A 55015-nucleotide genomic window follows, 5' to 3' on the forward strand; every position below is an offset into this window, starting at 1 on the left:
CGCGGACGCGGACCGGCGAGGCGTTACGGGGCAGCTTCTGCAGGCCCACGCGAGCGGCCTCGCGGCTCTCGTCGGTGCCGTTCGGGTCGATCAGAGCCTTCTTCAGCTCGAGGCGCTTCGCGGCGTAGCGAGCGACGATCTCTTTACGCTGGTTGTTCTTCGCAACCATGCTCTTCTTGGCCATGTTTAGCGCTCCTCGCGGAATTCGACGTGCTTGCGGATGACCGGGTCGTACTTCTTGAGCACGAGGCGGTCGGGGTTGTTACGACGGTTCTTCTTGGTCACGTACGTGAAACCGGTGCCCGCCGTCGAACGGAGCTTGATGATCGGACGGACGTCCTGGCTCTTGGCCATTAGATTTTCTCCCCACGTGCGAGCAGGTCCTTGACGACCTTCTCGATGCCGCGAGCATCGATGACCTTGATGCCCTTGGCGCTCAGCGTCAGCGTCACGTTACGACGCAGCGAAGGGACGTAGTACGTCTTCTTCTGGACGTTCGGGTCGAAACGACGCTTGGTGCGTCGGTGCGAGTGCGAGATGTTGTGCCCAAAGCCGGGAACGGCTCCGGTCACCTGGCAGGTTGCTGCCATGGTTTTCCTCCGTAGATACCGTAGAAGCAGAGCTTCTACCCAAGGTCACTTGTCGGCGTGCGTCATCCACTTCTCCGGAGAGATACAGCGAGGATTCGGCCCACATGAGCGCAGATAGCACTCAACCAAGGAGCTAGCTTACGTGACACGCCCGGGTTCGGCAACCTGGCCGCCCGCGGCGGCGAGAGCCGTGCACGCCGCGCAGAGCCCGAACACGTCGACCACGTGGTTCGCCTGCGTGAATCCGTGCTCTGCTGCGACCTGGCGAGCCCACTGCTCGACCGGGTCGGCCGAGATCTCGACGGTCGTGCCGCAGTTCCGGCAGATGAGGTGGTGGTGGTGCGTGCCCTGGGTGCAGGCGCGGTACAGGCTCTCGCCGTCCTGCTGCAGCGCGTCCACCTCGCCGGTCTCCTCGAGCGAGGCGAGCGCCCGGTACACCGTCGCCAGCCCGATCGACGACCCGGTGTCGCGCAGGTGCGAGTGCAGCACCTGCGCGCTCACGAACCCCTCGGTGCCGGTGAGGGCGGTGCGCACGGCCTCCCGCTGCCACGTGTTCCGCTTCATGCGTCGACCGCGACCTTCTCGGCGACGGCCGTCGGAGCGACGGTCGTGCGGCGGGGCCGGCGCTTCTCGCGTCGTCCGCCGACGAGGCGGCAGACGAGCCAGATGGCGAACGAGATCGTGGTCACGTACGGCGAGATCGGCAGCCCGCCGCCGAGGGCGAGCAGGATCCCGCCGACCACGGAGACGACGGCGAACACCATGCTCAAGACGGGCACCCAGATCGGGGAGACCGTGAGCCGGAGGGCGGCAGCCGCCGGAGTCACCAGGAGCGACAGCACGAGCAGGGCCCCCACGATCTGCACCGACACGGCGACGGACAGGCCGAGGACCAGCATGAAGACGATCGACAGCGAGCGCACCGGAATTCCTGCCGCTGCGGCGACGTCGGGGTCGACGCTGGCGAAGGTCAACGGTCGCCAGACGACGAGCAGCGTCACGATCACAACGGCCGAGATGGCCAGCAGCCAGCCGAGCTGCGGGTTGTCGACCGAGACGATCTGGCCGGTGAGCAGACCGAACTTGTTGGCGGCGCGCCCCTGGTAGAGCGCGAGCGCCAGGATCCCGAGACCGAGACCGAACGGCATCAGCACCGCGATGATCGAGTTGCGCTCGCGAGCGCGGTTGCCGAGCACGCCGATCAGCAGGGCGGCCAGCACGCTGCCGACCACCGACCCGGTCACGACGTTCACTCCGACGAGGAGGGCGATCGAGGCGCCCGCGAACGAGAGCTCGCTGATGCCGTGCACGGCGAACGGAAGGTTGCGGGTGATCACGAACGGCCCGATCAGACCGCCGACGATGCCGAGCAGGGCGCCCGCGAAGATCGAGTTGCGCACCAGGACGACGAGCTCGCCGAAGTTCTGGAACGAGAGGATGTGGGTCAGGACGTCGAGGTTCATCGGATCGGCCCCTCCGGGTCGGCGTCGGCGTCGGCGTGGTGGTGCGCGTGGTCGTGCTCGCCCTCGCCGATGGCGGTCGCCTCGGTGCTGCCGACGATGACGATCCTGCCCATGGTTCTGACGACGTCCACCGGCGTGCCGTAGAGGTCGCTCAGGACGTCGGCGCGCAGGACCTCGTCGGGTGTGCCGATCGTGAAGCGGCCGCCGGCGATGTAGACGACCCGGTCGACCACGTCGAGGATCGGGTTGACGTCGTGGGTGACGAAGACGACGGCCGCACCGGTCTTCCGGCGCTGCGCGTCGATCAGCTCGGTGACGCCCCGCTGGTGCCGGAGGTCGAGCGAGATGAGCGGCTCGTCGCAGAGGAGGAGCGCGGGCTGCGAGGCGAGTGCCTGCCCGACCCGGGCCCGCTGCTGCTCGCCACCCGACAGCGAGGCGACCGGCGCCGTGGCGAACGTGCTCGCGCCGACCTCGTCGACGAGCGCATCGATCCTGCGCCGCTCGTCGCGCGACTCGCGGCGGAGCCCCCACCGGTGGCCGGTGATGCCGAGCGCGATCATGTCGCGGGTGCGGAGCGGGGTGCCCGACTCCATCAGGCGCTGCTGGGGGATGTAGCCGATCTTGCGGTGACCGCGCCGGACCGGCTGCCCGAGGAACTCGATCGTGCCGTCGGAGAGGTCCTGCTGCCCCAGGATCGCCTTGAGCAGGGTGGTCTTGCCGGCTCCGTTCGGGCCCAGCACGGCGATGAACTCGCCCGGGCGCACGTCGAGGTCGAGCCCCGCCCACAGGGTCCGCTCGCCGAAGCTCATGCCTGCGCCACGGAGGGTCAGCACCGGTTCGCTCATCTCGTCGTCACCTGGCCAGCGCCGCCGTGATGGCGTCGATGTTGCCCTGCTGCCAGGCCTGGTAGTCGTCGCCCTTCGGAAGGGTCTCCGTCACCGGGATCACCGGGACGCCCGCCTTCTCGGCCGCCTTCTGCACCTGAGACGTCTCGGGGCTCGAGGCCTGCTCGTTGTAGGCGAGAAGCGCGACCTTCGTGCCCGTCATCAGCTTGAGGGTCTCGTTCAGCGCCGCCGGGGAACGTCGTTGCCCTCTTCGACCGCGTGCGAGAAAGCCTCGGGGGTGACGTTCTTCAGGCCGATCGCGTCGAAGAGATAGCCGGGCACCGGCTCGGTGTACGAGACGTCACGACCCGCGTCGCGGGATTTGAGGGCGGCTGTCTGGCCCTCGAGCTTCAGCATCGACTGGCGGAAGGTGGCGGCATTGGAGAAGAAGGTCTTCGCCCTCGACGGAGCCTCCTTGGCGAGGTTCGCGGCGATGGCGTTGGCGACCTTGACCATGGTCGGGTAGTCGTAGAAGACGTGTTCGTTGAGGTCGCCGTCGACGGCCTTGAAGCCCGACAGCGTGACGGCGTTGATGAGAGCGGCCTTCGACGAGGTCGACGAGCGCATGGTGTCGACGTAGTCGTCGTAGCCGCCGCCGTTCTCGATGATGAGCCGGGCCTTCGAGATCGCCAGCTGCGTCTGCGCGTCGGCCTCGAATCCGTGGGGGTCTTGGTTCGGATTGGTCAGGATGCTCGTGACCTGGACGGCCGAGCCGCCGATCTGCGACGCGATGTCGCCGTAGACGTCGGTCGAGGCGACGACGAGGACCTTGCCCGACGTGCCGGTGGAAGAGCCGGTGCCGGCGTCGGCCGTGCCGGTGCTGGAGGAGCAGCCGGCGAGAGCCAGCGAACCGGCGGCCGCGAGAGCGGCACCGGCGAGGAGGGGGCGGAACTTCACGGAGGAATCCATCTAAGGGCGGCGTGGAAGGAGGACGCGGGGTGCCGCCCTCGAGCCCCGGCCACGGACGACGTTATGCTAAACGATAATCATTGTCAAAAAGGGTGCCGGTACCCCGGTACGACGGGCCGGTTCTCGGGGACGACCGTGATCCTGCGCCCTTCGGGGTAGTTTCGAGGCCATGACCGACGACCGGACCAGGGCCTTCCGGCGCGAGTTCTGGCTGGGCCCCCTGGGCAGGCCGCGGCCGACGCCGACGAACTGTTGCTGCCGCGTCCGCCCGGCGTGTTCCGGCGCTTCTGGTTGACGCACGTGCTACTCGCCGACATCCTCATCGCCATCTTCGCGCTGCTCACCGGCTACGTCGAGAGCATCGACGACGGGCTCGGGTTCGCCGGGGCCGACTGGCTCGTCCACGGGTTCTTCGTCATCCCGCTGATCGGCGCGGCCGCGCTGGTCCTCCGCCGGCGGCGGCCGCTTCTCGCCATCGCGATCGTCATCGTCTGCTCGGGGATCCTCACCGCGTTCAACGACGGATCGACCCTGGGCGTGGCCCTCATCGTCGCCATCTACTCGGTCGCCGTCTACAGCGGGACCCTGCAGGCGTGGATCGCCGCGGCAGCCGCCTACGGCTCCTACCTCCTCATCGTGATCGCGCAGCGCGGGTCCAGCGACCGCCCGTCGCTCATCCTGGTCATCGTCCTGTTCGCGCTCCTGGTCGGAGTCAACATCGGCAACCGCCGAAGGTACCTCGACGCCCTGATCGAACGGGCAGCCCAGCTCGCCCGCGAGCGCGACCAGCAGGGCCTGCTCGCCACGGCGGCGGAGCGCTCCCGCATCGCGCGCGAGATGCACGACGTCGTCGCGCACAGTCTCTCCGTCATGGTGCGGCTCTCGGACGGCGCCGACGCCGTCGCCGACACCGACCCCGACCGGGCGCGCGAGGCCGTGCGGCAGATCGGACAGGTCGGGCGCGACTCGCTCCGCGACATGCGGCGCCTCCTCGGCGTCCTGCGCGAGGACGGCGAGGCAGCGACGGCGCCGCAGCCCACCCTCGACGAACTCGACCGCCTGATCGAGACCTACCGCACGACCGGGGTGCCGGTGGCCGTCCAGCAGCGCGGGACACCGCCGACCGACTCCAGCGTGCAGGTGGCCGTCTACCGCGCCGTGCAGGAGTCCCTGACCAACGCACTCCGCTACGCCAACCAGCCCTCCCGCGTCCTCGTCCAGCTCGACTACGGCGACGAGAGCACCGTCGTCGACGTCACCGACGACGGCATCTACCTCGGCCCGCCCACCTCGGTCGGCACCGGCCGCGGCCTCGTCGGCCTGCGGGAGCGCGCCGCGATCCACGGCGGCTCCGTCGAGGCCGGCCCCCGCATCGATCCTGCGACCGGCCTCGAACGCGGCGGCTGGCGCGTCCACATGACCCTGCCCCACCCCCGGAGGACAACCGATGACCGATACCACCCTGCTGCTCGTCGACGACCAGGATCTCCTCCGCGCCGGGATGGCCATGGTGCTCGGCGCCGCCGAAGGCCTGCGCGTCGTCGGCGAGGCCACGAACGGGGAGGACGCGATCGCGCGGGCGACCGAGCTGCGGCCCGACGTCGTCCTCATGGACGTCCGGATGCCGGGGCTCGACGGCATCGAGGCGACCCGGCGCATCGTCGCGGCCCTTCCCGAGACGCGCGTCATCATCCTGACCACGTTCGACCTCGACGAGTACGCGTTCGGCGGCCTCAACGCCGGAGCGAGCGGCTTCCTCCTGAAGGACGCCCCCTCGGCCGACCTGGTACAGGCCATCCACACGGTGGCCGGCGGCGAGGCCATCGTGTCGCCCCGCATCACGCAGCGCATGATCGAGATCTACCGCGGGAAGATGCCCGAGACGACCGTCGATCCTGCCGCGGCGACGCCGCTGTCGGAGCGCGAGCGCGAAGTGCTCATCGCGATCGGCCGCGGGCTCTCCAACACCGAGATCGCGGCGGAGCTCTTCCTCTCGGAGTCGACGGTGAAGACGCACGTCGGCCGGGTGCTCGCCAAGCTCGAGCTGCGCGATCGGGTGCAGGCCGTCATCTACGCGTACCAGCGCGGGCTCGTCTGATCGTGATTTCGGGGGCCGGGTGACCCGGCGACCGAACCAAGAACGATTCAGTCCAGCAAAAGAGCCGGCTCTTCCATCACGCTGGCGACGTCGGCCACGAAGCGCGAGGCCACGTCGCCGTCGACGACCCGGTGGTCGAAGCTGGCGCCGATGGTCGTCACCATGCGCGGGCGTACCTCGCCGTCGGTGACCCACGGCTTGAGCTTGATCGTGCCGAGCGCCACGATGCCGACCTCACCCTTGTTGAGGATGGGCGTGCCGGTGTCCATGCCGAAGACGCCGATGTTGGTGATCGTGATGGTGCCGTTCTGCGTCTCGGCCGGCTGGGTCTTCCCGTCGCGGGCCGTGAGCGTGAGTTGCTCGAGCGACTGCGCCAGCTCGAGCAGACTCATCGCCTGGGCCTCTTTCACGTTCGGCACGATGAGTCCGCGCGGGGTCGCGGCCGCGATGCCGAGGTTGACGAAGTGCCTGACCAGGATCTCCTCGTCGGTCCACTCGGAGTTGACCGTCGGGTTGCGCCGTACGGCCCAGATGACGGCCTTGGCCATGATGAGCAGAGGCGAGACCTTGACGCCGGCGAACTGCGCCGAGTTCTTGAGGCGCTTGACGAACTCCATCGTGCGGGTGGCGTCGACGTCGACGAACAGGCTGACGTGCGGGGCCGTGAAGGCACTCGACACCATTGAGGTGGCGATGGCCTTCCTGACCCCCTTGACCGGGATCCGCTCGATGCGTTCGTCGCCCCACTCGGGCGTCTCGATGTTGTGGAAGACGCTGGCCTGGCGCGCCTGCCGGATGACGTCGTCGCGCGTCGTCTCGCCGGCGAGGCCGGTGGGCTCGACCAGGGCGAGGTCGACGCCGAGGTCTTTGGCGAGCTTGCGGATCGGGGGTTTCACGATCACCGGTTGGGCCGATGCCGCGGGCACGGAGGCGGGACGGCGGCGCTTCTCTTCTGCCACGCGCTGCACGCGCGCGTCGGCCTCGCCCTTGCTGGGGCGGCGACGTCGCGTGCTGAGGTGCGCGCCGGTGATGCCGTAGCCCACCAGGACGGCGCCCGAGCCGTCTTCGTCGACCGAGGCGGACGCCGCGTGGACGACCTCTTCGAATGCGGCAGCTTCGGCCTCGGCCTCGAGGATCTCGTCGGCCGGCGTCCGCGGGATCTCGGCGCCCGCAACACGGATGATGGGTGCGCCCACGGCGACGGTGTCGCCGACGGCGACGAGCAGTTCGTCGACCCTGCCGGCGAACGGCGAGGGAGCTCGACGAGCGACTTCGCGGTCTCGATCTCGACGATGACCTGGTTGAGCGCCACGGTGTCGCCCGCGGCGACCTTCCACTCGACGATCTCGGCCTCGGTGAGGCCCTCGCCGACGTCCGGAAGGTGGAATTCGTTGCTGGTGACAGTGGTCGACATGATGCGGACTCTCTCAGTAGGCGAGGGCGCGGTCGACGGCCTCGAGCACCCGGTCGGCGTCGGGCAGGTAGACGGATTCGAGCTTGGCCGGCGGGAAGGGCGCGTCGAAGCCGCTGACGCGCAGCACCGGCGCCTCGAGGGAGTAGAACGCCTTCTGGGAGACGGTGGCCGCGATCTCGGAGCCCACGCTGACGTTGCCGGGGGCCTCCTGCGCGATGACGAGACGACCCGTCTTGCGCACCGACTCGAGGATGGGGCCGTAGTCGACCGGCGACAGGGAGCGGAGGTCGACGACCTCGAGCGAGATGCCCTCTTCGGCGGCGATCTCGGCGGCCTGGAGCAGGACCGAGACCATGGCACCGTGGCCGAGAACGGTCACCTCGGTACCGAGTCGGACCACGCGGCTGGCGTGCAGGGGAACACCGGGAGCGGTGAAGTCGACCTGCCCCTTCGGCCAGTAGCGACTCTTCGGCTCGAAGAACATCACCGGGTCGTTCGACCGGATCGCCTCCTGGATCATCCAGTAGGCGTCGTGCGGGGTGGAGGGGCTGACGCTGCGGAGGCCGGCCGTGTGAGCGAAGTACGCCTCCGGGCTCTCCTGGTGGTGCTCGACGGCGCCGATGTGCCCGCCGTAGGGCACCCGGATCACGACGGGCATGCTCTGCGTCCCCTCGTGGCGGTTCGTCAGCTTCGCCAGTTGCGACGTGATCTGGTCGAAACCGGGGAAGATGAAGCCGTCGAACTGGATCTCGCAGACCGGGCGGAAGCCGTGCATCGCCAGGCCGATCGCGGTGCCGACGATGCCGGACTCCGCCAGGGGCGTGTCGATGACGCGCTTCGCGCCGAACTCGGACTTGAGGCCTTCCGTGACGCGGAAGACGCCTCCGAGCGTGCCGATGTCTTCGCCCATCATCAGGACGCGCGGATCGTCCTGCATCGCGCGCCGCAGGCCGGCGTTGATGGCACGGCCGAGGGCATGATCTCGGAGCTCGGCTGGGTGGGCGCGAGGGCGCAGCAGCGATCGTGTCGGTCATAGCGAGTCTCCGAAGGAGGCTTCGTAGTTCTTGAGCCACTCCTTCTGTTCGTCGATGCGCGGGTGCGCCTCGGAGTAGACGTGATCGAACATCAGCTCGACCGGGGGCCGCTCGAGGGCCAGAGTGCGCTTGCGCACGTCTTCGGCGAGATCGAGCGCCTCGGCCTCGACCTCGAGGAAGAAGGCGTCGCCTTCACCACGAGAGCGCAGGAACGCCTCGAAGCGCGTGATCGGATCGCGGGCGATCCACGACTGCGTCTCGGCGTGCGTGCGGTACTTCGTGGGGTCGTCGGAGGTCGTGTGGGCGCCGATGCGGTAGGTGAGGGCCTCGATGAAGCGCGGGCCGTCGCCGGCCCGGGCAGCGTCGAGGTCGCGCAGGGTGACGGCATAGCTCGCCAGCACGTCGTTGCCGTCGATCTGGGTCGACGGGATGCCGAAGCCCTCGCCGCGGCGGACGAGCGGGGTGCGGGACTGCGTGGACACCGGCACGGAGATGGCCCACTGGTTGTTCTGCAGGAAGAACAGCTCGGGCGTCTGGAAGCTCGCCGCGAACACCATGGCCTCGTTGACGTCGCCCTGGCTGGTGGCCCCGTCGCCGAAGTAGGTGACGACGGCCTGATCGCGCTCGGGATCGCCGGTGGCGTACTCGCCGTCGATCGTGATGCCCATCGCGTAGCCGGTGGCGTGCAGCGTCTGCGAGCCGATCACCAGCGTGTAGAGGTGGAAGTTCTGCTTCTCGACGGGATCCCACCCGCCGTGCGTCGTGCCGCGGAGCAGGCGGATCACGTCGACGGGGTCGATGCCACGGACGAGGCCGACGGCGTGCTCGCGGTACGACGGGAAGATATGGTCTTGCGGCCGCGAGGCGTGGGCGGAGCCGACCTGCGCACCCTCCTGGCCGTGGCTCGGCACCCAGAGCGCAAGCTGGCCCTGCCGCTGCAGGTTGCCCGCCTCGTCGTCGAATCGGCGCGTGAGCACCATGTCGCGGTGGAAGCGCTGAAGCATCTCGTCGCTGAGAGCCTCGATCACCGGAAGGAACTCGGTAGTCCGATCGTTCTCTTGGAGCACCCCGGAGGCGTCGAGGAGCTGAATCGGAGGCACCTCGGGCCCCATCGCGTCGGAAGACATGCCGACGAGCCTATAGGCGGGCTGCCGCGCGAGACCTAGAGGCTCCGGACAACCTCCTGGGCAGCTCCTAGGAGTTTGTCGACAGAAGCGGACTCGCCGATGGTGATCCGGATGCCCTCCGGAGTGAAGGCTCGGACCACCACGCCCTGTCGCTGGAACACCTCTGCGGCGCGCGCCGTGTGCTCGCCCGTGGGCAACCAGACGAAGTTGCCCTGGGCTCGGGGGACGGCCCAGCCCTGGTCGATCAGAGCCTGGCGAACCTGGTCGCGCAGCAGCGTGATTCGACCCACTCGCTCGAGCAGTTCGTCTTCGTGCTCGAGCGAGACGAGGGCCGCCCGGAGACCCGGCTCGGTGACGGAGAGCGGAATGGCCGTCGATCGCGCGGCATCGAGCACGTAGGCAGGGCCGACCGCGTAGCCGACTCGAAGCCCGGCGAGCCCGTAGGCCTTGGAGAAGGTGCGCAGGACCACCAGATTGGGGTAGCGCTCGGTCAGCGAGGCGCCGTCGACCGCGTTCTCGGCGGTGACGAACTCGACGTAGGCCTCGTCCAGGATCACGAGGACCGTCTCCGGCACGGCCGCCATGAAGATCTCGAAGGCTTCGGCGTCGACGATCTCGCCGGTCGGGTTGTTGGGGGTGCACACGATCACGGCGCGGGTGCGCTCGGTGACCGACTGCGCCATGGCGACGAGATCGTGAGACCCGTCGGCGAGGTTCGGCACCTGCACACTCGTCGCGCCGGTGACGGTGACGAGCCCGGGGTAGGCCTCGAAGGAGCGCCAGGCGTACACGACCTCGTCGCCCGCCTGAGCGACGGCGAGGAGGAGCTGGGAGAGGATCGACACCGACCCGGCCCCGACGTGCACCTCGTCGACAGTTACGCCGAAGCGCTCTGCGAGGACCGACCGGAGTTCGGAGGCCGCCGCGTCGGGGTAGCGGTTGACGTGGAGCGCCCCGTGGAGGGCTTCGATGACCGCCGGAAGGGGCTCGAAGGGATTCTCGTTCGACGACAGCTTGAAGGCATCTGGGGCGGCCTGTTTGCCCTGGCGGTAGGGCGGGAGAGCAGCGATCTCGGGGCGAAGTCGTACGGGAGCGGTCACCCGACCAGCCTACGGGCTACCACCGACGGCCCCGGGTGGGCATAGTTGTGCGCATGCGATTCTTCGTCCGCCTCGTCATCAACGCCCTCGCCCTCTGGTTCACGACCTTCCTCGTCGCCGGCGTCCACGTCACCGCGTTCGGGGACAAGACCATCGTGCCGACCGTCCTCACCTATCTGCTGGTCGCGTTCATCTTCGGCCTCGTGAACGGCATCGTCGGCACCGTGGTCAAGGTCGTCGCGTTCCCGCTCTACATCCTGACCCTCGGCCTCATCTCGTTCGTCATCAACGGACTGCTCCTGATCGTCGTCGCCTGGATCTCGGGGATCATCGGATTCGGCCTGGTCGTCGACAACTTCGGCTGGGGCATCCTGGGCGCCCTGGTCCTGGCCATTCTCGGCTGGTTGATCGGAATCATCCTGCGGCCCCTCTTCGGCAACGTGCGCGCCCGCGCCTGACCGCGATGCCGTACGAGGGGCCGACTTCGGCGAATCGGACGGGGCCGACGCCCTGTTCAGAATCGTCTTCGTGTGCACCGGCAACATCTGCCGGTCGCCGATGGCCTCCACGGTCTTCCGGGCCCGCGTCACCGCCGCCGGCTACGGCGACCGCGTCGTCGTCGATTCGGCCGCCACCGGCGACTGGCACGTCGGCGAGCGCGCCGACTCCCGCACGATCGCGGCCCTCGAGAACCGCGGCTACGATGGGTCACGGCATCGAGCGCGGCAGTTCGAGGCCGCTGACTTCGACCGGCACGATCTCGTGGTGGTCTTCGACCGCGGCCAAGAACGCATCCTGCGAGCGTGGGCGCCGACCGAGACCGACCGCTCGAAAGTGCAGCTCCTGCTGAGCTTCGACAGAGACTCGAGTGTCGGCCGGGCGGGCGACGGCACCGACGTGCCCGACCCCTACTACTCCGATGCCGCCATGTTCGAGACGGTCCTCGACATGGTCGAGCACGCCTCCACCGCGCTGTTCCGGCAGATCGAACCAGCACTACGACAGGGATCCACCACATGAGCCTTCCCCCGCAGCCCCTCAGCCCGCTCGACGGCCGCTACCGCCCCGCAGTGGAGGGCCTCGGCGACCACCTGAGCGAGGCGGGGCTCAATCGGGCTCGCGTGCGCGTCGAGGTCGAGTGGCTGATCGACCAGACCGATCGCTCGTTCGCAGGATCCTCCCCTCTCACCGAGGCGCAGAAGGCCGCCCTCCGGGCCGTGGTCACCGACTTCGGGCAGAACGACATCGACGAGCTCGCCGTCTTCGAGGCGACGACCCGTCACGACGTCAAGGCCGTGGAGTACTACGTGCGCGCCCGCCTGACCGACCTCGGGCTCGACTCGGTCGCCGAGCTGACCCACTTCGCCTGCACCTCGGAGGACATCAACAACCTGTCCTACGCGCTGACCGTGAAGGCCGCGGCCCTCGACGTGTGGCTGCCGAAGTTCGACCGCGTCATCGAGCTCTTCACCGCGCTGGCTCACGAGCACAAAGACACGCCGATCCTCTCCCACACCCACGGGCAGCCGGCCACACCGTCGACCGTCGGCAAAGAATTCGCCGTCTACTCGTACCGGCTCGGCCGCATCCGCGCCCAGATCGCCGGGTCCGAGTTCCTCGGCAAGTTCTCCGGAGCGACGGGCACCTTCTCCGCTCACGTCGCCGCCGCGTCCGACCTCGACTGGACCACCGTCTCGCGCTCCTTCGTCGAAGGCCTCGGCCTGACCTGGAACCCGCTCACCACGCAGATCGAGTCACACGACTGGCAGGCCGAGCTGTACGACCGGGTCGCCCACGCCAACCGGGTGCTGCACAACGTCGCCACCGACATCTGGACCTACATCTCGATGGGCTACATCTCGCAGATCCCGCAGGCCGGCGCCACGGGGTCGTCCACGATGCCGCACAAGATCAACCCGATCCGCTTCGAGAACGCCGAGGCGAACCTCGAGATCTCGTCGGCGCTGTTCTCGTCGCTCTCCGAGACCCTGGTCACGTCGCGCCTGCAGCGCGACCTGACCGACTCGTCGGCCCAGCGCAACATCGGCGTCGCCTTCGGGCACTCGCTGCTCGCGCTCGACAACATCACGCGGGGGCTCGGCGAGATCTCGATCAACTCCTCGGCCATGGCCGACGACCTCGACCGTAACTGGGAGGTGCTCGGCGAGGCGATCCAGACGGTGATCCGCGCCGAGATCACCGCCGGGCGGTCGCAGATCAGCGACCCCTACGCGATGCTGAAAGAGCTGACCCGCGGCCACCGGGTCGGCCAGGCCGAGCTGGTCGCCTTCGTCGAGGGTCTCGACATCGGCGACGAGGCGAAGGCGCGACTCGTGGCGCTCACGCCGGCCACCTACGTCGGTCTCGCTCCGGAGCTCGTCGCCTACCTCTGAGCCTGCCTCCGCGCACGCCTTCGACAGAAATCGAAGGGGAACGCTCCGCTGCCGCGCCTTTCAAGCCGATCGGAGGGCCGTCCAGCGAAAATCCCCTTCGATTTCGGGAGGGCTAGTGGCCGCGCGGGTAGTCCTCGTCGCGCTCGAGCAGGCCCTTGGTGCGGCCGTTCTCGTCGGTGATCTCGTGCTGCTCGGCGTCGTTCGGCTTGGAGGCGAGCGAGAGCATGGCCAGGACCACGACGCCGACGATGAAGGCGATGCAGAGGAAGATCCCGGCGAGGCGCACCTCGCGGGTCGCCAGAAGCACGATCAGCCCGGTGAAGAGGCCGAAGACGGCCGAGAGCCCGAGGAGTTCGGCCGGGCGGACCCGCTCGTGCCTGCTGGGTGTGCTCATTTCGTCTGTGCTCCGTCGATGCTGCTGGATTCGTGTGCGTCGTTCGCGCCCGTGCCGTCGCGGCGGTCTGCCCGACCGCCGTGGGCGAGATCCTGGGGGTGCCGGTCTGCCACTTCAGGGACAGGCCCTGGATGATCAGGAAGATTCCGACCAGGGCGCCGTAGGCCCCGACGATCCCCACGAGGATCGTCGACGAGGTCAGCGTGCCCTGGATCTTCTCGATGCCGCCGAGCTCTTTCGAGTAATCGGTCGGGACGAGGAGGTAGGCGAGCGCGAGCAGCAGTGTGATGCCGCCCAAGAGCATCCAGTCACGAGCCAGCCCGCTGCGCCTGCGGCGACGCAACCCGGTCACGAGTTCGAGCACTCCGGAGATCAGAGCCCAGCCGGTGACGAGGGCGACCAACATCGGCAGCCCTCCGGCGTGGAAGAGCAACGCGACGGCGCCGAAGACGACACCGACGACGCCCTGAACGACGGCGATCGTGCGGCTGGAGGGGTCGTCGAGCCAGCGATACGAGCCGAGAGCCAGCAGGATCCCGCCGGCGACGGTGGTCGCGCCGAACACCGTCATGCCGATCACGGCCGAGTGGTTGTTGACGAAGGTGATCACCATTCCGAGCACGAGGAAGGGGATCGCCCGGAGAATGGGGACGGGCCAGTAACGCGCGTCGGACGCGTCGCCGTGCTGAACAGCCGTCACGATTCTTCTCTCGGGGTGGTTGGGAACAGTCGAGTTTACCGCCTGCGATCCTGAGTCCTGGCTCGAACGCTCGCCGCCGAGCGAGCCCGGCCCGGCCGAACGGGGGAGGGAACTCACTTCCGCCTCACAGCGGCGACGGATACTGTCGGCTCATCTGAAAGGAGCATTCGCTCACACACCCGACTGGGAAGTCGACCCTCGAACAGGGAGAGTCGCGATGACCGCACTTGACTCAGCCCCCACTTCCACCGCACCCCTAGTCCCCGGGTCCCTACTCAGCACGATCCGCAACCACAAGGAGCTCCCCGCCGGTTTCCGCGGGACGACCTCCGGCCCCACCGCCAAGCCGATCAGCACCTACACGGCTCTGCTGGCCCGCGTCCGCGACGCGGGGCTCCTCAAGCGCCGCACCGGCTTCTACGTCACGGTCTTCGCGATCGTCACCGCCTGCCTCGCCGCCGCCGTGACCGGTTCATTCCTCCTCGGCGACAGCTGGTTCCAGCTGCTCATCGCCGGCGGGATCGGCCTCATCTTCACGCAGTACGCCTTCCTCGCCCACGAGACCGCGCACCGCCAGGTGTTCGAGTCGGGCAAGACGAGCGACCGTGTCGGTCGCGTCCTCGCGGCCGGCGTCGTCGGCATGAGCTACTCGTGGTGGACCTCGAAGCACACCAAGCACCACGGCAACCCGAACACCATCGGCCGCGACACCGACATCGACTACGACACCGTGTCGTTCCTCGAACGCGACGCCGTCAAGCAGCGAGGCTTGAGCCGGTTGTTCACCCAGAAGCAGGGCTACGCGTTCTTCCCGATCCTGCTCTTCGAAGGGTTCAACCTTCACTTCATGTCGTACAAGACCGTGTTCGGCCGCAAGAAGGTCGATAAGCGGTCGCTCGAGATCACGATGATCACGATCCGCTTCGCCGTCTACCTCGGCATCATCTTCTGGTTCCTGCCGCTGGGCATGGCGTTCGCCTTCATCGGCGTCCAGTTCGCGATCTTCGGCCTCTACATGGGCTCGGCCTTCGCACCGAACCACATCGGCATGCCGATCATCCCCGAGTCGAGCCGCGTCGACTTCCTGTCGAAGCAGGTCCTCACCTCGCGCAACATCCGCGGCGGCCGCGTCATGACGCTCGCGATGGGCGGCCTCAACTACCAGGTCGAGCACCACCTGTTCCCGAACATGGCCCGCCCGCATCTCAAGGCCGCCTCGAAGCTGGTCCGCGAGCACTGCGCCGAGCACCAGGTCCCGTACACGGAGGCCACCCTGGTGAGCGCCTTCGGCACGGTGGTGAACTACCTCAACCGGGTCGGCCTTGCTGCGCGCCGACCGTTCGACTGCCCGATGGCCGCGGAGTACAGACCCCGCTAGCTCTGTCCTCACGAAGGGCGGCTCGACTTCGGTCGTGCCGCCCTTTCGTGGTTGAGTGGGTGCATGGGAGACGGAGACGACCGGGCGCTCCAGGCGCTCGCCGAGATCCGCACCGCCGAAGCCGGCAGGATCCTCGGGCTCCTTCCCGCAGGGAGCCTCGTCGACCTCGCGGCCGGATGGGCAGCGGCCGGCATCACGAGCCCGGGGATCCTGCGCCTCGCCTTCGCCGCCGATGTGAGCAACGACGAAGCGCTCGGGCTGCTGGCGTCCGACGCGGCCGCCCTCGGTCTCACGTTCTCGTCGACGCGCGACGCTCGCGCGGCGTACGTCGTCGACCTCCTGCCCGATCTCGTCTCGGCACCCGACCCGGGCACGCTGTCGATGACCGTGTCGAACAACTACACCGACGAGATCAGCGGCCGGGCCCGCGGGCTGTTCGGGCGCTTTCGCAGGCGTCGCTGAGGCGACCTACTGCTTCGTCGCGTCCATCCACCGGGCGACCTGGGTGGTGAAGACGTCCTGGATTCGGGCTACACGCCGGTTGTCGGGTGACGCTGCCGGCCGGACCGACGCTTGTCGCACGTGGGGCCAGACCACCCCTCATCGGACTATGCCCCGTCGACTCGTCAGGCGATCTCGACGCCTTCGACCCTGTGGATTTTTCCGGCTCTCTCGAGCCGTTCCGCTTCGGCGAGGTCGTCTTCGAGCTGCTCGGCGTCGACGTTGGCGAAGAGCACGAGACCCAGGTCGGCATCGGTGGTCCGGTTCTCGATATCGAACTCGGTTCCCAGGTCGGGCGCATTGCTGAGGAGGCGGAACGAAACCAGCGCGCGCAGAGGTGCCGGGTCGAACTCGACAAGGACTCCTGACCGCTCGGCGGTCAGCAGGTAGAACCCGAGGAACTGACGATCAGGGTGGGATCCGAGGGCCGCGCGGGCCGTTGCGGGCTCGCCTGCAATGACATCTGCCAGAACGGTCGCCTGGCTGAAGCCCTGAGCGGCGACGAAATAGTCGGTCGGCTGAGCCGGCCCCATGAGACGCCCGTTGAACTCGATGAGTCGTGGTCCGTCGCACGTGAGACGGGCTTCTGTGTGCGTGGCACCGGCGTGGACCCCGAGTGCCTCCAGACAGGCAAGGACGTACTCGACGAGCTGAGCGATGCCTTCCTCGTCGTGGCGATGCGTTCGCCCGGCGAAGAGCTGAGGCGCATCGCCGACGAATCGGAACTCATTGGAGTAAACCTCGGTGACCTCGTGGACTCCGTCGACGACGACGGTGTTCACATGGAACTGGGGCCCCTCGACGAACTCCTGAATGACCGCTCCCACGTTCTTGTTGCCCAGGATCGACGTGCTGTCGATGACGTCGGCGGCGAAGGCTCGCGCGTCCGCCCAGGTCGAGGCGGCTCGGCAGAGGTCGCTGCCGGCACTGTTGGAGGGTTTCACCATCACGGGCAACCGGAGCCGCTCTTGGAGGGCGGACACGTGGGCGACGTCGGTGACGAGGTAACTCTGAGCAGTCGGTAGGCCTGCTCGCGCAACTCGCTCGATCATGCCGTTCTTGTCTCGACGGTGATGGATGAACTCCGGGTCGGACGTCGGCAGCCCAGCGCGGGCGGCGAGCCACTCTGCGGCCGACACCCCGCTTTCGCCGCCGGCGATGATGAGGTCGAACTGGTTCGCGTCGACGAAGCGAAGCAACTCGGGCGCCGGCGCGAGGGGGAGTCACTCGAGGGGAGGACGAACGGGACGTCCTGCCACCAGGTGGTGACGTGGACGTTTCGCTCACGCAGCTCTCGGACCAGATCGGTGCCACTGGACTCGGGATCGATGACGAGGACGTGGATCATTTCTCTCCTTGGCGGTGGTGCCGCTTTCGCGGTCGCGGGGTCGGATCGTGGAGCCTGGCCCTGCGGCTTTCCGCCGGCAGAAGCGCAGGTCACCAGACGCGTCACAGGGGCGCGCATCACGGCGGCGCTCTTGGTGGCGACGCGCATCAAGGCCGCTCGCCATTCGGCCGCTCGCACCTGGGCCACTCGCAACTGGGCCACGAGCGAGCAGGCCGACACGGCGAGGAGCACCACCATGAGGGCGGCCGTCAGCGGGTCGAAGCGGCGCGCAAGAAGAACCTCGGTGAGAAAGACCAGGGCAGGAAGGGACGACAGGACGAGCTCGGATGAAACCGGGTTCGCCCTGCCGAGACCGTACTGAAGGACGATGAGGGGCGCGGCGCCCAGCAGAACGGAGACGAATACCAACCGGGGGATGTCGGGCGAGACGAGGGAGCCACCACGTGTTCCGAGGAGGAAGACGAGGCCGCTGACGATCCAGGCGAGGTGAAATCGGGAGGCGTTCACCTGCACGGCTGTGAGCCCGGCCTTGCTCAGCTCGACCGAGAACAGGACGACGAACGCGCCGCTGAAGCCCGCGAAGACGGCGAGCGCGAGTCCCAACCAGGTTTCCGCGCCGCGTGTTCCGTCGACCAGGATCGAACGCGCCGCAATCCCGACCGACACGATCACGACGCAGACGGGCGCAGCCACCGTTCGCAACCGAAGTCGTCTCCTTGAGCGAGAGGCGACGGCGATCGTGACGATCAACGGAGCAGATCCCGCCTCCAGGACGCTGACGCTGGTTGGGGGAAGGTAGACGAGCGCCGAGAAGAAGGCGACGAAGACTCCGGCCGTCGCGGCGTTCATCCCCACGAGGACCAGAAGGGTCGAACGACAACGGACATGGCGATTGAGACCTGGCAATGCTCCGCGCAGGAACGCCTGCACGACGCAGATCACTGCTGCGGCGGCGAAAGCGAGAAAGGAACTCAGCGGCGCGGTTCCGGCCGTGATGACTCGGGCGATCACCACGGTGCCGACTGCCTGCCACAGCGTGCTCGCCGCGACGATGGCGAGAGGACCGGCTCGGTGGGGCGTGTTCACGCCTCGACGACCTCTGAGCACGAACCGCGTTCGATCGGATCGGCGCCCATGGTGCGGACGATGTGCCGGACCACGCCCTGCACGGCGTCCACGATGCCGTCGAGCGCGCTCACGTAATAGCGAGCGCCCTGCGCTAGACCGCCAATGGCATAGATCGGCAGGGCCGTGCCGCCGGAGTCAATCACTCGACTCGTGCCGTAGTGCAGCGCAAAGCCGCCGAACGGATCGGGTCTTGCCAGACCGTCAGCGATCATCCGGCCGAGCATCCCGCTTTGCACGTCGACAAAGGGTTCGTGCGCGGAGCGATATGCCTGAACGACCACATCGGCCGCCAGGTCGTCACCCGAATCGGTCGAGGCGCCGCGGCTGTTTCCGCGGCCGACGCCCGCGTGAACACCAAGCTGCTCGGCATCGATCGCGCCGAGGAGAAGAGCCGCCGTCGGCGAAGGCATCGGGTTGCACCAGCTTTGAAAATACGGGTGGAGCGCGCGTAGGAACACCCGCCGGTCGGCGACGTCGAAGCGATTCCAGCTCTCACTCACGGCTTCGTCCGCGACACCGACCAGCAACGAAGTCCAGGGGTCGTCCAGCCCCGCCACTCCCCGGCGGAGCGCGTCCTGCGGCGTCCGAAGACCACGCATGCGCTTCTCGGGTTCTCTCAGATCGACCTGACAGACCTCGGCTTCTGCCTCGAGGAGACCGATGGCCCTTCTCACGGAGAACGTCGCGGCGTCTCGAACCGCCTGCCGAGTGTAGAGGTGTGGACGATGCGCGCTCCTCCCCGGGCGAACGGAAGGCAGAAAACCTCTCCGAGAGACCATGTCGATTCGACCCTCGTGTCCGCGCTGAAGGAGGGCTCTGACGACGTCCACACCCGTGAGGCCGGTGCCCAGGACGAGGACTGAATCATCGGGGCTGATGCGCCGCACCGTCTCCCGGAGCGGATACGCAGAAATCGTGGCGCCCGGACGAGGACCGGTCGTGAATCCGGACCAACCCGGACAGAGGATCACGTCGTCGAAGCCGGCGTGGACGGAGTTGTTCGTTTCTACAGAGAATTTCTTCGAGCCGTCTCGACGGATGCGATCTACCGCGTAGGGAACCAACTGCAGGACGCCCTCGCGTCTTGCCCAGTCGTCTCGCAGGCCAGTCAAGGACTCCCGCAGGTAGTCACCGAATGCGGGTCGCGTTGCGAAGAGATGACCCGGATCGCTTGGGCCGAATCGGGCGTGATGCCATCGGGTGAAGTGGTTGTCGTCGTGCCCGCAAATGGACATGAGGTTGCTCGGGGCGTTGAGGAGAGGATGCGTGTCGTCCGCAAGATACGGGAGACCTCGTCCGGCATGCCGGTCGCTTCGAAGAGTCGAGTCGAAAACGGAGAGTTCGAAAGGATCGCGGATCTGACGTGTCAGCGCGTGCGCGACGGCTATGCCCGAAGCCCCTGCTCCGACAATGACTATTCGCTTCACTCCGCCCCCGGTCGACTATCTCTGGCATTACATACTAGACGTTTCATTCTGGTTGACAAAAGTCGTGGCTTCGAATGTCGAGCCGACGGAGGTGGGGCTCGCACGGCCCATGTGAGCGCTCACGGTCTAGCGTCGTCGTCATGGACTACAGAAAACTCGGCAACTCAGGAACCATCGTGTCGGAGCTGACACTCGGAACCATGACCTTCGGCTCCGAAGCGGACGAGACCACGTCGCACGCCATCCTCGACACCTTCTTCGAACACGGCGGCACCTTCATCGACACCGCCGACGTCTACTCGGCCGGGGTCTCGGAGACGATCATCGGGCACTGGCTCGAGTCACACCCGACGGAGGCCGCGCAGGCGGTCATCGCCACCAAGGGACGCTTCCCGATGGGCACGGGGCCCAACGACGTCGGCCTGTCGCGCCGCCACCTCCGCACGGCCCTCGACGCGTCGCTGACGCGGCTCGGCGTCGAGCACATCGACCTCTACCAGATGCACGCCTGGGACGCCCTGACCCCGCTCGACGAGACCCTGACCTTCTTGAACGACGCGGTCACCGCCGGCAAGATCGGCTACTACGGCTTCTCCAATTACCTCGGCTGGCAGCTGACGAAGGCCGTCCACCGCGCGATCGCCCTGCACCTCGCGCCGCCGGTGACCCTGCAGCCGCAGTACAGCCTGCTCGTGCGCGACATCGAGCACGAGGTGGTGCCCGCAGCGCTCGACGCCGGTATCGGGCTCCTGCCCTGGTCGCCGCTCGGCGGCGGCTGGCTGACCGGCAAGTACAAGCGCGACGAGGCTCCGACCGGCGCCTCGCGGCTCGGCGAGAATCCGACGCGCGGCATGGAGGCCTGGGAGGCGCGCAACGCCGACCCGCGCACCTGGGACGTCCTCTCGGTCGTCCAGGCGACGGCGCAGGATCACGACGCCACGGCTTCGCAGGTCGCCATCGCCTGGCTGCTCGAGCAGCCGGCCGTCACCTCGGTGATCCTCGGCGCCCGCACCGTCGACCAGCTCGTCGACAACCTGGGTGCCTCGGGCCTCGGCCTGAGCACCGCGGACGTGCTCGCGCTGAACGACGCCAGCGCGCCGCGCGTCGACGAGTACCCGTACGGCACGGCCGGCGTCGCGCAGCGGAACCGCAAACTCGAGGGCGGTCGCTAGCGCTCGCTCCCCCTCCCCTCCCGCAGACCTCCCCTCCCGCCGACCTCTCCCTCCCGAAATCGAAGGGGATTTTCGGGCGACGCCCCCGCTATCCGCATGAATGCGGCGGCGCCGCGCGTTTCCCCTTCGATTTCTGGAGGAGGAGGGGTGAGGTGCGGGGCTGGGCGACGGGCAGGGCTACGGGCCGCCGAAACGCTCCGTGCGGATCGACGCGGGGTCGTGACCGAGGGCCGCGAGCAGATCCGTCACGTGCGCCACGAACCCGTTGGGGCCGCAGACGTAGAAGACGGCGCCGGCCCGGGGCTCGGGAACGAGCGACTCGAGGTCTGCGGCCGTCAGCCTGCCGGGAGCGCGAGGCGACCCCTCCGGGCACCGTCTCGTGTAGACCGTGTCGACCCGGAGTGATCCTGCCGCCTTCAGCTCTTCGAGCTCGGAGCCGTAGTACGCCGCACCCGGTGAACGCACGGAGGAGAGCAGGCGGAACGGCACCGCGCCGCTGGCCGCGACCCGTGCTCGGACCATGGCCATCAGCGGGGCGACTCCGGAGCCGCCGCCGATCAGCTGGACCGGCGCCGCGTCGGTCGGGCGCCAGACGAACCAGCCGCCGATGGGCCCCCGGATCTCGAGGGGGTCGCCGGGTTCGAGCCCCTGCACCAGGTACGGGGAGACTTCTCCGTCGGCCAGCTCTTCGACCGTGATCTCGACCTCGTCGTCGGGGAGGGGCGTCCGAACGGGCCGCCACCGGGCGCGGCCGACAGCGAGTACGACCGGACGGCCTGATACCCGTCGTCGGCCGTGAGGCGCACGTCGACGTGTTGTCCGGCAAGCACCTCGTCGAGGTCGGTGACCCGCAGCCGGATGCTGCGGGCGGTGGCCGTCTCGACCCGCGTCTCGACGCAGACCGCGGGCCGCCAGCCGATCGTCACGAGTAGCGCTCCTCCTTCCAGGGGTCGCCGTGCTCGTGGTACCCGAGCCCCTCCCAGAAGCCGGGCGTGTTCTGGGGCATCGTCTGGATGCCCTGGACCCACTTGGCGCTCTTCCAGAAGTAGAGGTGCGGGACGAACAGCCGCGCGGGGCCTCCGTGGTCGTCGGCGAGGGGCTGCCCCTCGAAGGTGTGGACGATCCAGGCCTTCCCGCCGAGCAGGTCGTCGAGCGGCAGGTTGGTCGTGTAGCCGCCGTAGCTGCGCGCCAGGGCGAAGCGGTGCTGGGTCTCGAGGCCGTCGAACAGGGTGTCGAGCGAGACGCCGCGCCAGTGGGTGCCGAGCTTCGACCAGCTCGTGACGCAGTGGATGTCGGTGTCGACGTCCTCCTGCGGGAGGGCGAGGAAGTCGTCCCACGAGAACGAGCGCTGACCGGTCTCCGTCGCGATCTGGAGTTCCCACCGCTTGATGTTGGGGGTGGGGCCTGCCGACAGGACCGGGAAGCCGCGTTCGAGGTACTGACCGGGCGGGAGAGCAGGATCGATGCGGCGCCTGCTGGCAAAACCGGTGAAGCCGACCACGGTGCCTCTTTCTCGGAACGACTGGAAGACGCGTTCTACCGCCCGGAAAGCCAGCCCTGAGGAGGATGCCGGTTCCCAGTGTGAAATGAATAGAATAACGCGTGCTCGTCCCCGACCCCTCGATGACCCGTGTCGCGTTCGTCGACCCGGTCAGGTCTCCGTCGAGGCTCCTGACGGCCGCACAGAGGCTCCCCGCCTGGGGCGCCGTGCTCGTCGTCTACGCCCTCTCGCGCGTCTTTTCGACCGTGCTCCTCTTCGTGATGTACAGGATCGCGGCGACGCACCCGACCCAGTACGCCGACAAGTACGTCGATGCCGGCGCGACCAAGGGCTTCTTCGGCTTCCTCAACGTGTGGGACGCCCGGTTCTACACGTCCATCGCCGAACACGGCTACCCCCACGTGCTCCCCGTGTCGGCGAGCGGCGCGGTGCAGCCGAACGCGTGGGCGTTCCTCCCCGTGTTCCCGTGGTGCGTGCGCATCCTGGCCCAGATCACCGGCTGGGACACCGGGGCGGTCGCGGCCGGGGTCGCCACGATCTTCGGCGCTCTCGCGGCGCTCGCCCTGCACCGCTTCCTCTCTCTCCGCGTCGACGCTCTCGGAGCGCTCTGGGGCACGACCTTCTTCTGCTTCGGCGCGATGGGCTTCGTGCTCGAGGTCGGCTACGCCGAGAGCATGTTCCTGTTCTTCCTGTTCGCGGGCCTGCTCGCGCTGATGCAACGTCGTTACGTGACGCTGATGTGGTGCGGCGTCCTCGCCTCGTTCGTGCGGCCGGGGGCGCTCGTCCTGGCTCTCACGCTGCTCATCGTCGTCGTGCACCGGTTCTGGAAGCACCGCGACGAGTTCCCGCGGGCCGAACGCGCAGCAGCCGTCGTCGCGGGGCTGGCGATCGGTGCGGCGGGCCTCGCGTGGCCGCTCGTCGCCGCAGCCATCACGGGCGAGAGCGGTGCCTACCTCAAGACCGAGATGTCGTGGTGGAAGGGCGTCATCGGCTACACGCCGTCGCACTTCGTACCGCTGTCGCCGTGGTTCCTGATGGCCGTGCGCTACCTCGGGATCGCCGGCATCATCGTCGTCCTGGGCGTTCCCGCGCTCTACATCTGGGGCATGCGCAAGCCGTCGCTCCGGCGACTCGGCTTCGACATCCGCGCCTTCCTGACGTCGTATTCGCTCTACCTGTTCGCGGTGTTCCTGCCACAGCAGAGCCTTCCGCGGCTCATCATGCCGCTGGCTCCCCTGATCGCCGTCGACAGCATCACGCACCAGCGGGCGATCCGACGCCTCGTCCTGGCGTCGGGCATGGCGCTGCAGGTGACCTGCGTGGTCATCATGTGGCTGCTCGGCCCGCCGTGACCCACCCTCGGACGGAGACGACCTCGGTCTCGGGTCGCACGAGTCGCGCCCTGCGGCGGACGCGCGGACGGTCGGCCCGCTCGTAGCGTCGAGCCATGACCACGACGACCGGCGACGCCACCCGCACCCGGGACAGCGTGCGCGTGATCGCGACCCGCTGGCTCACCCCGGTCATCGCGGCGGCGGCAGCGCTGGCGGTCTGGGAACTCGGCAGAACGGGCGGCAGCAGCCAGGTGGTCATCGGCCGCTTCGGGGCTCAGTGGCTCTCGCTCGCGGCCGGCGGAGTCGCCCTGCTGGCGGGAACCCACGCGGTCATCGCCTGGACCTACCGCTGGACCAGGCGCGCGCGCGGCCACGGCGGCGCGGCGGGCATCGCGGCGGTAGCCGTACGGGGAGTCGTCACCCTGGTGTCCTGCTCGATCTGGCTCCTCGGCATGGCCGCTCTCGGATTCGCCACGCTGTTCGGCTATCCGTCGGCCTTCGTGACCGTCGGCTCCGTGTCGGGCCACGCGATCGTCGTCGAGGCGAACAGCTCCCTGGCCGGCCTCGCGGTGTCGGCCGGAGTGCGCGACGGACTCCTCGTGACCTTCCCTCGAAGCGGCGAGTCGACCTGGTCGCAGGACGGCCAGGCGTCCGGGTTCCGACCGGTGGACCCCGCCAACTACCGACTCGAGGTGCGCGGCGACACCGCCATCGTCCACTTCCGCGTGACGCCGAGCACGCCGCTCGACCACAGTGTGAGCCTGCCGCTGTCGGCGATCACCCGTGCGGAGCGGTGACGCGCGCGCTGCCTTCCCCTCCCCACCGGCCCGCTCCTCCCCGCCGGCCGGTTTCTCCCCGCCGGCCGGTTCCTCGCCGCCGGCACGCTCCTCCCCGCCGGAAATCGAAGGGGATTCTCGGCCGCACCCGTCGCGATCCGCACGAGTCCTCGGGCGGGCGGAGGATCCCCTTCGATTTCGGGCGGCGGGGGGCAGGGCGGGGGCAGGGCGACGGGAGTTCTGAGCGAACACCGGGGGACGTTGCGGGCGCGCGGGGAGGCGTGGTGCACTAGGTGGGCGTGCAAAGCGGGACGCTGACCTGACCTCCTTGCCGATCGGGGCCCGATGACCCAGCGACAGAACCGCGCGACACCCTGGCGCCCGGTGCGCCTGGCCGGGGCGATCGCGATCCTGCTCGCCACGGCTCTCGCGGTGACCGCCTGCACGTCCGGCTCACCCGAGGTGAAGAAGACTCCGGCCACCGTGCAGAACGAGTCGGCCGCGAAGGTCTACGGCGGCGGCCTCTACGTGCAGCCCGACAGCCTCGCGGCCAGAGCCGCCGACACGTTGCGGGCCGACGGCAGGTCGGACGCCGCCGATGCCGCGTCGGAGATCGCCAAGACTCCCGTGGCGATCTGGCTCGGCGACCAGTACAGCGTGTCGGAGGTGCGGAAAGTCGTCGCCGAGAACGTCCGGGCCGCCGAGAAGAAGGGCGTGACCCCGGTCTTCGTGCTCTACGCGATCCCGCATCGCGACTGCGGCGACTACTCGGCAGGCGGCTGGACGGCCGCGAAGTATCCGATCTGGACGCAGGCCGTCGCCAGCGCCCTGAAGGGCCACCGCGCTGCGGTCATGGTCGAGCCCGACTCCCTCGCGATGCTGAGCAACTGCCCCGACGAGGCCGACACCCGGATCCCCCTCGTCAAGGAGGCCGTCGAGCAGCTGGCTGCCGCCAAAGTCCCGGCGTACCTCGACGCGGGAAACTCACACTGGGTGAGTCCGTCCGTGATCGCAGAACGCCTGAAGAAGGCGGGGATCAGCGACGCCCGCGGTTTCTTCACCAACGTCGCCAGCTTCTACCCGGTCGACGACGAGCGCGACTTCGCATCGAAGGTCTCGAGGCTGACCGGCGACGCGCACTACGTCATCGACGTGTCGCGCAACGGGCAGGGCTGGAAGGGCACGTGGTGCAATCCCCGGGGCACCGGCCTCGGTCAGGATCCCCGCGTCGCGTCCGGTTCGTCCGAGCTCGACGCCCTCCTGTGGATCAAGACGCCGGGTGTCAGCGACGGCACCTGCAACGGGGGCCCGGCGGCGGGAGTGTGGTTCTCGTCCTATGCCGAGCAGCTGGTCGAGAATCGTCGGCAGTAGCCGTCGGCGGTCGCCTGCCCCGTGGTCGTGCGCAACTCGCCGCTCACTTTCGTCGGCGGCCCTCAGGTGCGCACGACGAACGGCGGGGCTGCCAGGGGGCGGGAGGGCGAAGCGGGAGCGGCTAGAGGCTCTCGCGGCGGCGCTCCTGAGCGACCACGGCCTCGCGGTCGGACAACCCGCGCAGGCCGGACAGCGGCTGCGCCATGCGCTGATTGGACCGCAGGATCGGCTCGGTGCGGTCGAGGAACGCCCAGTATCCGGCCGTGTAGGGGCAGGCGTCCGGGCCCAGCCGTTTGCTCGGTGAGAACCGGCATCCTGCGCAGAAGTCCGTCATCCGGTTGATGTACGCGCCGCCCGAGGCGTAGGGCTTCGTCGCGACGATGCCGCCGTCGGCGTGCTGCGACATGCCGACGACGTTGGCCGGCATGACCCACGGGGTGCCGTCGACGAACATGCCGACGAACCAGTCGTTCAGGGCGCGCGGGTCGTAGCCGCGCTGGAGCGCCCAGTTGCCGATGACCATCAACCGCTGGATGTGGTGCGCCCAGCCGTGCTCGCGAACGCCGGCGATCGCGTGGTGGAGGCAGTTCGCCTCGATCTCGTCGGGGCTCAGGGTGAGAAACGCCGCCGGCAGTGGCTCGTGGGCACCGAGCGCGTTGTTCGAGGTCGAGTAGTCCTCGCCGAGGTACCAGTAGAGGTGCCAGACGTAGTCGCGCCAGCCGGCGACCTGCCGGACGAATCCCTCGACGCTCGCGAGAGGCGCGGCGCCCCGCTCGTACTCGGCGGCGACGCGCTCGACGACGGCGCGGGGGTCGAGCAGCCCGAGATTGAGGGGCGCGCTCAGAAGGGAGTGGGCCATGGTCCAGTCGCCGGTGAGCGTGGCGTCCTCGAACGGCCCGAAGTCGCCCAGCCTCACCTCGAGGAAGTCGTCGAGAGCCCGGTTCGCCTCCGCTTCCGTCGCAGCGAAGCGGCGCGGACCGTCGTCGCCGACCAGGGTCACGCTCCCGTCGGCCTGCCACCGGTCGAGGTCGCGGCGCACCTCGTCGTCGATGTCGTCCTCGGTCGGCCACCACGGGTCGGGCAGGCCCAGCGACACGGCGCCCTTGGGCGGGGAGGCGCGGTTGTCGTGGTCGTAGTTCCATCGGCCGCCCGCCGGCTGGGCGCCTTCCATGAGCAGCCCGGTGCGCTCGCGGACCTGACGGTAGAAGTCCTCCAGGAGAAGGCGCTTGCCCTGCCGCGCATCGGCCCAGGCGCGGAAGTCGTCCTCGCTGGTCACGAAGCCGCGGGAGGGCAGGATCCTGCACCCTCGCCTTCGGACTTCGCGTCTCGCACCGTAGGAGGTCGGGTCGATGACCTCGAGGTCGCCGTCGCCCGATCGTCGGGCCAGCGCCTCGGCGAACGTGTCGGCCCGGAGGTACTCGCAGCGCTCGCCGAGCTCCCGCGCGCGGTGGCGGAGGGCCGAGAGGAGCAGGTGGGCCTTCGCGCGATGCATCGGAGCCCTGGCGAAGACGGACTTCGCTTCGATGAGCAGGATCGGGCCGCCGTCGTCGAACAGCGAGCCGAGCTGACCGGCGAACAGCCACCTCGTCGCCTTCGTCATGCCCTGCACGGTACGCGCCTGTCGATAGGCTGGGTGAGTGATAGCCGCTGCCGTGACCCTGTTCGCCGTCGCCGTCGTGGTCGTCGGGACGACGGTCTTCGCGGCCGGCGGTGTGATCAAGCTGAACCACGCCGTCGGCATCCGCGTGCACTACTACCTCGCGTCGCAGGAGGCTTGGGAGGCCGGGCACGCCGCCGCTCTCCTGCCGGTGACCATCGGAGGGCTGATCGCCGTGGCCGGCGGGATCGTCGGGCTGCTCCGGCCGGATTCCGTCGGGATCGTGATCGTCGCGTTCCTTCTGCTGTTCGCCCTCATGGCCTGGGGCATCCTGCGCGGAGACCGGGCGGCCCTCGACGCTTTCGCGGAGGCTTCCGAGGCTTCCGATGCTTCTGGCGCGTCCGGTACCGAGTAGCTAGGCGCTCGAGTCGGCGTCGGCCGCCAGCGCGTCGAGCGCTGCGCGGGTGCCGCGCACGGTTCCCCACCCGATGCAGGCGAACAGGATCACGCAGCCTCCGATGATGCAGGCCGCCTGGCTCCCCGAGTCGGTGACGACGAGCACGGTGACCCCGGCCCCGGCCAGGGCCGCGGCACCCACCACGGTCGGTAGCAGTGCGGCGCGATGCCCCGCTTGCCAGGCCGCCTCGCCGGCGAGGAAAAACCGAACCGGTAACCGGCGAGCAGGTTGATCGGGAGACGGCCGGCAGCCGCCAACCAGGTCGTCACAACGATGACGGTGGCTGCCAGTACGGTCACGGCGGAGGCGACGATCATGAGAAGTCAGTATATGACATGTGAAAAGAATCGACATCGATCGGCGCTCGTGGCCTTGTGTCTGCGAACTACTTGTGCGAGAGTAGTCGCATGTCTTCCATCCGGCTGTTCATTCTCGACGCGTTCGCGCGCTACGGCGAGATGCACGGTCACCAGTTGCGCCTCCAGGCGGAGCAGGAGCGCGTTCAGCTCTGGACCGACATCAGCGTCGGCGCCCTGTACGGCGCCATCAAGCGTCTGACCGCCGACGGACTCCTCGCCGAGGTGCGGGTCGAACGCGACGGCAACTTCCCCGAGCGCCAGATCTACGCCATCACCGAGAAGGGGCGGGAGTCGCTCCGCGAGCTCCACCAGGCGACCCTGACGGCCGTCTCGCGGCACCCCGATCCGTTCGACCTCGCCTTCGCGCGACTCGACCGCGACCGTCTCGACGATCTGCCGCGTACGATCCAGGAGCGCCTCGACGCACTCGAGCACCTCCTGGTCGAGACCGTCGACAACAACAACAGGGCCCGCCCGTGGCTCTCGATGGGCGAGGAGCTCGTGATCACGCACGGTGAGCACCGGCTCCGCTCGGAGATCGACTGGCTGCGCTCGCTGCAAAGCAAACTCCCCGACATCATCGCCGACGAGCGCGCCAGGGTCATCCCCGACCGCGCCACCCCCTGAACCCCTTACCCTCCTTCCGCATCACGTCGCATCCTGCGATACGAAAGGCTTCACCACCATGACCGACGCAACCGCCCTGGCCGGCAAGCCCCAGGCACCCGCGATCTCCAAGACCGCGTGGCGGGCCCTGGCCGTCCTCCTCGCGGGCATGTTCATCGCCCTCCTCGACACGACCATCGTCAACGTCGCCCTCCCGACCATTCGAACCTCCCTCGACGCCTCCGAGTCGACCATCTCCTGGATCATCTCCGGCTACGCCCTCGCCTTCGGGCTCACCCTCATCCCGGCCGGCCGCATCGGCGACCGCATCGGGCACAAATGGGTGTTCTTCTCCGGCATCGCGCTCTTCACCGCGGCCTCGTTCGCCTGCGGTATCGCGCAGTCCGACACGCAGCTCGTCGTGTTCCGCGTGATCCAGGGTCTCGCCGGCGGTATGTACGTGCCCGCCGTGACGGCCTTCATCCAGCTGCTGTTCCCGCCGCAGTCGCGCGGCAAGGCCTTCGCCATCATGGGCAGCGTCATCGGCGTCTCCTCGGCGCTCGGCCCGATCATCGGCGGTCTTCTCATCCAGGCGTTCGGCGACACCGACGGGTGGCGGACCGTCTTCTACGTGAACCTGCCGATCGGCGCGGCCACTCTGATCGCCGCGGCGATCCTGCTGCCGAAACGCGACAAGTCGGCGCCCCGTCCTCCCGCGGGCCTCGACTGGTTCGGCGTCTTCCTGGTCTGCGCCGCGCTCGTCGCCATCCTGGTGCCGCTCATCCAGGGGCAGCAAGACGGATGGCCGCTCTGGACCTACCTGACCATGGCAGCCGGCGTGATCCTGCTCGCGGTCTTCGGCGCCTGGGAGGTGCGAGTCACGAAGCGCGGCAAGAACGCGCTCGTGCCGCCGTCGCTGTTCAGGCACCCGCAGTTCACCGGCGGTGTCATCTTGGCGCTCGTCTACTTCGCCGCGTTCACCAGCATCTTCTTCACGATCTCGCTCCTCTGGCAGACCGGCCTCAAGCACAGCGCCCTCGCCTCGGGCGCGGTCACGATTCCGTTCGCGGTCGGCTCGATCATCGGCTCCTCCCAGAGCAACCGGCTCTCGTCGCGCCTCGGCCGCACGGTGCTGATCATCGGCACCGCGCTGCTCTCGATCGGTCTGATCTGGGTCTGGCTCCTTCTCGAGAACGTCTCCGGCACCGATCTGACGAGCTGGATGCTCCTGGCTCCGCTCTTCATCGCCGGCCTCGGCAACGGTCTCTTCATCGCACCGAACGCGCAGTTCATCGTCGCGACCGTCGATCGTCGTGACGCAGGATCCGGGTCGGCCGTGATCGCCGCGATCCAGCGGGTCGGCAGCGCGGTCGGCATCGCCGTCATCGGTTCGGTGCTGTTCGGCACCCTGGTGATCCCCAAGGCGGGTCGACCGACCTCGAACACGCCCGCCGCGATCGCCGCCGTCAAGCAGGACTTCGCCGACAGCTTCGCCACGAACTTCACCTCGGCCTCCGCCCACGCGATGCTCGTCAGCGTGATCTTCGCGATCGTGGCGTTCGGGCTCGTGTTCGCGCTGCCGAAGCGCGTGGGAGCCCCAGGTGGTGGGCACGGCGGTGGTGCGCCGGCTGGTGCTGGCGCTCCTGCCGGTGCTGGTGCCTCTGCCGGTGCTGGTGCCTCTGCCGGTGCTGGTGCCTCCGCCGACGCGGCGGCGGGTGCGCCCGCGGGTGCCGGTGAAGGCGCTCCGGCCGGTGCCCCCGCGGGTGCCGGAGGTGCTGTCTCGGCCGACGCCGGTGCTCCGGCGGATGCTGGCGTGCCCGTGGCAGTCGGCGCCCCCGCCGCGCAGGGCAGCTCGAGCACCTCAGCCGCCCCTGTCGATGGCGGAGCCGCGGCCCCGGTCCACGGTGCCCACGCCGCCGATCCTGCTCACCCGGCGGAGCCCGTCCACGCGGGCCACGGCCACCACGTCGCCGAGCCGGAGCACTCAGGGCACGGTGCCCATGCCGCCGACGTCGAGCCGGACGCGGGCGAGCCGCGCGCCTGACCGGCGCTTCGTCCGTCGCCTCGTGCCCCTCACCGTCCGGTGGGGGCACTTCGCGTTGCCCGCCTGCGGGAGGCGGTTCTCGTCGAATCAGCGGCCGAACGGACGAAATCCGCCCTGCGCAGCTGACTGCGGGGCGGATTTCTTTCCGTGTCGCGACGGCCAGGGCCGACGCCGGGAGGTGCGGGTCAGCCGGCGATGCGGACGAAGTGGTGCGCTTGGTCCCAAATGGGTCGGACGCTGACGTGGCCACCGGGCTTCGGTGCGTCGAGGATCATGCCGTTGCCGGCGTAGATGCCGTCGTGCTCCTCGTTGTCGAAGACGACGAGGTCGCCGGGGACCGCCTCGCTCTGCGGGATCGTCGTGCCCATCTTGTCTTGCGACGGCACGTAGTGCGGCAGGGAGATGCCGAACTGGGCGTAGACGAACATGATGAGCCCGGAGCAGTCGAAGGCCGAGGGTCGGCGCCGCCGTGGACGTAGGGCGTTCCGAGGTATTGAAGGGCGACCTGGAAGACCTCGGCGCGGTCGAGGTGGTCGTAGAGCGGGTGGGCGACGTATTCGGCGGCGGTCGGGCCGGTGTACGTCGTGTTCTTCTCGGCCAGGCGATTGGCGATGACCTGCTTCTCGTAGTCGACCACGGACGTCGCGCCGTAGGTGTCGCGGGACGAGACGGCGTTGTCGACGTCGGACGCGACGTCGTAGTCTTGGCCGCCCGTGACCGACGGGGTCGTGGCGGCGACGCCGGTTCCGGCGGCGAAGGCCTTGCCCTGCGTGGCGTTGAGAACCGGCAGGATGCTCGTGGCCAGGATTCCGCACACGACCGTGAGCATGGCGCCACGGCGCGCTGCCACGAAGATCTTGCCGCGGCGCGGAGCTGCGGGCGCGGGCGCGGCGGCGGGGCGAGTCGGGGTGGCCGGGCGACGACGCGACACGGCCGGAGCGGCCGGGCGGCGACGGGCAGCGGGCTCGACGGGGAGGAAGGTCTGGCGGCGACCGGTCGACGACGCGGGCGTCGGGACTCCGGCGGCGAGGCCGGCGAATCCGGTCAGGGTTGCGGAGGCAGGAGCTGCGGGAGCCGGGACGACGGGGGTGGCGACCTGAGCGGCGGGGGCCGGCTCGGCGGTGGCCGGCGCGGCGGAAGCGGCAGCCGGCGCCACCGGGGCGGCAGCGGGAGCCGGGGCGACGCGGGCGGCCGGAACGACAGCCAGCACGGCGGTCGTGACGGGGAGCTCGATGGCCTCCGTCGACAGCGAGACGGTGTCGGACAGGGCGCTGTCGGACAGGGCGGTGTCGGATGCAGAGGCGAGCTCGGCCGAGGCTCCCGGAGCGGCGACCGGCGACACGGGCCCGACGACCGGCGAAACCGGGACGGACGAGGGAGCGGCGGACAGCTCTGCGGCCGCGGCTGCCTCGCGCGCGGCTCGGGCCGCGCGCCGGGGGCTCACAGCCGCGTCGAGCACGGGCGCTACGTGCACGGGCGCTACGACAGCATCGGCAGCGCCGACGGACGGCGCAGCGACGGCGACGGCGACGGCGCCGGCGCCGGCAGAACCGTGCGAAAGAACGGGAGCAGCACCGGCGGAATCCGCAGCGACAGCGCGACGACGACCCGAAACACGCGGCGCGGCGGGGGCGGCGACACCGGAGTCGACGGATGCCGACGGGGTCGCGCCGGCGGGCGCTAGGGTGTCGGGAGTCGAGTCGGTCGAGTGCATCGCCATCCACCCTAAGGGGTAGATCGGCCGCCGACCAACCTCCACTCCTGGGGGCGTGTCATCCCTCGTAAGGATGACGCGGGCGCGAAAAAGATCACGACGTGACGCGCGCCAGGAACTCCAGGGTCGCCGTCAGAGCCACTCCGGCGTCTGGCAGATCGAGGTGGAACTGGTACTCGTGCGGCAGTGCCGGCTCGTGCCCGGCCGCCCAGAACAGCGTGGTCGTCGCCACACCGACCTGGCGCAGCCGCGCGGCGAACGGGACGGACTGCATCCAGGTCAGCGGGTCGTCGTTCCCGCCCGAGACGAACGCGGGCGGGAAGTCGGGGGTGACGAAGTCGACCGTCGACATGGTGGCGCCGGCGAAGGTCTGCGACCACGGGCGAGTTCCCGTGGACGCCCAGAGCGCGTGCTTGAATCCCCACGCGGCGACCCCGTGCAGGGACGACATCGCGCGGAGGTCGTAGATGCCGCAGTGCAGCAGCGTCCCACGGAGCTGCTCGGGCCGGAGGGACGGCTTCAGGTCGAGGAGCCCGGCGAGCTCCGGGTTCACCGCCGGCGCCGCGAGCTGGCTGGCCAGCTGGGCTCCGGCCGAGTCGCCCGCCAGCACGATCCGGTCGGGATCGACGCCCAGGGACGCCGCGTTGCCGACCAAGTGCCGCAGAGCGTCGTTGAGCTGCCGCACGGCGGTCGGATAGACGGCGTCGGGACCGAGCGAGTAGTCGACGGAGACGGCCGTGTAGCCCTCGGCGGCCAGGATCTTCAGGTAGTGAGCAGGATCCACCCGGCTTCCCGAGATCCAGGCGCCCCCGTGGATCCAGACGATCGTCGGCAGTGTCCGCTCCCATGACGACGGCGGAACCCAGGGCGATGACCGACGACCTCTTCACCGCCCCAGTCTGGTGGACGACCGGTCCCGGCGGGCGTCGGCCGAAGCCGAAGCCGAGGGCGACGGGATCCTGCCGCCCTCGGGCGTGTCTCAGACGGTGGCCTGCAGCTGCGGGTAGAGGCCCTCGAGCGGCCCGGACAGGCCGGCCTTGACGTCGATCGAGGTCTGGTCGGCCAGCACCTCCAGGGTTCCCGCCTCGAGTCCGTCGTAGGAGTCGCGCACGACGTCGGCGGCGTCGCCCATCGGAGCGTCGATGCCGGCCGTCATCGGCGTGGCCGTGTAGCCGAGGTGGAGACCCTGCACGTAGGTGCCCTGCGCAGCGAGGTCGAGCCGGAACGAATTCGTGGCCGACCAGAAGGCGGCCTTCGTCGCGGAGTAGATCCCGCTGATGCCGATCCAGCTCAGGGCGGAGTGGACGTCGATCAGGGCGCCACCGCCGTTGGCTCCGAGCACCGGTGCGAACGCCCGCACGATGCTGACGGCTCCGAAGAAGTTCGTCTCGAAGAGCGCGCGGACGTCGTCCATCTCGCTCTCGAGGAGCGAGTTGGCGTCGCGGCGCGAGATACCGGCGTTGTTGACCACGATCGTGGTGTCGGACGCCGCTGCTGCGGCAGAGGCGACGGACGCCTCGTCGGTGACGTCCAGTTTCAGCGGGACGATGCGGTCGTCGCCCCAGTCGCGCGGCGTGCGGGCGGTGGCGTAGACCTTGGCGGCCCCGCGCTCGAGCGCCTGCGCGACGAACTGCTCGCCGAGGCCTCCGTTCGCGCCGGTGACCAGGACGACTGCGCCTTCAAAGCTGGTGGACATGCTGTTCTTCTTTCGTAGACGGATCTCGTGCGTAAGATCTCGAGACTGAGTTGTTTATAGCAACTCAGCTGGACGGAGATCATTCCCGCTCGAGACGAAAATCTCCTACGGGCGCCCGGGGTAGGCGGCCGTGCGCTCGAAACCCACCTCGTCGACGGACACCGGCGCGCCGTCTGCGACGAACGAGACGTGGGCGGGTGCTCCGTCGGAGAGCCGGCGGCGCGCGACGGTCGGGCCGTCGTCTCGCGGCTCGTGCACGTCGCCCCACTGCTGCAGGGCAGCCAGGACGAGCTTGAGGTCGAGGCCGGCGCGCGTCGGATGGTAGCTGGAACGCGCCCGGGATCCTGTCTCGCGATAGGGACGCTTCTCGAGCACGCCTCCCGCGACAAGGCGTTCGAGACGATCGGTCAGGACGTTGCTGGCGATGGCGAGGTGCTCTTGCAGTTCGCCGAATCGCGATTCGCCGTAGAGCAGGATCTCGCGCATCACGAGGAACGACCAGCGATCGCTCAGGAGCACCAGCGCGCGCTCGATCGAGCAGAAGGGCGTGACCGGCGTCAACTCGGGCTTGGCGGCCATGGCGATCAGCGGCCCTGGCGCTTTTTGAACGGCTTCGGCTCACCCTTCAGGACCTTGCCGCGACCGACCCCTTCGAGGCTTTGGCCTTTCCGCCGGCGGGGCGAGCGGGCGGCTCCGGCGGGGTGGACGGCTTGGCGAGTTCGGCGCGGGCGTCGGCCAGCGCTCGTTCGCCCTCGCGGGTCAGCCGTGGAACGGACCCCGATCGATCGAAGAGCGCCTTGTCGTACTGGAGCTCGACCGCCGCGATCGACGAGTTGAGCTTCTGGCGCGAGATGTCGAGCATCTGGGCCGCGCGCGGAAAATGCAGCTCTTCGGCGGCGACCACGAAGTGGCGGAGCTGACTTGTCTTCACGCGCCCAAACTACCTCCCGGGACCGACAGCGGCGATCCGGTGCTCGTCGCTCCCTGGCTTCCGCCGCACCACTCCTCCCGAAATCGAAGGGGATTGTGCGCCGGGCGGCGGCTTCATCGCGATCGAGGGCGCGCTTCGCGAAAATCCCCTTCGATTTCGGGAGGGTGGGAGGGAGGGGCGGGAGCAGTGTCGGCGGCCGGGTGCAGGATGCCAGGTATGGACGAAGACACCGCCCTCGACACGTGCGGCAATCTCCCCTCCGCCGAGCTCACGCATCCGTTCGGGTTCGAGACCGCGGTCTACAAGGTGCGCGGCAAAGTGTTCGCGATCCTGCCCCTCGATGCCGAGCGGCCGTCGATCACCCTGAAGAGCGCGCCCGACGACGCCGCCTCGCTGGTGCGCGAGTACGGCGCGATCATTCCCGGCTATCACATGAACAAGAGGCACTGGATCACCGTCGCGCTCGACGAAGAGCTCCCCCAGGGGCTCGCGGCCGACCTCATCGAGGAGTCGTACCAGCTGGTGATCGCGACGCTCCCGAAGGCGCGGCGGCCGGTGGCCTGAGCGCGTGGGCGCGGCGCGGCGGCCGGTGGCCTGAGGGCGTGGGCGCGGCCCGGCGGCCGAGGTGCACGTCCGACGGCTACTGGGCGGTGCCGGCGGGATTGGCCTTGCGGCTGCCGTCGGTGGCGGGTCGACCGCCGGTCTGCACCGGCACCCCGTCGACGGCGGCGCCGTATTCGGGCGTGTACTTCTGGCTGTGCCGGAAGGTGTCGACGAACGTCTGCAGGCGCGGGTCGGTCGCACTGGTGACCTGCAGCTGGTGGCCCCAGGCGCTGATGACGATCTTCGAGGGCAGATCGTTCTTCGTCCACGGGCTCAGATCGACGTAGCGGTTGGCCTGGTCGGTGACGTTCTGCTCCGTCTCGGAGATCATCGTCTGCTTGGTGACGAATGCGGTGAGCGTGGTGACGGTCGACGCAGGCAGGTCGGGGTCGTAGGTGATCCAGACGGCGCCGTGCTCGAGGTTGTGGACGGCTCGCTCCGTGGGAACCGGCTTGGTGTAGACGCCGGCGTTCATCCAGACGGCGTTGTGGGGGCCGCCGACGGGCGGCAGGATGCCGTAGGTCACCGGCCCGGCGACGTGGTCGTGCTCCAGGGCCCCGGGGTGGTCGCTGCCGTCACCCGGCCAACCGGTGGTGTCCCAGGCGAGGACGCCCTTGATGCCCGAGTCGTCGGCCACCCTCTTCACGGCCTTCTGCGCGACCGCCGTGCCGCTGACCGCGGCCGGGACGATCTGCGAACCGCTCTTCGCGCCCGCCTTGTCGGCGGCTTCGCGATTGCCGTCGATGGTGCTGACGAAGATCACGACGATGATGGCGGCGGTCACGACCGCGCCCCCGAGGATGAAGAGCAGGCGTCGCCGCTGCGTCGCCTCCTGCTGCCGCCGGAACTCTTCGACCTTGGCGCGGCGCCTGGCCGCCTGCTCTGCTTTCGAAACCACGCAGCGAACCTATTGGTCAACGCTGAAAGTTTCTGCCAGCCTCGCTGGGCGGGCCCCGGTCAGGCGAGGAGGGCGGCGACGGCCGCGACCACGACCGCGCGACGGTGGGCGTCGTCGTGCGACGCGGTCATGACCTTGAGCTCGGGCTCGGCGGAGGCCCACACGCCGGTCAGGGCGAGCAGCAGCGTGAGCAGGTCGATGGCCGCGAACCGGGTCGTGAGTCGCCCGTGATCCTGCGCCCTTTGGATCGCCTCGACCTTCTGCTCCATGCTGGCGGTGATCGCGGCAATGAGGCCGGTCGAGGTCGAGCGTTCGAGGCGGTGCCAACTCGCGATCCGCTGCACCTCGGGGTGCTGAAGGTAGCCGTCGAACAGGCGGCCGGCGTACTCGGGCAGGTCGTCGACCGTGATCGGGATGTCATTCATCGTGCGTGCGACGATGCGGTCGAACACGGCGTCGAACAGCTCGTCCTTGCCGCCGAAGTAGCTGTAGACGAGGCCCGCGCTGCACTGGGCGGCGGCGGCGATGCGGTCCATCCGGGCACCGGCGATGCCGTAGGCGGCGAACTCGGCTGTCGCCGCCTCGACCAGTTGTCGCTTCTTGGCTTTGGGATCGCGGGTACGCATCCGGTCAGTCTACTGAATGAACATTCATTTGACACAAGGGATGGTCAGTGCTCTACTGAATGAACATTCATTTAGGAGAGCATCATGACTACAGGATCCGACACCGTCTACTTCGTCACCGGCAGCTCGCGGGGGCTCGGGCGCGCCATCGCGGAAGCGGTCGTCGCCGCGGGCCATCGTCTCGTCGCGACCGCACGCGACCCGCGCAGCCTCGACGACCTCGTCGCCGCGAACCCCGACCGGGTGCGCGCCGTCGCCCTCGACGTGGCCGACCCCGCGGCCGTCGACGCCGCCGTCGCGACAGCCGTCGACGCCTTCGGCCACCTCGACGTCGTCGTCAACAACGCGGGCTACGCCGACCTCGGCAGCGTGGAGGACACCACGCTCGAGTCGTTCCGCCGGCAGCTCGACACCAACCTGGTCGGCGTCATCGCCGTGACGAAGGCCGTCCTCCCGCTGCTGCGGAAGCAGGGGTCGGGCAGGATCATCCAGATCTCGTCGGTCGGCGGGCGCTCGGCAACGCCGGGGCTGGCCGCCTATCAGGCCGCGAAGTGGGCCGTCGGCGGGTTCACCGAGGTGCTCGCGAAGGAGATCGCCCCGCTCGGCCTGTTCGCCACGGCGATCGAACCCGGCGGAATGCGCACCGACTGGGCCGGGTCGTCGATGGCCGTCGCCCCGGTCACGCCCGGCTACGAGCCGACGGTCGGCGCCATGGCAGCGTTGCACGAAGGCTCGGCCATCGGAGCGAGCGATCCGGCGAAGGTCGCACAACTGGTCCTGACGGTCGCCGGTCTCGACTCACCGCCGGTGCGCTTGCTGGCCGGAAGCGACGCCGTGACGAACGCCACCCGCAATGCTGCAGCCCTGATGGAATCGGATGCCGCGTGGCGCTCGCTCAGCGAGTCGACCGACGCCGACGACGCGACTCCCGAGCAGCTCGACCCGCTGGCGGAGCACGTCTGAGGCGGCGTGCGGTCGGGGGCGGCGGGGCGCACAGCCGCGGAGCGTTAGGGTCTTCGGGGCCGTTCGGCACTCCGGGCGGCGCGAACCACAGTAAGGAACCACCATGCGCACCACCACCCTGCTCACCCCGGTCGTCGTCCTCGCCGCCGGCCTCGCCCTCGCCGGCTGCAGCTCGTCCGGCTCCTCGGCGACCTCGCCCACCACGAAGGCCGCCTCCGCGTCCGCCCCGAAGTGCGTCGACGGCGCCATGACCGTCAGCGGCAAGGCTCACGCCAAGATCAACGTGACCACCCCGTGCGACACGATCACCGTCACGGCCAACGGCGCCATCATCAGCCTGCCGAACACCAAGACCGTCGACATCACCGGCAGCAAGAACACCGTCACCGTCGACTCCGCGACCGCCATCTCGGCCGCGGGATCGGGAAACGTCGTGTTCTACGGCGCCGCGGCGACTCCCAAGGTCACCGACTCGGGATCCGGCAACACCATCGCGCAGCGCTGATCCTGCGCGCGGCGTGAGATCGCAGGAACCGTCGACTCGCTGTCGGACGGGCGACAGTTCCTGCGATCTCGGGGCCCAGGCGGCCGTGTTCGACGGCGGGAGGGCCCGCGGGAGCGCGTCGTCGACTCCGTCACAGCCCGGAACCAGGCCGAAACACCCCGGTCACAAATTGTTGACAGAATCAACATCATGGCGATCATCCTCGGAGACAACCAGTACGGAAAAGCGGAATCGCGGATCGTCCGCATCGTCCGTGACAGCCCCCGACACGAGATCCGCGACCTCAATGTGACGACCGCTCTGCGCGGTCCGTTCGAGCCCGCGTACCTCGTCGGAGACCAGTCGAACGTGCTCCCCACCGACACTCAGAAGAACACCGCGTACGCGTTCACCAAGTCGAAGGGCGTCGAGTCGATCGAGCAGTACGGCCTCGACCTCGCCCGCCACTTCGTGCACGAGATCGACCCCGTCGAGGGGGCGCGCATCGAGATCGAGGAGTTCGCCTGGGAGCGCGCCGTCGTCGACGGCACCGAGCACGACCACACCTGGCTGCGCAAGGGCCAGGAGGTACGGACCGCGGCGGTCACGGTCGACTCCTCGGGCGAATACGTCATCGGCGGCCTCAAAGACCTGGTGCTGCTCAAGTCGACCGGCTCGGAGTTCGCGGGCTTCTTGAAAGACGAGTACACGACCCTGCCCGAGACCCACGACCGGGTGATGGCGACCGCCCTCGACGCGAAGTGGCGGTTCTCGTCGCTCGACGTCGACTGGAACGCCGTCTACCCCACGATCAAGGCCCTGATGGTCACGGAGTTCGCGACGCTGCAGTCGCTCGCCCTGCAGCAGACGCTGTGGCACATGGGCACCGCGGTGATGGAGGAGTTCCCGTTCATCGCCGAGGTACGTCTCAAGGCTCCCAACAAGCACCACTTCGACTACGACATCGGCCGCTTCGGCGTCGAGAATCACGGCGAGGTGTTCTTCGCCTCCGACCGCGCCTACGGACTGATCGAGGCGACGCTGATCCGCGACGATGCGCCACCGGCCGGTGAGGCGTGGCGAGCCTCCGCGGGGCTCGCGTGAGTACCGCCGGGGCTCCGCAGGGCGGGGCGCAGGATCACGAGTGGCTGGCCAGGGCCATCGAGCTGGCGACCGCGAACGTGGCCGACGGGGGCGGGCCGTTCGGTGCGCTGATCGTCCGCGACGGTCACGTCGTGGCCGAGGGGCAGAATCGCGTGACGCGCGACCTCGATCCGACGGCGCACGCCGAGGTGGTCGCGATCCGCGCCGCCTGCCACGCCGAAGGGTCGTTCTCCCTGGCCGGGGCCGTGCTCTACACGTCGTGCGAGCCGTGCCCGCTCTGCCTGTCGGCGGCCCTCTGGTCGCGGGTCGACCGGGTCGTCTTCGCCGCCGACCGTCACGATGCCGCGCGCGGCGGGTTCGACGATCTCGAGTTCTACGAGCTGTTCGCGCGCGATCGAGACACCTGGGAGCTGCCGGTGGACGCCGTCCGACCGGCCGACGCGTCAGCGCCGTTCGACGCGTGGCTGGCGAAGGAGAGCCGCACGGACTACTAGGGGTGCTGCCCTCCTGCGCTGCGCTGGGCGGTGAGCCTCCGGCTGGGCTGGGCTGGGCGGCGAGCCTCGGGCCCCGGGCAGAAATCGAAGGGGATTTTCGCGCCGAGGGCCCCGGATGCGCATGACTCCGGCGCCAGAGCAGCAATCCCCTTCGATTTCTGGAGGGGCGGGCTGTCGCTTCTGGAGGGGCTGGCCGTCGCTTCTGGAGGGGCTAGCTGCCGCGGTACGTCGAGTAGGCGAACGGGCTGAGCAGCAGCGGCACGTGGTAGTGCGCGCCGTCGACGACGGTGAAATCGAGGGTGACGCGCGGGTAGAAGGTCGGCGTGCCCGTCGCTGCGAAATACGAGGCGGTCGCGAAGACCAGGCGGTAGGCGCCGGGCTCCAGGACGTCGGGGCCCAGGATCGCGACCCGGCCGTCGGCGTCGGTGACACCCGTCGCGAGGGTGCGCCCTTCGTGATCCTGCAGCTCGACCCCGATGCCGGAGGCCGGGCGCCCCACGGAGGAGTCGAGGACGTGCGTGGTGACGTGGCTCATGCGGCCCCGTAGGTCTTCTCGAGCCGGAGCAGGGCGATGTCGCGCAGCTCGTCGCCGACGATCGCGAGTTCGGTCTCGTCGTCGAGCTTGAGACGGCGGTCGAGCTCCTCGACGATCTCCGCGCGCGTGCGGCCGGCGGCCCGGATGAGGAAGACGCGGTCGAAGCGCTCCTCGTACGTGGCGTTGCCTTCGGCGAGCGCCTTAGCCAGGTGCTGGTCGTCGACGTCGGGCGCCTGCTGCTCCGCCCGGCTGAACTCGGCCGCAGCATCGGCCCCGGTCGGCTTCTCGCCGATGCGCGGGTGCGACGCCAGCGCTTCGTCGATCTCGGCCGGACTGAGCGGCGTGGCGGCGGCCCCCGACGCCGCCCGGAGCGCCTCCCAGTCGTCGTACGGCGAGCCGGCGGCGACCTCGGCGACCCAGCGCTCGACGTGGAGTGCTGCGCGGAGGTCGGACTCGGAGACGTCGATCATTGTTCCACCGTAGCGGCGCCACGGAGAAGGTGAGCGAGACTGGGGACATGGGGCTCGTGCACGGGATCGTCTTGGCGGCGGGGGCCGGGGCTCGGTACGGGCAGCCCAAGGCGCTCGCGCGCGACGCCGACGGCAGGCCGTGGGTCGCTCTCGCCGAGCAGCTGCTGAGGGGCGCAGGATGCCAGGAGGTCACCGTGGTCCTCGGGGCTGCGGTCGATGCGGCGCGCAAGCTCGTGCCTCCGAGGGCGCAGGCGGTGGTCGCCGAGGACTGGGCGTCCGGCCTCGCCGCGAGCCTGCGCGCGGGGCTGCGGGCCGCAGCGGCATCAGGGTCGGTCGCGGCTCTCGTCACCCTCGTGGATCTGCCCGATCTGCCGGTGGAGGTCGCCCTGCGAGTGCTCGAGGGCGGTGTCTCGACGGAGGTCCTTCGCCAGGCGACCTTCGCCCGGCGGCCCGGGCACCCGGTGCTGCTCGGCCGTGACCACTGGCCGGCCCTCGTCGCCGGCCTGTCCGGCGACCGCGGGGCGCGCCCCTACCTCCTCGCGCACGACGTCACCGAGGTCGAGTGCGGAGACCTGTCGCCGGGGCTCGACGTCGACACCCCGCGCTCGGACAGCGAAAGCGGCGCGTGACCGCACGAGCATGTGCCGACTCGACCCCGTCGGGCAGACTGTCCTCATGACGTCACTGCCGACCAAGACCTTCGGACGAACCGGATTCGAGGTGTCGCCGCTCTGCATCGGGACCTCCGCGTGGGGCCGCACCCGCGCCGACGAGACGGAAGAGCGGGGTGACGCGCGCATCGCCGAGATCGCCTCGTCGTGGGCGTCCGGTTCGATCGGGCTGAACTTCCTCGACACGTCCAACGAGTACGGCGACGCGCGCAGCGAGCTGCTGATCGGGCGAGGACTCGCCAGTGCGAGTGCGGTCGCGGCAGGCGACATCGCCGACGGGCTCGTGCTCCAGACCAAACTCGACCGCGACGTCGCGACCGGCGACTTCAGCGCCGACCGCATGTGGCGCTCCTCGAGGAGTCGCTGTCGCGCCTGGGAGTCGACCGCCTGCAGATCCTGCACCTGCACGACCCCGACAGCATCGGGTTCGACGCGGCCATGGCGGACGGAGGGCCGGTGTCCGCGCTCGTGGCCATGAAGGAGCAGGGGCTCACTGCGGCGATCGGCATCTCGGGCGGGCCCGTCGGCATGCTGCAGCAGTTCGTCGAGACGGACCTCTTCGACGCCTTGATCACGCACAACCGGTTCACGATCCTCGACCGATCGGCCTCCGACCTCTTCGACGCCGCCACCGCGCGCGACGTCGGCATCACCAACGCTGCACCGTACGGGGCCGGGATCCTCACCGGCGATCCGCGCTTCGCCGGCAGCTACGGCTACCGGCCGATCACACGCCAGGCCGCGGAGGCGTTCGAGGCCGTGCGACTGCTCTGCGACGAGTACGGCGTGCCGCTGGCCGCCGCCGCCCTGCAGTTCAGCCTGCGGGAACCGCGAATCCACTCGACGGTCGTCGGCGTCTCGAGCCTTCCGCGCCTCGAGGCCGCCATCGACGACGCGCAGCTCGTGATCCCCGACGACCTGTGGGCCGCCATCGAAGACGTCGTGCCGGCGGGCATTGCGCTCGACGCCTAACTGCGGCGGCGCCTCAGTGGGAGTGGCTGGCGAACAGTGATCTCTCGGTCGGACTGGGCCCAGCGTCGACTTCGATGCTCCTCTGGACGGCACTCCCCATTGCGGGCGGCTGGTGGCGGCAGCTGAGAAAAGAAGTCACGGAGGACCGCGGCTCGAGGGCACCAGCGGCACGCCGCAACACGCCCGTAACAGGGATGATGTTGACTCGGTGAACATATGGACCTGATCGGCGTGGACGAGATCCGGGTGGCCCGAACCCGCGACGACATCGTGCTGGGCGAAGGCGTCCGTGCCCTCGGGGGCGGCACCTGGCTGTTCTCCGAGCCGCAGCCCGGCGTGACGGGGCTCGTCGACCTCACGGGGCTCGGCTGGCCGGCTGTCGTGCGCACCGACGACGCCCTGGTCGTCGCCGCGACCTGCACCATCCGCGACCTCACGCGCGTCCCCGCCGAACCCGACTGGCCGGCGCACCGGCTGTTCCGGCTCTGCGCCGACTCGCTGCTGGCCAGCTTCAAGATCTGGAACGTCGCGACCGTCGGCGGCAACATCGCCACAGCCCTCCCCGCCGGCGCGATGACCTCGCTGATGTCGGCGCTCGACGCGACAGCGGTGATCTGGGGGCCGGAACACACGGAGCGCAGGATCCCCGTGGCCGAGTTCGTTCGCGGCGTCCGCTCCACGGATCTGCGAGCGGGCGAGATCCTGCGCGCGATCGAGGTCCCGTCGGCCGCGCTTCGGTCCCGGGTCGCGTTCCGTCGGATCGCCCTGTCGAACCTGGGCCGCTCCGGCAGCCTGGTGATCGGCCGTGCCGCAGGGGACGGCTCCTTCGTCGTCACGATCACGGCGGCGACGCCGCGACCGATTCAGCTGCGCTTCACCGCGGCTCCCACGGCGGGCGAACTCGAACATGCCCTGGATGGCATAGATCCCTGGTACGACGACCCGCACGGAGCACCGGACTGGCGCGAGGCCGTCACTCGGCTGTTCGCCGAGGAGATCCGCGAGGAGCTGGCGTGAAGTTCGAGGTGAACGGCGAAGAGCTCGAGACGGAGGTCCTGCCCGGGCAGGTGCTCCGCACGGTGCTGAGGCAGAACGGGCACTACGAGGTCAAGAAGGGCTGCGACGCGGGCGACTGCGGGGCGTGCTCGGTTCTGGTCGATGCTGAGCCGGTCCACTCGTGCATCTACCCCGCCCATCGCCTGTCGGGCAAGCACGTAACCACCGTGGCAGGTCTCGGGACGCCCGAAGACCCCCACCCGCTGCAGCAGAGGTTCGTCGACGCGGCGGGCCTGCAGTGCGGCTTCTGCACGGCCGGCATGGTGGTCACGGCATCGACGTTCGGCGACGAGGAACTCGCCGACCTGCCGCGCGCACTCAAGGGGAACCTCTGCCGCTGCACCGGCTACCGAGCCATCCGCGACGCGATCCACGGCGTCGACAACACCGCGACTCCCGCGGCCGGCGAGGCGGCGGGCCGCTCGGTCAAGGCACCCGCCGGCCTGCGAGTCGTGACGGGCCGGGAGGAGTACACGCTCGACTTCACGACACCGACGAAGCTGCTCCACCTCGCCGTGCTCAAGAGCCCCCATGCCCACGCGCGGATACGTTCGATCGACACCGCGGCGGCCGAGGCCCTCGAGGGCGTGGAGTGCGTCTTCACCCACCGCGACTCCCCCGCGACCCTGTTCTCCACAGGCCGCCACGAGAACCGCGAGGACGACCCCGACGACACCCTGGTGCTCGACCCGGTCCTGCGCTTCCGGGGCCAGCGCGTCGCGGCCGTCGTCGCGGACAGCGTGCGGATCGCCGAACGCGCCCTCGCCCTGATCACGGTCGAGTACGAGATCCTGCCGGCCGTCTTCGATCCTGCGCTCGCTCGGAGCACGCAGGACGGCGTTCCGCGTCTCCACGGGGAGAAGGGCGCGGAGTCGCGCATCTCCGAACCGGGCCGGAACGTCGTGGCCCAGATGCACGGCGAGATGGGTGACGTCGAGGCCGCGCTGGCCGCCTCGGACGCCACGGTCGAGGGCGTGTGGCAGACGCAGCGCATCTCGCACGCCGCCCTCGAGACGCATGCCACCCGCGGCTGGATCGACGCCGACGGTCGGCTCGTGCTCCGGACCAGCACGCAGGTGCCGTTCCTGGTGCGCGACGAGATCTGCCACATCTTCGGGCTCCTCAGGACACCGTGCGCGTCTTCGCGGCGCGGGTCGGCGGCGGATTCGGTGGCAAACAGGAGCTCCTGACGGAAGACCTCGTCACGATGGCCGTGCTGCGCACCGGACGGAGCGTTCAGTACGAGTACACGCGCGAGGACGAGTTCGTGATCGCCCCGCTCCGGCACCCGATGCGGGTCGGCGTGAAACTCGGCGCGACGTCCGACGGCGTGCTGACGGCCCTCGCCGTCGACGAACTGATGGACACCGGCGCCTACGGCAACCACGGCGTCGGTGTCATGTTCCACAGCGTGCACGAGTCGATCTCGGTCTACCGCGTGCCGAACAAGCGCGTCGACGCGGAGTCGGTCTACACGAACAACCCGCCGTCCGGAGCGTTCCGCGGATACGGCCTGGGGCAGGTGATCTTCGCCGTCGAATCGGCCCTCGACGAGTTGGCCCGCAAGCTCGGCATCGACGCGTTCGAGCTCCGGCGGCGCAACGTCGTCGTGCCCGGCGACCTGATGACCGTCGTCGATCCGCACGAGGAGAGCGATCTGCTCTTCGGCAGCTACGGTCTCGACCAGTGCCTCGACCTCGTCCAGGCGGCGCTCGAGGGCCGCCGCCGGCCGACTCCGGGTCGCTGACCGGGTCCACCGACATCCCGAGCGGCACCTCCTGGTCGTTCGGCAGCGGCATGGCCCTGGCGATGATCGCCACGATGCCCCCGCGGGGGCACTTCGCCGACACGACGGTGTCGCTCGGCGGCGACGGCCGGTACACGATCGGCGTCGGCACCGCCGAGTTCGGCAACGGGACCACCACGGTGCACGCGCAGCTCACCGCCAGCGTCCTCGGCACGACCACGGACCGCGTCGTGATCCGGCAGTCCGACACCGACGTCGCCCGCTACGACACCGGCGCCTTCGGCTCTGCCGGGGTCGTCGTAGCGGGAAAGGCCCTTTCGCCGCGGCGACGAAGCTCAAGGCCGCGATGCTGGCCCGGGCGAGCGCGATCGTGACCGGGGTGGGAGATGCGGCGCAGGATCCTGCGACTCCATCGTCGACCTCGATCGCCGTCGGCACCCTGGTGCCCGACGGTGTCGTCGTCCCCGACGGCCGCTGGGGTGCCGGCCGGCTCGTGACCGCCCGCGAGCTGCTGGAGCACGGGCCGCTCGAGGCGGACGGCAGCCACGACGGCACACCGCGGTCGGTCGCGTTCAACGTGCACGCGTTCCGGGTGGCGGTCGACCGCGCGACCGGAGAGGTGCGGATCCTGCGCTCGATCCAGGCCGCCGATGCCGGCACGGTGCTGAACCCGGAGCAGCTCCGAGGCCAGATCGAGGGCGGGACGGCGCAGGCGATCGGCACGGCGCTGTTCGAAGAGGTGATGATGGACGGGGCAGGCGGCGTGGTGACGTCGGCGTTCCGCAACTACCGGCTGCCCAAGTTCGCCGACCTGCCCGTCACCGAGGTGCACTTCGCGTCGACCCACGACGACCTCGGGCCGCTCGGCGCCAAGAGCATGAGCGAGGCTCCGTACAACCCCGTGGCGCCGGCGCTGGCCAACGCGATCCGCGACGCGCTCGGCGTGCGACCGCACGACCTGCCGATGTCGCGCGACCGGCTGTGGCGGCTCGCCGAGGGCTCGCGGTAGATCGTCGCTTCGCCGGGATCCTGAACGCCCGGGCAGACTGGAACCATGCGCACCTTCGAAGAACTCGTCGAGGAGGCCGCGACCGTCTCGGTCGACGGCTGGGACTTCTCCTGGCTGGACGGCCGGGCGACCGAGGAGCGACCGAGCTGGAAGTACTCCGAGGCCCTCGGCTACCGCATGGCGGGCGCCTCAGCGTCGCTCGACATCCAGACGGGCGGCGGCGAGGTCGTGGCAGGCGTGCCGACGATCCCGCGGCTGGCGGTCGCCACCGAGTCGTGGCCGCCGAACGTCGCGAAGGCGTCCGCGCTGCTCCACCCCCGAGGCGTCGTGGTCGTCGCCGACCCCGACGAGCCGCCGCTGCCGTTCGCCGACGCGGCCTTCGACCTCGTCACGAGCCGGCACCCCGTCACGGTCTGGTGGTCGGAGATCGCACGGGTGCTGGCCCCGGGCGGAACCTACTTCGCTCAGCACGTCGGACCCCACTCGGTGTTCGAGGTGGTGGAGTACTTCCTCGGGCCTCAGCCCGAAGCGGTCCGGCGCGGGCGGCACCCCGACGACGACGTCGAGCGGGCGACGGCGGCCGGCCTCGTGATCGACGATCTCCGGCTGGAGGAGACGCGCATCGAGTTCTTCGACATCGGTGCAGTCGTGTACTTCCTGCGCAAGGTCATCTGGATGGTTCCCGGCTTCACGGTCGCCGAATACCTGCCTCGCCTGCGAGACCTGCACGAGCAGATCCTGCGCGATGGCTCGTTCGTGGCGTACTCGACGCGCTTCCTGATCGTCGCGCGGAAGCCCGCCTAGGGTGTGTCTCCCACGTGGCCCGAGGTCGTGTCTGGTCTGGTCTCGTGAGCTGCACCGCGGGTGATGCAGGAGGCCGCCCGCGGCCTTCAAGGAATCCGCCGCCGCAGCTCGCGCGATCCAGGGCACACACGGCCCGCGGCGAAGTGAGAGACGCGCCCTACTGCCTGACTCGACTCGACGACGACACGACCCGGTGGATGGGCCCGCTCGTGGCGGCGAGCGCGGCCGCCGTCGCACCTGTCCTGGCGGCGATCACCTCGGCCAGGATCGAGATCGCGGTCTCTTCGGGCGTGGACGCACCGAGGTCGAGCCCGATCGGCGAGCGCAGCCGGGCCAGCGATTCGGGTGCGACGCCGCGTTCGCGGAGGGACGCCATCCTGCGCGCGTGGGTGCGACGCGACCCCATCGCGCCGACGTAGGACGCCGGCGAGGCGAGGGCCAGCTCGAGGGCGAGAGCGTCGAAACGGGCGTCGTGCGAGAGGACGCAGACGACGCTGCGCTCGTCGAGGTCGAGGGTGGGCAGGATCCGCTGCGGCCAGCCGACGAGGACGCTCGCGCCGGGGAAGCGCTCGGGAGTGGTGAACAGAGCCCGCGGGTCGGTGACCGTGACCCGGTAACCGAGCACCTGCGCTGCCGCGGAGAGCGCTGTCGAGAACTCCATGGCGCCCACGACGACGAAGTGCGGTCGGGTCGCGCGGACCTCGAAGAACACGTCGACGAGCGTCCCGTCGCAGTCGATCGTGGTGAGCCCCGATTCACCGAGCGTGGTCCGGGCGAGCCGTTCGCTCTCGATCCTGCCCCGCCACTCCGCTCGGATCGGGCCCAGGGCGATCGCCGCACCCGCGGCTTGGCCGGCAGCGGCGGCGCGCAGCTGCGGCACTATGGCGTGGGAGGCGTCGACGCGTTCGACTCGGAGACGCAGCTGCCCGCCGCAGGTGAGCCCGACCGAGAACGCGGTCTCGTCGTCGACGCCGTACTCGACCGTCCGGGCCACGCCGTCGGCGAGCACCTCCTCGGCGACCCCGACGACCGCCGCCTCGACGCAGCCGCCGGCGATCGAGCCGATCACGACCGAGCCGTCGTACGCCATGGAGGTGCCGACGGTCCGCGGGGCGCTGCCCTCGATCGACACCGCGGTCGCCACGGCCAGCACGGCGCCGCCGTCGAGGGCCTGCAGCAGGCGGTCCGCGATCTCGAACATGTGCACAGCGTGCCACGCGTCGGTTTCACCGGTGTTACGGGCGGGATTCGGCGCGTCACATGGACGACACACGGCAGTGCCACGATGGCAGGATGCTCGCAGTCACCGGCGCCACCGTCCTGCTCGTCGACGAGTCCACCGAGGTCGACGGGGGCAGCGTGCTGATCGACGACGGGCGGGTGGTGGCGTCCGCGGGCGGCCCGGCGCGCGGCGGTAGCGCCGCGGGCGGCGCGGCGGCGGACCGCACATCGGCGGGCGGCGCGGCGGACCGCACATCCGCGGACCGCACCTCGGCCGCCGGCGCCGAGACGCTCGACGCCACCGGCGCCATCGTCACCCCGGGGCTCGTCAACGCGCACCACCACCTCCTGCAGAGCGTCTTCCGCACGCTTCCGGGCACCCGAGGCGTGCCCATGGCCGAGTGGCTGCCCACGATGGCCGCCGCGTACTCGGCAGCGGGGATCGACGCCTCCCTGCTCGCCGCCTCGGCGGGCGTCGGCATCGCCGAGGGCCTGCTGAGCGGTGTCACCACCGTCGCCGACCATCAGCTGAACTGGCCGGCCGACGCGTCGATCGACGACCGCACGGCCATCGCGCAAGCCACCGCCGCTGCCGCCGCTCGGCTCGGCGGACGCCTCGTGTTCGTCCGCGGTTCCGCTCGCGATGCTCCGGACGACGCGGCGGAGTCGGCTGAAGCGATCGTGCGCGCGCTCGTGCCCGGCACCCCCGGAGGCGTGAGCGCCGACGGCCTCCTGCAGGTCGCGGTCGGGCCGGCGGGCGTGCACAGCGACAGTCGCGAGACGTTCGAGCTGCTCGCCGAGGTCGCGGCGCGGCACGGGTTGCGCCGGCGCACCCAGGCGAACGAGCAGGTCGACACCGCGATCGCGTTGGAGCGCTACGGACGGCGGCCCCTCGATCTGCTCGAGGAGTGGGGTTGGCTCGCCGCCGACGTCACGATCGCGCACCTGTGCGACGTGACTCCCTCCGAAGTCGCCCGGCTGGCCTCCGCCGGGGTGACGGCCACCCACGCTCCCGGGTGCGACCTGCCGATGGGCTGGGGCATCTCGCCGATCGCCGCCCTCCGCGCCGCGGGCGTGACCGTCGGCCTCGGGACCTCGGGCGGCGGCTCGAACGACGCCGGGCACCTTCTCGCCGACGCGCGCCTCGCCATGCAGGTGGCACCCCTGGTCGGGCCCCCGGTGTCCGCGCGCGAGATCCTGGGCATGGCGACGGCGGGCGGGGCCGCGGGGCTCGGGCGCCCGGAGCTCGGGCACCTCCGGCCGGGCGCGGCGGGCGACCTCTGCGTCTGGGACGTCTCGGGCGTGGCCGACGCCGGGGTGGCCGACCGCGTCGCCGGACTGCTCTGGGCGAACCCGGGGCGGCGCCCTCGGCACGTCGTGGTGGCGGGGCGGGTCGTCGTGCGCGACTACGAGCTGGTGAACGCCGACGAGGCTTCTCTCGCGGCGGCTGCCACGGCCCGGGTGCCGCGCTAGAGCTCGAGCACCAATCGCGGACAGGCCGAGCGCGACACGCACACGTACATGACGTCGTTGGCGGACTGCTCGTCGGGGGTCAGGATCGAATCCCGGTGGTCGACCTCTCCTTCGAGCACGACGGTCTCGCAGGTGCCGCAGGTTCCTTCGCGGCAGCTCGAGAGCACGAGCGCCCCGGCCTCTTCGGCGACGTCGAGGATGCTCCGGTCCGGCGGCACCGTGACGGTGACCCCGGTCATGGCGAGCTCGACCTCGAAGGGGGCCGCGAGCACGGGCGCGCCGACGGCCTTGGGCTCGAACCGCTCGACGACCAGCTGGCGTCCTGCGGCCGCCTTCTCGATCGCCTCGATGAGGCGAGCCGGCCCGCAGCAGAACGTCGTGGTGAACGGCTTCATCGAGGCGAAGAGCCCCTCGAGGTCGAGCCGCTCGCCCTCGTCGCCGGCGTAGACCGACAGGCTCGGCCCGTGGAGCGAAGCCAGCTCGTCGAGCAGAGCCATCGTCTGCCGCGAGCGCCCGGCGTAGTGGACCTCGTAGTCGACGCCGGCCCGGGCTGCGGCCGCGGCCATCGACGAGATCGGGGTCACTCCGATCCCGCCGGCGACGAGGACGTACGAGGTGCCGTGAGCGGGTTCGAACTCGAAGTGGTTGCGCGGGCCGGCGACGGTCAGGGTGTCACCGACAGCGAGCTCGTCGTGGAGCCAGACCGATCCGCCTCGGCCCTCGGCCTCGCGCAGGACGCCGATGCGCCAGGTGCTGCTCGACCCCGGCGACGGCGCTCCGGAGAGCGAGTACTGCCGCACCTCGGCATCGGGCAGGATCACGTCGATGTGGGATCCCGCGGTCCAGCCGGGAAGCGGACGGTCGCCGAGCGGCACCAGTTCGAACAGCTCGACGCCGTCGGCGCCCGCGTGCGCGACACCACGCGCACGTCGAACTGGGTCTCGTGCAGCCCCTGCGCGTCGCCGGGGGCGTTCACAGCGTCTCCGGCTTCTCTTTGACGACGAACACGCGGTAGCCGGCGTCGCCCGCGGCCCACCAGCGGTGCGGTGTCCCGCCGACGAAGTAGACCGAGTCGCCGACGCTCAGGACGCGGGGCTCGCCGTCACCGAAGTCGACGACCGCCGAACCCTCCATCACGTGCAGGAACTCGTCCTCGGCGTGGGAGAAGAAGTCGCCGGGGTCGGCGCTGGTGCCGACCAGGATCATCGGGTGGAACGGCCGGTCCCCGTGCACGAGCAGGCGCCCCTCGGCCTGGCCGTACGGTCCGCGGGACCCGTCGGAGGCCCGGATCACCTCGATGCCCGGGCGCGACGCGTCGGGCCCGGAGACGTCGACGGGTGCGAGGAGTTCGACCTGGGACGACCCGAGTGCCCGGGCGATGCGCTCGAGCGACACCATGCTGGGGCGTGCCAGACCGCGCTCCAACTGGGAGAGGAACGGGTGAGAGAGCTGGGCCGCGGCGGCGAGCTGGACGAGGGTGAGGTCGCGAGCGCGCCGGAGCTCTCGGATGCGGCGACCGACCGACAGCGCCTGCTGGTCGATCGCGGTGTCGAGCGATGTGACGGGATCCTCCTGGATCGATAGGGACTGTGATTGTGTACCACGGCAGTCGTCGGGCGGTGCCCGCAATTAACACGTCGAAACGACCGCGTTACGTGGTGGAAACGCGGCGTCCGTAGATTCAATCATGTTGAGCCCATCAACATTCGAGTGCGGAGGGCCCCCGAGGTTCCCGCATCCCGATCGAGAGATCCCCTTCGTGACCACCCTTCCCCAGAGCCTCGTCCTGTTGTCCGGCGCGACGCTTCCCGACGGCTCGACCGTCGACGTGACCCTCGATGGTGACACCGTCGCGGCGGTCGTTCCTGCGGGGTCCGCAGCCGTCCCGGCCGAACCCGAGCAGACGCTCGACCTCACCGGACACCTGCTGCTGACCGCGCCCGCGGAGCCGCACGGCCACCTGGACAAGGCGCTGTCCTGGGAGGCGATCCGGCCGCCGATGGGCGACCTCGGACTCGCGATCGCGTCGTGGCGGGAGTACGCGCGGACCATGACCGTGGAGGACATCGCGACTCGCGCTCGCACGCAGGCGCTGCGGATGCTCGGTCAGGGCACGACCTCGATCCGCACCCACGTCGACATCCTGCTCGGAGACGAGCCGCTCCGCGGGGCGACGGCTCTCGTTCAGGTGCGCGAGGAACTCCGCGGGCTCCTCGACCTCGAACTCGTCGCCCTCGCCGGGCCGGACGTTCCCGACGCCGACATCGAGGCCGCCATCGACCTCGGCGTCGACCTGGTCGGCGGGTCGCCGCACCTGGCTCCGAACCCGAGCGCCGACCTGCAGCGCCTGCTCGCCATCGCCGTTCGACGCGGCATCGGCGTCGATCTGCACACCGACGAGAGCCTGGCCGGCGCCGTCACCCTCGGCGAGTTCGCGGAGACCGTCACCGGCTGGACCGTCCCGGTCAGCGCGGGCCACTGCGTGCGGCTCGGGTCGGTCGACGAAGCCACGCGCGACGAACTCGTGACCGCCGTCACGCGCGCCGACATCGGGGTGATCGCGAACCCGATCACGAACCTCTACCTGCAGGGCTGGCAGGATCCCGTCTCGACACCGCGTGGACTCACCGCGGTCCGGGCCCTGCTCGATGCCGGCGCGCGCTTCGCCGCCGGCGCCGACAACGTCCGCGATCCGTTCAACCCGCTCGGCCGCAGCGACGCCCTCGAGACGGCGATGCTCCTGGTCACCGCCGGCCACCTCACGATCGACGAGGCGTACACGGCCGTGAGCAGCGGTGCACGCGACGTCATGGCGCTCCCGGTGGCGGGGGCGACGGTCGGGGCGAAAGCCGAGTTCCTCGCGATCCGGGGCTCCTCGCTCGCGGACGTCACCGCCAACGCGCCCGCCGACCGCTTCGTGATCCACCGCGGCCGACTCGTCGCCGCGAGCCGCGTCTCCTCCGAGATCGCCGAACCCGCCCTCCTGCCCACCCTGACGGAAACCAGGTGACGTCCTCCATGACGACAACAGCCCCCGCAAACCCCACGTCCACGAGTCCCGCTCGCAGCGACACACTCCTCGACTTCTCCGACGTCGAGATGAAGTTCCCGAACGGCACCGTCGCCCTCCACGGCGTCGACCTCACGGTGAACCGCGGCGAGTTCGTCACGGTCGTCGGCCCCTCGGGCTGCGGCAAATCCACCCTGCTCAGGATCGCGTCCGGTCTCGAACGCGCCTCGCAGGGCACCGCCGCCGTCAAGACGGACCGCATCGGCTACGTCTTCCAGGACGCCACCCTCCTCCCGTGGCGCACCGTCGAGGCGAACGTCGAGCTGCTCGCGGAGCTGAACGGCCGGTCCGCCTCGGAGCGCACGGTCAAGGCCCAGGAGGCCATCGACCTGGTCGGCCTGTCCGGCTTCGAGAAGAACCTGCCCAAAGAGCTCTCCGGGGGCATGAAGATGCGCGCCTCGCTGGCACGCTCGCTGACCCTGGATCCCGAGCTGTTCCTCTTCGACGAGCCGTTCGGCGCCCTCGACGAGATCACTCGGGAGCGACTCAACGACGAGCTCCTGCGACTGTTCGTCGAGAAGCAGTTCGCCGGGCTCTTCATCACGCACTCGGTGTCGGAGGCGGTCTACCTCTCCACCCGCGTCATCGTCATGTCGGGCCGCCCCGGCACCATCGTCGACACCTTCGACGTGCCGTTCCCCATGCCGCGCAGCCCCGAGATCCGCTTCGAGGCGGAGTTCGGGAAGCTGGTCGGCGAAGTCTCCCACGCACTCCGAGAGGGGCACCACTGATGGCCATCGACACACGCGTCGACTCGACGCAGCGGACCACGCGCCGCCGCTCCGGCAGCAGCCGCGGGATGAACGTCGGCCTGCCGATCGTCGTCTTCTTCCTCCTCCTCGGCCTCTTCTACCTCGCCGCGCTCTACTACGACAAGGCCAAGCAGCTGCCCTTCCTGGTGCCGTACCCGCACCTGATCCTGAAAGCCGTCTTCACCGAGCCGGCGTTCCAGACGCAGCTCGTGCAGGCCCTGGGCAGCACGCTCCTGGTCGCCGTCGTCGGCCTCGTGATCGCCGTGGTGATCGGCATGATCTGGGCCGTCATCATGGCGCAGGCCAAGTGGCTGGAGAGCGCGCTCTTCCCGTACGCGGTGGTCCTGCTCTGCATCCCGATCCTGGCGCTGGTCCCCCTCATCGGCTCGCTGTTCGGCTACGAGTTCAAGTCGCGCGTGATCGTCACCGTCCTGTTCTGCCTCTTCCCGATGATCGCCTCGACCCTGTTCGGCCTGCAGTCGATCGACAAGGGTCAGCGCGAGCTGTTCCAGCTCCAGGGCGCAGGCCGGTTCACGCTGCTGATGAAGCTCCGCTTCCCAGCGGCTCTGCCGTCCATCTTCGTCGGCCTCCGCAACGCCGCCGGCCTCGCGGTGATC

At 69.7% G+C, this 55015-nt stretch carries 57 protein-coding genes and 5 pseudogenes (2 of these 62 cut by a window edge); 29 read left to right on the forward strand and 33 right to left on the reverse strand.

All coding sequences use genetic code 11. From position 1 onward, the window contains the following. From rpsN to QUE79_RS02940, 8 genes are all read right to left on the reverse strand, one after another. Positions 1-184 carry the 5' portion of a 30S ribosomal protein S14 gene (rpsN, locus tag QUE79_RS02905; RefSeq protein ID WP_119869845.1) on the reverse strand. It extends 122 nt beyond the left edge of the window, so the window shows 184 of its 306 coding nt (coding positions 1-184); its start codon is at positions 182-184; its stop codon lies beyond the left edge, outside the window. 2 nt (positions 185-186) lie between these two features. Next, positions 187-354 (reverse strand): 50S ribosomal protein L33, encoded by a 168-nt coding sequence (gene rpmG / locus QUE79_RS02910; protein ID WP_055961458.1) that lies wholly within the window; start codon positions 352-354, stop codon positions 187-189. Continuing rightward, entirely contained in the window at positions 354-590 is a 237-nt protein-coding gene (gene rpmB / locus QUE79_RS02915) for a 50S ribosomal protein L28 (protein ID WP_055961461.1), read from the reverse strand. Before rpmB ends, rpmG begins: the two co-directional genes overlap by 1 nt. Before the next feature lie 138 nt (positions 591-728). Further along, positions 729-1154 (reverse strand): Fur family transcriptional regulator, encoded by a 426-nt coding sequence (locus QUE79_RS02920; RefSeq protein ID WP_286345349.1) that lies wholly within the window; start codon positions 1152-1154, stop codon positions 729-731. Beyond that, a complete protein-coding gene (locus tag QUE79_RS02925; RefSeq protein ID WP_286345350.1) occupies positions 1151-2053 on the reverse strand; it encodes a metal ABC transporter permease in 903 nt (300 codons plus the stop codon). The genes QUE79_RS02920 and QUE79_RS02925 overlap by 4 nt, the downstream gene beginning before the upstream one ends. Beyond that, positions 2050-2898 carry a metal ABC transporter ATP-binding protein gene (locus QUE79_RS02930; protein WP_286345351.1) on the reverse strand — a complete coding sequence of 283 codons (849 nt, stop codon included), beginning with the start codon at positions 2896-2898 and terminating at the stop codon, positions 2050-2052. Before QUE79_RS02930 ends, QUE79_RS02925 begins: the two co-directional genes overlap by 4 nt. Positions 2899-2905: 7 nt before the next feature. Next, positions 2906-3100 carry a TroA family protein gene (locus QUE79_RS02935; RefSeq protein WP_286345352.1) on the reverse strand — a complete coding sequence of 65 codons (195 nt, stop codon included), beginning with the start codon at positions 3098-3100 and terminating at the stop codon, positions 2906-2908. Positions 3101-3117: 17 nt separating this feature from the next. Then, a complete protein-coding gene (locus QUE79_RS02940) occupies positions 3118-3834 on the reverse strand; it encodes a metal ABC transporter solute-binding protein, Zn/Mn family (protein WP_286345353.1) in 717 nt (238 codons plus the stop codon). Between the two features lie 312 nt (positions 3835-4146). Between QUE79_RS02940 and QUE79_RS26085 the strand changes: the two are divergent. Both QUE79_RS26085 and QUE79_RS02950 read left to right on the forward strand, forming a co-directional pair. After that, positions 4147-5220, forward strand: a pseudogene (locus tag QUE79_RS26085) (sensor histidine kinase); the annotation flags it as partial. Between the two features lie 73 nt (positions 5221-5293). Next, a complete protein-coding gene (locus QUE79_RS02950; protein WP_286345355.1) occupies positions 5294-5944 on the forward strand; it encodes a response regulator in 651 nt (216 codons plus the stop codon). 47 nt (positions 5945-5991) lie between these two features. Here QUE79_RS02950 and QUE79_RS02955 read toward each other — a convergent pair. The 4 genes and pseudogenes from QUE79_RS02955 to QUE79_RS02970 form a co-directional block, all read right to left on the reverse strand. Further along, positions 5992-7358: pseudogene (locus QUE79_RS02955) on the reverse strand (dihydrolipoamide acetyltransferase family protein). 13 nt (positions 7359-7371) lie between these two features. Then, positions 7372-8295 carry an alpha-ketoacid dehydrogenase subunit beta gene (locus QUE79_RS02960; RefSeq protein ID WP_286345356.1) on the reverse strand — a complete coding sequence of 308 codons (924 nt, stop codon included), beginning with the start codon at positions 8293-8295 and terminating at the stop codon, positions 7372-7374. A 93-nt stretch (positions 8296-8388) separates the two neighbouring features. Next, the gene (locus QUE79_RS02965) at positions 8389-9519 is read right to left on the reverse strand and encodes a thiamine pyrophosphate-dependent dehydrogenase E1 component subunit alpha (RefSeq protein ID WP_286345357.1); all 1131 of its coding nucleotides are present in this window, start codon (positions 9517-9519) and stop codon (positions 8389-8391) included. 35 nt (positions 9520-9554) lie between these two features. After that, the gene (locus tag QUE79_RS02970) at positions 9555-10619 is read right to left on the reverse strand and encodes a histidinol-phosphate transaminase (protein ID WP_286345358.1); all 1065 of its coding nucleotides are present in this window, start codon (positions 10617-10619) and stop codon (positions 9555-9557) included. 53 nt (positions 10620-10672) lie between these two features. Between QUE79_RS02970 and QUE79_RS02975 the strand changes: the two genes are divergently transcribed. The 3 genes from QUE79_RS02975 (at position 10673) to purB (ending at position 13012) form a co-directional block, all read left to right on the forward strand. After that, complete coding sequence (locus tag QUE79_RS02975; RefSeq protein WP_286345359.1) at positions 10673-11077, forward strand: phage holin family protein; 405 nt, start codon at positions 10673-10675, stop codon at positions 11075-11077. A 100-nt stretch (positions 11078-11177) separates the two neighbouring features. Then, complete coding sequence (locus tag QUE79_RS02980; protein ID WP_434011071.1) at positions 11178-11639, forward strand: low molecular weight protein-tyrosine-phosphatase; 462 nt, start codon at positions 11178-11180, stop codon at positions 11637-11639. Continuing rightward, positions 11636-13012, forward strand: a complete 1377-nt coding sequence (purB, locus tag QUE79_RS02985; protein ID WP_286345360.1) for an adenylosuccinate lyase — start codon at positions 11636-11638, stop codon at positions 13010-13012. The genes QUE79_RS02980 and purB overlap by 4 nt, the downstream gene beginning before the upstream one ends. 112 nt (positions 13013-13124) lie before the next feature. Here the strand turns inward: purB and QUE79_RS02990 are convergent, their stop codons facing one another. Together QUE79_RS02990 and QUE79_RS25135 are read right to left on the reverse strand one after the other, a co-directional pair. Further along, positions 13125-13406, reverse strand: a complete 282-nt coding sequence (locus QUE79_RS02990; RefSeq protein ID WP_286345361.1) for a hypothetical protein — start codon at positions 13404-13406, stop codon at positions 13125-13127. Positions 13407-13722: 316 nt separating this feature from the next. Next, positions 13723-14019: pseudogene (locus QUE79_RS25135) on the reverse strand (DUF308 domain-containing protein); the annotation flags it as partial. Positions 14020-14323: 304 nt separating this feature from the next. Between QUE79_RS25135 and QUE79_RS03000 the strand changes: the two are divergent. Both QUE79_RS03000 and QUE79_RS03005 read left to right on the forward strand, forming a co-directional pair. Further along, positions 14324-15484, forward strand: a complete 1161-nt coding sequence (locus tag QUE79_RS03000; RefSeq protein ID WP_286345363.1) for a fatty acid desaturase family protein — start codon at positions 14324-14326, stop codon at positions 15482-15484. 63 nt (positions 15485-15547) lie between these two features. Continuing rightward, entirely contained in the window at positions 15548-15946 is a 399-nt protein-coding gene (locus QUE79_RS03005; RefSeq protein ID WP_286345364.1) for a hypothetical protein, read from the forward strand. A gap of 164 nt (positions 15947-16110) precedes the next feature. On the opposite strand, the gene QUE79_RS03010 is transcribed toward QUE79_RS03005, so the two are convergent. From QUE79_RS03010 to QUE79_RS03020, 3 genes are read right to left on the reverse strand one after another with little or no spacing between them, the layout of a single operon-like run. After that, positions 16111-17037, reverse strand: coding sequence for an ATP-grasp domain-containing protein (locus QUE79_RS03010; protein ID WP_286345365.1), 927 nt, complete (start codon positions 17035-17037; stop codon positions 16111-16113). Next, a complete protein-coding gene (locus QUE79_RS03015) occupies positions 17034-18419 on the reverse strand; it encodes a DMT family transporter (RefSeq protein ID WP_286345366.1) in 1386 nt (461 codons plus the stop codon). The genes QUE79_RS03010 and QUE79_RS03015 overlap by 4 nt, the downstream gene beginning before the upstream one ends. Further along, entirely contained in the window at positions 18416-19888 is a 1473-nt protein-coding gene (locus QUE79_RS03020) for an FAD/NAD(P)-binding protein (RefSeq protein ID WP_286345367.1), read from the reverse strand. The genes QUE79_RS03015 and QUE79_RS03020 overlap by 4 nt, the downstream gene beginning before the upstream one ends. Positions 19889-20028: 140 nt before the next feature. Here QUE79_RS03020 and QUE79_RS03025 point away from each other — a divergent pair, with 140 nt between their 5' ends. Continuing rightward, complete coding sequence (locus QUE79_RS03025) at positions 20029-21060, forward strand: aldo/keto reductase (protein WP_286345368.1); 1032 nt, start codon at positions 20029-20031, stop codon at positions 21058-21060. 177 nt (positions 21061-21237) lie between these two features. Here QUE79_RS03025 and QUE79_RS03030 read toward each other — a convergent pair whose 3' ends face one another. Both QUE79_RS03030 and QUE79_RS03035 read right to left on the reverse strand, forming a co-directional pair. Continuing rightward, positions 21238-21714 (reverse strand): ferredoxin reductase domain-containing protein, encoded by a 477-nt coding sequence (locus QUE79_RS03030; protein ID WP_286345369.1) that lies wholly within the window; start codon positions 21712-21714, stop codon positions 21238-21240. A 268-nt stretch (positions 21715-21982) separates the two neighbouring features. Beyond that, complete coding sequence (locus QUE79_RS03035; RefSeq protein WP_286345370.1) at positions 21983-22561, reverse strand: molybdopterin-dependent oxidoreductase; 579 nt, start codon at positions 22559-22561, stop codon at positions 21983-21985. Positions 22562-22662: 101 nt separating this feature from the next. On the opposite strand from QUE79_RS03035, the gene QUE79_RS03040 reads away from it, so the two are divergent. From QUE79_RS03040 to QUE79_RS03050, 3 genes are all read left to right on the forward strand, one after another. Continuing rightward, on the forward strand, positions 22663-23913 hold the full coding sequence (locus QUE79_RS03040; protein WP_286345371.1) for a mannosyltransferase family protein: 1251 nt from the start codon (positions 22663-22665) through the stop codon (positions 23911-23913). A 95-nt stretch (positions 23914-24008) separates the two neighbouring features. After that, entirely contained in the window at positions 24009-24692 is a 684-nt protein-coding gene (locus tag QUE79_RS03045) for a hypothetical protein (protein ID WP_286345372.1), read from the forward strand. A 324-nt stretch (positions 24693-25016) separates the two neighbouring features. Then, entirely contained in the window at positions 25017-26042 is a 1026-nt protein-coding gene (locus QUE79_RS03050; RefSeq protein ID WP_286345373.1) for a glycoside hydrolase family 6 protein, read from the forward strand. Between the two features lie 121 nt (positions 26043-26163). On the opposite strand, the gene QUE79_RS03055 is transcribed toward QUE79_RS03050, so the two are convergent. Then, positions 26164-27642 carry a cryptochrome/photolyase family protein gene (locus tag QUE79_RS03055; protein WP_286345374.1) on the reverse strand — a complete coding sequence of 493 codons (1479 nt, stop codon included), beginning with the start codon at positions 27640-27642 and terminating at the stop codon, positions 26164-26166. A 37-nt stretch (positions 27643-27679) separates the two neighbouring features. Here QUE79_RS03055 and QUE79_RS03060 point away from each other — a divergent pair, with 37 nt between their 5' ends. Next, positions 27680-28054, forward strand: a complete 375-nt coding sequence (locus QUE79_RS03060) for an SdpI family protein (RefSeq protein ID WP_286345375.1) — start codon at positions 27680-27682, stop codon at positions 28052-28054. Here the strand turns inward: QUE79_RS03060 and QUE79_RS03065 are convergent, their stop codons facing one another. Beyond that, a complete protein-coding gene (locus QUE79_RS03065) occupies positions 28055-28240 on the reverse strand; it encodes a hypothetical protein (RefSeq protein ID WP_286345376.1) in 186 nt (61 codons plus the stop codon). Between the two features lie 263 nt (positions 28241-28503). On the opposite strand from QUE79_RS03065, the gene QUE79_RS03070 reads away from it, so the two are divergent. Next, complete coding sequence (locus QUE79_RS03070) at positions 28504-29082, forward strand: PadR family transcriptional regulator (protein WP_286345377.1); 579 nt, start codon at positions 28504-28506, stop codon at positions 29080-29082. Between the two features lie 58 nt (positions 29083-29140). Next, positions 29141-31105 (forward strand): MFS transporter, encoded by a 1965-nt coding sequence (locus QUE79_RS03075; RefSeq protein WP_286345378.1) that lies wholly within the window; start codon positions 29141-29143, stop codon positions 31103-31105. Positions 31106-31290: 185 nt separating this feature from the next. Here the strand turns inward: QUE79_RS03075 and QUE79_RS25140 are convergent, their stop codons facing one another. From QUE79_RS25140 to QUE79_RS03100, 5 genes and pseudogenes are all read right to left on the reverse strand, one after another. After that, the gene (locus QUE79_RS25140; RefSeq protein ID WP_350271624.1) at positions 31291-31533 is read right to left on the reverse strand and encodes a C40 family peptidase; all 243 of its coding nucleotides are present in this window, start codon (positions 31531-31533) and stop codon (positions 31291-31293) included. 1380 nt (positions 31534-32913) lie between these two features. Next, positions 32914-33663, reverse strand: a pseudogene (locus QUE79_RS03085) (alpha/beta hydrolase); the annotation flags it as partial. Positions 33664-33798: 135 nt separating this feature from the next. Beyond that, entirely contained in the window at positions 33799-34515 is a 717-nt protein-coding gene (locus QUE79_RS03090) for an SDR family oxidoreductase (protein WP_286345380.1), read from the reverse strand. A 105-nt stretch (positions 34516-34620) separates the two neighbouring features. Continuing rightward, positions 34621-35094: a winged helix-turn-helix transcriptional regulator gene (locus QUE79_RS03095; protein ID WP_286345381.1), complete on the reverse strand. Its 474-nt coding sequence runs from the start codon at positions 35092-35094 to the stop codon at positions 34621-34623. A gap of 46 nt (positions 35095-35140) precedes the next feature. Next, entirely contained in the window at positions 35141-35446 is a 306-nt protein-coding gene (locus QUE79_RS03100) for a LysR family transcriptional regulator (protein WP_286345382.1), read from the reverse strand. Between the two features lie 216 nt (positions 35447-35662). On the opposite strand from QUE79_RS03100, the gene QUE79_RS03105 reads away from it, so the two are divergent. Beyond that, positions 35663-36010 (forward strand): MmcQ/YjbR family DNA-binding protein, encoded by a 348-nt coding sequence (locus QUE79_RS03105; protein WP_286345383.1) that lies wholly within the window; start codon positions 35663-35665, stop codon positions 36008-36010. A gap of 76 nt (positions 36011-36086) precedes the next feature. Here QUE79_RS03105 and QUE79_RS03110 read toward each other — a convergent pair whose 3' ends face one another. Further along, on the reverse strand, positions 36087-36947 hold the full coding sequence (locus tag QUE79_RS03110) for a thioredoxin-like domain-containing protein (RefSeq protein WP_286345384.1): 861 nt from the start codon (positions 36945-36947) through the stop codon (positions 36087-36089). Between the two features lie 59 nt (positions 36948-37006). After that, positions 37007-37573 (reverse strand): TetR/AcrR family transcriptional regulator, encoded by a 567-nt coding sequence (locus QUE79_RS03115; RefSeq protein WP_286345385.1) that lies wholly within the window; start codon positions 37571-37573, stop codon positions 37007-37009. 84 nt (positions 37574-37657) lie between these two features. Between QUE79_RS03115 and QUE79_RS03120 the strand changes: the two genes are divergently transcribed. From QUE79_RS03120 to QUE79_RS03135, 4 genes are all read left to right on the forward strand, one after another. Next, positions 37658-38536: an SDR family NAD(P)-dependent oxidoreductase gene (locus QUE79_RS03120; RefSeq protein WP_286345386.1), complete on the forward strand. Its 879-nt coding sequence runs from the start codon at positions 37658-37660 to the stop codon at positions 38534-38536. 103 nt (positions 38537-38639) lie between these two features. Beyond that, positions 38640-39041, forward strand: coding sequence for a DUF3060 domain-containing protein (locus tag QUE79_RS03125; RefSeq protein WP_286345387.1), 402 nt, complete (start codon positions 38640-38642; stop codon positions 39039-39041). A 189-nt stretch (positions 39042-39230) separates the two neighbouring features. Continuing rightward, positions 39231-40124: a factor-independent urate hydroxylase gene (gene pucL / locus QUE79_RS03130; protein ID WP_286345388.1), complete on the forward strand. Its 894-nt coding sequence runs from the start codon at positions 39231-39233 to the stop codon at positions 40122-40124. Next, positions 40121-40618 carry a nucleoside deaminase gene (locus tag QUE79_RS03135; RefSeq protein ID WP_286345389.1) on the forward strand — a complete coding sequence of 166 codons (498 nt, stop codon included), beginning with the start codon at positions 40121-40123 and terminating at the stop codon, positions 40616-40618. Before pucL ends, QUE79_RS03135 begins: the two co-directional genes overlap by 4 nt. A 211-nt stretch (positions 40619-40829) precedes the next feature. On the opposite strand, the gene uraH is transcribed toward QUE79_RS03135, so the two are convergent. Beyond that, complete coding sequence (gene uraH, locus QUE79_RS03140; protein ID WP_286345390.1) at positions 40830-41153, reverse strand: hydroxyisourate hydrolase; 324 nt, start codon at positions 41151-41153, stop codon at positions 40830-40832. Then, a complete protein-coding gene (gene uraD, locus QUE79_RS03145) occupies positions 41150-41623 on the reverse strand; it encodes a 2-oxo-4-hydroxy-4-carboxy-5-ureidoimidazoline decarboxylase (protein ID WP_286345391.1) in 474 nt (157 codons plus the stop codon). Before uraD ends, uraH begins: the two co-directional genes overlap by 4 nt. A 47-nt stretch (positions 41624-41670) precedes the next feature. On the opposite strand from uraD, the gene QUE79_RS03150 reads away from it, so the two are divergent. The 6 genes and pseudogenes from QUE79_RS03150 (at position 41671) to QUE79_RS03180 (ending at position 47882) form a co-directional block, all read left to right on the forward strand. After that, entirely contained in the window at positions 41671-42252 is a 582-nt protein-coding gene (locus QUE79_RS03150) for a nucleotidyltransferase family protein (RefSeq protein WP_286345392.1), read from the forward strand. Between the two features lie 46 nt (positions 42253-42298). Next, positions 42299-42772 carry an aldo/keto reductase gene (locus QUE79_RS03155; protein WP_286345393.1) on the forward strand — a complete coding sequence of 158 codons (474 nt, stop codon included), beginning with the start codon at positions 42299-42301 and terminating at the stop codon, positions 42770-42772. Further along, entirely contained in the window at positions 42691-43266 is a 576-nt protein-coding gene (locus tag QUE79_RS03160) for an aldo/keto reductase (protein WP_350271737.1), read from the forward strand. Before QUE79_RS03155 ends, QUE79_RS03160 begins: the two co-directional genes overlap by 82 nt. A 246-nt stretch (positions 43267-43512) precedes the next feature. Then, complete coding sequence (locus QUE79_RS03165; protein WP_286345394.1) at positions 43513-44283, forward strand: FAD binding domain-containing protein; 771 nt, start codon at positions 43513-43515, stop codon at positions 44281-44283. Further along, positions 44280-47078: pseudogene (locus QUE79_RS26090) on the forward strand (molybdopterin-dependent oxidoreductase). Before QUE79_RS03165 ends, QUE79_RS26090 begins: the two are co-directional and overlap by 4 nt. A 45-nt stretch (positions 47079-47123) precedes the next feature. After that, complete coding sequence (locus QUE79_RS03180; RefSeq protein WP_286345395.1) at positions 47124-47882, forward strand: class I SAM-dependent methyltransferase; 759 nt, start codon at positions 47124-47126, stop codon at positions 47880-47882. Positions 47883-48039: 157 nt separating this feature from the next. On the opposite strand, the gene QUE79_RS03185 is transcribed toward QUE79_RS03180, so the two are convergent. Continuing rightward, positions 48040-49083: an XdhC family protein gene (locus tag QUE79_RS03185; RefSeq protein WP_286345396.1), complete on the reverse strand. Its 1044-nt coding sequence runs from the start codon at positions 49081-49083 to the stop codon at positions 48040-48042. Positions 49084-49175: 92 nt separating this feature from the next. Between QUE79_RS03185 and QUE79_RS03190 the strand changes: the two genes are divergently transcribed. Next, on the forward strand, positions 49176-50576 hold the full coding sequence (locus QUE79_RS03190; protein ID WP_286345397.1) for an amidohydrolase family protein: 1401 nt from the start codon (positions 49176-49178) through the stop codon (positions 50574-50576). Here QUE79_RS03190 and QUE79_RS03195 read toward each other — a convergent pair. Together QUE79_RS03195 and QUE79_RS03200 are read right to left on the reverse strand one after the other, a co-directional pair. Further along, complete coding sequence (locus tag QUE79_RS03195; RefSeq protein WP_286345398.1) at positions 50573-51451, reverse strand: PDR/VanB family oxidoreductase; 879 nt, start codon at positions 51449-51451, stop codon at positions 50573-50575. The genes QUE79_RS03190 and QUE79_RS03195 overlap by 4 nt on opposite strands. A 97-nt stretch (positions 51452-51548) precedes the next feature. Next, on the reverse strand, positions 51549-52205 hold the full coding sequence (locus QUE79_RS03200) for a helix-turn-helix domain-containing protein (RefSeq protein WP_286345399.1): 657 nt from the start codon (positions 52203-52205) through the stop codon (positions 51549-51551). 130 nt (positions 52206-52335) lie between these two features. On the opposite strand from QUE79_RS03200, the gene QUE79_RS03205 reads away from it, so the two are divergent. The 3 genes in view from QUE79_RS03205 to QUE79_RS03215 are tightly spaced (at most 8 nt apart) and all read left to right on the forward strand, a layout consistent with a single transcriptional unit that may run on beyond the window. Continuing rightward, the gene (locus tag QUE79_RS03205) at positions 52336-53586 is read left to right on the forward strand and encodes an amidohydrolase family protein (protein ID WP_286345400.1); all 1251 of its coding nucleotides are present in this window, start codon (positions 52336-52338) and stop codon (positions 53584-53586) included. A gap of 8 nt (positions 53587-53594) precedes the next feature. Further along, positions 53595-54377, forward strand: a complete 783-nt coding sequence (locus QUE79_RS03210; protein ID WP_286345401.1) for an ABC transporter ATP-binding protein — start codon at positions 53595-53597, stop codon at positions 54375-54377. Next, on the forward strand, positions 54377-55015 hold the 5' portion of the coding sequence (locus QUE79_RS03215; RefSeq protein ID WP_286345402.1) for an ABC transporter permease. It continues 198 nt past the right edge of the window; the window shows 639 of its 837 coding nt (coding positions 1-639); the start codon lies at positions 54377-54379; its stop codon lies off the right edge, out of view. Before QUE79_RS03210 ends, QUE79_RS03215 begins: the two co-directional genes overlap by 1 nt.

Origin of the sequence: Frondihabitans sucicola, from assembly GCF_030296615.1 — a bacterium.
Taxonomy (GTDB): Bacteria; Actinomycetota; Actinomycetes; order Actinomycetales; family Microbacteriaceae; genus Frondihabitans; species Frondihabitans sucicola.

Coding starts and splice junctions, on each gene's coding strand:
- QUE79_RS03025 (WP_286345368.1), top strand. CDS start 20,029: ATGGACTACAGAAAACTCGGCAACTCAGGAACCATCGTGTCGGAGCTG.
- QUE79_RS03055 (WP_286345374.1), bottom strand. CDS start 27,642: ATGACGAAGGCGACGAGGTGGCTGTTCGCCGGTCAGCTCGGCTCGCTG.
- QUE79_RS03095 (WP_286345381.1), bottom strand. CDS start 35,094: ATGGCCGCCAAGCCCGAGTTGACGCCGGTCACGCCCTTCTGCTCGATC.
- QUE79_RS03125 (WP_286345387.1), top strand. CDS start 38,640: ATGCGCACCACCACCCTGCTCACCCCGGTCGTCGTCCTCGCCGCCGGC.
- uraD (WP_286345391.1), bottom strand. CDS start 41,623: ATGATCGACGTCTCCGAGTCCGACCTCCGCGCAGCACTCCACGTCGAG.
- QUE79_RS03045 (WP_286345372.1), top strand. CDS start 24,009: ATGACCACGACGACCGGCGACGCCACCCGCACCCGGGACAGCGTGCGC.
- rpmB (WP_055961461.1), bottom strand. CDS start 590: ATGGCAGCAACCTGCCAGGTGACCGGAGCCGTTCCCGGCTTTGGGCAC.
- QUE79_RS03210 (WP_286345401.1), top strand. CDS start 53,595: ATGACGACAACAGCCCCCGCAAACCCCACGTCCACGAGTCCCGCTCGC.
- QUE79_RS02960 (WP_286345356.1), bottom strand. CDS start 8,295: ATGCAGGACGATCCGCGCGTCCTGATGATGGGCGAAGACATCGGCACG.
- purB (WP_286345360.1), top strand. CDS start 11,636: ATGAGCCTTCCCCCGCAGCCCCTCAGCCCGCTCGACGGCCGCTACCGC.
- QUE79_RS03150 (WP_286345392.1), top strand. CDS start 41,671: ATGGGGCTCGTGCACGGGATCGTCTTGGCGGCGGGGGCCGGGGCTCGG.
- QUE79_RS03010 (WP_286345365.1), bottom strand. CDS start 17,037: ATGATCGAGCGAGTTGCGCGAGCAGGCCTACCGACTGCTCAGAGTTAC.
- QUE79_RS03070 (WP_286345377.1), top strand. CDS start 28,504: ATGTCTTCCATCCGGCTGTTCATTCTCGACGCGTTCGCGCGCTACGGC.
- uraH (WP_286345390.1), bottom strand. CDS start 41,153: ATGAGCCACGTCACCACGCACGTCCTCGACTCCTCCGTGGGGCGCCCG.
- QUE79_RS03155 (WP_286345393.1), top strand. CDS start 42,299: ATGACGTCACTGCCGACCAAGACCTTCGGACGAACCGGATTCGAGGTG.
- QUE79_RS25140 (WP_350271624.1), bottom strand. CDS start 31,533: ATGTTCGTCTACGCCCAGTTCGGCATCTCCCTGCCGCACTACGTGCCG.
- QUE79_RS03005 (WP_286345364.1), top strand. CDS start 15,548: ATGGGAGACGGAGACGACCGGGCGCTCCAGGCGCTCGCCGAGATCCGC.
- QUE79_RS02935 (WP_286345352.1), bottom strand. CDS start 3,100: ATGACGGGCACGAAGGTCGCGCTTCTCGCCTACAACGAGCAGGCCTCG.
- QUE79_RS02930 (WP_286345351.1), bottom strand. CDS start 2,898: ATGAGCGAACCGGTGCTGACCCTCCGTGGCGCAGGCATGAGCTTCGGC.
- QUE79_RS03090 (WP_286345380.1), bottom strand. CDS start 34,515: ATGTCCACCAGCTTTGAAGGCGCAGTCGTCCTGGTCACCGGCGCGAAC.
- QUE79_RS02925 (WP_286345350.1), bottom strand. CDS start 2,053: ATGAACCTCGACGTCCTGACCCACATCCTCTCGTTCCAGAACTTCGGC.
- QUE79_RS03000 (WP_286345363.1), top strand. CDS start 14,324: ATGACCGCACTTGACTCAGCCCCCACTTCCACCGCACCCCTAGTCCCC.
- QUE79_RS03050 (WP_286345373.1), top strand. CDS start 25,017: ATGACCCAGCGACAGAACCGCGCGACACCCTGGCGCCCGGTGCGCCTG.
- QUE79_RS03185 (WP_286345396.1), bottom strand. CDS start 49,083: ATGTTCGAGATCGCGGACCGCCTGCTGCAGGCCCTCGACGGCGGCGCC.
- QUE79_RS02980 (WP_434011071.1), top strand. CDS start 11,178: ATGGCCTCCACGGTCTTCCGGGCCCGCGTCACCGCCGCCGGCTACGGC.
- QUE79_RS02990 (WP_286345361.1), bottom strand. CDS start 13,406: ATGAGCACACCCAGCAGGCACGAGCGGGTCCGCCCGGCCGAACTCCTC.
- QUE79_RS03115 (WP_286345385.1), bottom strand. CDS start 37,573: ATGCGTACCCGCGATCCCAAAGCCAAGAAGCGACAACTGGTCGAGGCG.
- QUE79_RS02920 (WP_286345349.1), bottom strand. CDS start 1,154: ATGAAGCGGAACACGTGGCAGCGGGAGGCCGTGCGCACCGCCCTCACC.
- rpmG (WP_055961458.1), bottom strand. CDS start 354: ATGGCCAAGAGCCAGGACGTCCGTCCGATCATCAAGCTCCGTTCGACG.
- QUE79_RS03105 (WP_286345383.1), top strand. CDS start 35,663: ATGGACGAAGACACCGCCCTCGACACGTGCGGCAATCTCCCCTCCGCC.
- pucL (WP_286345388.1), top strand. CDS start 39,231: ATGGCGATCATCCTCGGAGACAACCAGTACGGAAAAGCGGAATCGCGG.
- QUE79_RS02965 (WP_286345357.1), bottom strand. CDS start 9,519: ATGTCTTCCGACGCGATGGGGCCCGAGGTGCCTCCGATTCAGCTCCTC.
- QUE79_RS03190 (WP_286345397.1), top strand. CDS start 49,176: ATGCTCGCAGTCACCGGCGCCACCGTCCTGCTCGTCGACGAGTCCACC.
- QUE79_RS02975 (WP_286345359.1), top strand. CDS start 10,673: ATGCGATTCTTCGTCCGCCTCGTCATCAACGCCCTCGCCCTCTGGTTC.
- QUE79_RS03120 (WP_286345386.1), top strand. CDS start 37,658: ATGACTACAGGATCCGACACCGTCTACTTCGTCACCGGCAGCTCGCGG.
- QUE79_RS03075 (WP_286345378.1), top strand. CDS start 29,141: ATGACCGACGCAACCGCCCTGGCCGGCAAGCCCCAGGCACCCGCGATC.
- QUE79_RS03180 (WP_286345395.1), top strand. CDS start 47,124: ATGCGCACCTTCGAAGAACTCGTCGAGGAGGCCGCGACCGTCTCGGTC.
- QUE79_RS02950 (WP_286345355.1), top strand. CDS start 5,294: ATGACCGATACCACCCTGCTGCTCGTCGACGACCAGGATCTCCTCCGC.